The sequence below is a fragment of the Ruminococcus sp. RTP21358st1_G6_RTP21358_211008 genome (assembly GCF_040908885.1).
Classification (GTDB): domain Bacteria; phylum Bacillota; class Clostridia; order Lachnospirales; family Lachnospiraceae; genus Blautia_A; species Blautia_A faecis.
Genome location: NZ_JBDGDM010000022.1, coordinates 1 through 57,671, shown reverse-complemented (window position 1 = coordinate 57,671; position 57,671 = coordinate 1). Strand labels below are relative to the sequence as shown.

At 44.5% G+C, this 57,671-nt stretch carries 45 protein-coding genes and 1 pseudogene (1 of these 46 running past the window's edge); 35 read left to right on the top strand and 11 right to left on the bottom strand.

The annotated features are described in order from the left end of the window. From AB5Z12_RS10480 to AB5Z12_RS10470, 3 genes are all read left to right on the top strand, one after another. Positions 1-919, top strand: partial view of an alpha-galactosidase gene (locus AB5Z12_RS10480; protein WP_173716071.1) — the 3' portion only. It extends 1,244 nt beyond the left edge of the window; the window shows 919 of its 2,163 coding nt (coding positions 1,245-2,163); the start codon falls outside the window, past its left edge; it ends in the stop codon at positions 917-919. 164 nt (positions 920-1,083) lie between these two features. Next, the gene (locus AB5Z12_RS10475) at positions 1,084-2,508 is read left to right on the top strand and encodes a hypothetical protein (protein WP_368368632.1); all 1,425 of its coding nucleotides are present in this window, start codon (positions 1,084-1,086) and stop codon (positions 2,506-2,508) included. Positions 2,509-2,607: 99 nt separating this feature from the next. Next, positions 2,608-3,627: a U32 family peptidase gene (locus AB5Z12_RS10470; RefSeq protein WP_368357194.1), complete on the top strand. Its 1,020-nt coding sequence runs from the start codon at positions 2,608-2,610 to the stop codon at positions 3,625-3,627. Positions 3,628-3,684: 57 nt separating this feature from the next. Here the strand turns inward: AB5Z12_RS10470 and AB5Z12_RS10465 are convergent, their stop codons facing one another. Beyond that, on the bottom strand, positions 3,685-5,475 hold the full coding sequence (locus tag AB5Z12_RS10465) for a flavin reductase (RefSeq protein ID WP_148463208.1): 1,791 nt from the start codon (positions 5,473-5,475) through the stop codon (positions 3,685-3,687). Positions 5,476-5,766: 291 nt separating this feature from the next. Between AB5Z12_RS10465 and AB5Z12_RS10460 the strand changes: the two genes are divergently transcribed. From AB5Z12_RS10460 to AB5Z12_RS10425, 8 genes are all read left to right on the top strand, one after another. Beyond that, the gene (locus AB5Z12_RS10460; protein WP_368368631.1) at positions 5,767-6,336 is read left to right on the top strand and encodes a Crp/Fnr family transcriptional regulator; all 570 of its coding nucleotides are present in this window, start codon (positions 5,767-5,769) and stop codon (positions 6,334-6,336) included. Positions 6,337-6,505: 169 nt separating this feature from the next. After that, positions 6,506-7,396 (top strand): ribokinase, encoded by an 891-nt coding sequence (locus AB5Z12_RS10455; RefSeq protein WP_118582024.1) that lies wholly within the window; start codon positions 6,506-6,508, stop codon positions 7,394-7,396. A gap of 426 nt (positions 7,397-7,822) precedes the next feature. Further along, positions 7,823-8,806 carry a D-ribose ABC transporter substrate-binding protein gene (locus AB5Z12_RS10450; protein ID WP_118582021.1) on the top strand — a complete coding sequence of 328 codons (984 nt, stop codon included), beginning with the start codon at positions 7,823-7,825 and terminating at the stop codon, positions 8,804-8,806. A gap of 174 nt (positions 8,807-8,980) precedes the next feature. Beyond that, a complete protein-coding gene (locus tag AB5Z12_RS10445; protein ID WP_173718359.1) occupies positions 8,981-9,568 on the top strand; it encodes a DUF2291 family protein in 588 nt (195 codons plus the stop codon). A 14-nt stretch (positions 9,569-9,582) separates the two neighbouring features. Continuing rightward, positions 9,583-11,121, top strand: a complete 1,539-nt coding sequence (locus AB5Z12_RS10440) for a sugar ABC transporter ATP-binding protein (RefSeq protein WP_302672974.1) — start codon at positions 9,583-9,585, stop codon at positions 11,119-11,121. Positions 11,122-11,140: 19 nt separating this feature from the next. After that, complete coding sequence (locus AB5Z12_RS10435; RefSeq protein WP_118582012.1) at positions 11,141-12,187, top strand: ABC transporter permease; 1,047 nt, start codon at positions 11,141-11,143, stop codon at positions 12,185-12,187. Positions 12,188-12,290: 103 nt separating this feature from the next. After that, positions 12,291-12,692, top strand: coding sequence for a D-ribose pyranase (gene rbsD, locus AB5Z12_RS10430; protein ID WP_173716076.1), 402 nt, complete (start codon positions 12,291-12,293; stop codon positions 12,690-12,692). 104 nt (positions 12,693-12,796) lie between these two features. Further along, on the top strand, positions 12,797-13,795 hold the full coding sequence (locus AB5Z12_RS10425) for a LacI family DNA-binding transcriptional regulator (protein ID WP_173769775.1): 999 nt from the start codon (positions 12,797-12,799) through the stop codon (positions 13,793-13,795). A gap of 229 nt (positions 13,796-14,024) precedes the next feature. Here the strand turns inward: AB5Z12_RS10425 and thrH are convergent, their stop codons facing one another. Then, positions 14,025-14,630 carry a bifunctional phosphoserine phosphatase/homoserine phosphotransferase ThrH gene (thrH, locus tag AB5Z12_RS10420; protein ID WP_173769776.1) on the bottom strand — a complete coding sequence of 202 codons (606 nt, stop codon included), beginning with the start codon at positions 14,628-14,630 and terminating at the stop codon, positions 14,025-14,027. Positions 14,631-14,985: 355 nt separating this feature from the next. Between thrH and AB5Z12_RS10415 the strand changes: the two genes are divergently transcribed. The 5 genes from AB5Z12_RS10415 to AB5Z12_RS10395 all read left to right on the top strand — a co-directional run bounded on the left by AB5Z12_RS10415 (position 14,986) and on the right by AB5Z12_RS10395 (position 23,722). Beyond that, positions 14,986-16,668 (top strand): phospho-sugar mutase, encoded by a 1,683-nt coding sequence (locus tag AB5Z12_RS10415; RefSeq protein ID WP_173769777.1) that lies wholly within the window; start codon positions 14,986-14,988, stop codon positions 16,666-16,668. A gap of 186 nt (positions 16,669-16,854) precedes the next feature. Then, on the top strand, positions 16,855-17,064 hold the full coding sequence (locus AB5Z12_RS10410; RefSeq protein ID WP_118581997.1) for a hypothetical protein: 210 nt from the start codon (positions 16,855-16,857) through the stop codon (positions 17,062-17,064). 595 nt (positions 17,065-17,659) lie between these two features. Continuing rightward, the gene (locus AB5Z12_RS10405; RefSeq protein ID WP_330637340.1) at positions 17,660-19,162 is read left to right on the top strand and encodes a DUF4186 family protein; all 1,503 of its coding nucleotides are present in this window, start codon (positions 17,660-17,662) and stop codon (positions 19,160-19,162) included. Positions 19,163-19,262: 100 nt separating this feature from the next. Next, on the top strand, positions 19,263-20,414 hold the full coding sequence (locus AB5Z12_RS10400; protein WP_237963677.1) for an exonuclease SbcCD subunit D: 1,152 nt from the start codon (positions 19,263-19,265) through the stop codon (positions 20,412-20,414). Further along, positions 20,411-23,722, top strand: a complete 3,312-nt coding sequence (locus tag AB5Z12_RS10395) for an AAA family ATPase (protein ID WP_237963676.1) — start codon at positions 20,411-20,413, stop codon at positions 23,720-23,722. Before AB5Z12_RS10400 ends, AB5Z12_RS10395 begins: the two co-directional genes overlap by 4 nt. A 54-nt stretch (positions 23,723-23,776) precedes the next feature. On the opposite strand, the gene AB5Z12_RS10390 is transcribed toward AB5Z12_RS10395, so the two are convergent. After that, a complete protein-coding gene (locus AB5Z12_RS10390) occupies positions 23,777-24,436 on the bottom strand; it encodes an HAD family hydrolase (protein WP_368357193.1) in 660 nt (219 codons plus the stop codon). Continuing rightward, entirely contained in the window at positions 24,430-25,119 is a 690-nt protein-coding gene (gene thiE / locus AB5Z12_RS10385; RefSeq protein WP_368357192.1) for a thiamine phosphate synthase, read from the bottom strand. Before thiE ends, AB5Z12_RS10390 begins: the two co-directional genes overlap by 7 nt. Positions 25,120-25,365: 246 nt before the next feature. Here thiE and AB5Z12_RS10380 point away from each other — a divergent pair, with 246 nt between their 5' ends. The 16 genes from AB5Z12_RS10380 (at position 25,366) to AB5Z12_RS10305 (ending at position 47,337) form a co-directional block, all read left to right on the top strand. Further along, positions 25,366-26,019: a hypothetical protein gene (locus AB5Z12_RS10380; RefSeq protein WP_226815098.1), complete on the top strand. Its 654-nt coding sequence runs from the start codon at positions 25,366-25,368 to the stop codon at positions 26,017-26,019. A gap of 222 nt (positions 26,020-26,241) precedes the next feature. Further along, a complete protein-coding gene (locus tag AB5Z12_RS10375) occupies positions 26,242-26,775 on the top strand; it encodes a TetR family transcriptional regulator (RefSeq protein WP_226837778.1) in 534 nt (177 codons plus the stop codon). 43 nt (positions 26,776-26,818) lie between these two features. Then, positions 26,819-26,971, top strand: coding sequence for a nucleotidyltransferase family protein (locus tag AB5Z12_RS10370; protein ID WP_148463190.1), 153 nt, complete (start codon positions 26,819-26,821; stop codon positions 26,969-26,971). Positions 26,972-27,255: 284 nt separating this feature from the next. Further along, the gene (locus AB5Z12_RS10365) at positions 27,256-27,696 is read left to right on the top strand and encodes a hypothetical protein (protein WP_148463189.1); all 441 of its coding nucleotides are present in this window, start codon (positions 27,256-27,258) and stop codon (positions 27,694-27,696) included. Positions 27,697-27,730: 34 nt separating this feature from the next. Further along, positions 27,731-29,563 carry an ATP-dependent zinc metalloprotease FtsH gene (gene ftsH, locus AB5Z12_RS10360; protein WP_368357191.1) on the top strand — a complete coding sequence of 611 codons (1,833 nt, stop codon included), beginning with the start codon at positions 27,731-27,733 and terminating at the stop codon, positions 29,561-29,563. After that, positions 29,560-30,102, top strand: coding sequence for a DUF308 domain-containing protein (locus AB5Z12_RS10355; RefSeq protein WP_173716088.1), 543 nt, complete (start codon positions 29,560-29,562; stop codon positions 30,100-30,102). Before ftsH ends, AB5Z12_RS10355 begins: the two co-directional genes overlap by 4 nt. Before the next feature lie 98 nt (positions 30,103-30,200). Then, positions 30,201-31,187 (top strand): LacI family DNA-binding transcriptional regulator, encoded by a 987-nt coding sequence (locus AB5Z12_RS10350; protein WP_118581958.1) that lies wholly within the window; start codon positions 30,201-30,203, stop codon positions 31,185-31,187. A 604-nt stretch (positions 31,188-31,791) separates the two neighbouring features. Continuing rightward, positions 31,792-33,054: an ABC transporter substrate-binding protein gene (locus AB5Z12_RS10345; RefSeq protein ID WP_173716089.1), complete on the top strand. Its 1,263-nt coding sequence runs from the start codon at positions 31,792-31,794 to the stop codon at positions 33,052-33,054. 205 nt (positions 33,055-33,259) lie between these two features. Beyond that, positions 33,260-34,141: a carbohydrate ABC transporter permease gene (locus tag AB5Z12_RS10340; RefSeq protein ID WP_118581952.1), complete on the top strand. Its 882-nt coding sequence runs from the start codon at positions 33,260-33,262 to the stop codon at positions 34,139-34,141. Further along, positions 34,138-35,001, top strand: a complete 864-nt coding sequence (locus AB5Z12_RS10335; protein ID WP_330382723.1) for a carbohydrate ABC transporter permease — start codon at positions 34,138-34,140, stop codon at positions 34,999-35,001. Before AB5Z12_RS10340 ends, AB5Z12_RS10335 begins: the two co-directional genes overlap by 4 nt. Before the next feature lie 97 nt (positions 35,002-35,098). Continuing rightward, a complete protein-coding gene (locus AB5Z12_RS10330; protein ID WP_368357190.1) occupies positions 35,099-36,592 on the top strand; it encodes a glycoside hydrolase family 32 protein in 1,494 nt (497 codons plus the stop codon). A 73-nt stretch (positions 36,593-36,665) separates the two neighbouring features. Beyond that, on the top strand, positions 36,666-38,474 hold the full coding sequence (locus AB5Z12_RS10325) for an amylosucrase (protein ID WP_173716134.1): 1,809 nt from the start codon (positions 36,666-36,668) through the stop codon (positions 38,472-38,474). Between the two features lie 297 nt (positions 38,475-38,771). Continuing rightward, positions 38,772-41,291 (top strand): glycoside hydrolase family 2 protein, encoded by a 2,520-nt coding sequence (locus AB5Z12_RS10320; protein ID WP_368357189.1) that lies wholly within the window; start codon positions 38,772-38,774, stop codon positions 41,289-41,291. Positions 41,292-41,506: 215 nt separating this feature from the next. Next, positions 41,507-42,871, top strand: coding sequence for a GH1 family beta-glucosidase (locus AB5Z12_RS10315; protein ID WP_148463179.1), 1,365 nt, complete (start codon positions 41,507-41,509; stop codon positions 42,869-42,871). 15 nt (positions 42,872-42,886) lie between these two features. Further along, positions 42,887-44,758, top strand: a complete 1,872-nt coding sequence (locus AB5Z12_RS10310) for an amylosucrase (RefSeq protein ID WP_148463178.1) — start codon at positions 42,887-42,889, stop codon at positions 44,756-44,758. A gap of 188 nt (positions 44,759-44,946) precedes the next feature. Next, positions 44,947-47,337 carry a glycoside hydrolase family 31 protein gene (locus AB5Z12_RS10305; RefSeq protein WP_148463177.1) on the top strand — a complete coding sequence of 797 codons (2,391 nt, stop codon included), beginning with the start codon at positions 44,947-44,949 and terminating at the stop codon, positions 47,335-47,337. 131 nt (positions 47,338-47,468) lie between these two features. Here AB5Z12_RS10305 and AB5Z12_RS10300 read toward each other — a convergent pair whose 3' ends face one another. The 3 genes from AB5Z12_RS10300 to fliB are packed head-to-tail and all read right to left on the bottom strand — an operon-like array spanning position 47,469 to position 49,446. Further along, positions 47,469-48,104 (bottom strand): GNAT family N-acetyltransferase, encoded by a 636-nt coding sequence (locus AB5Z12_RS10300; protein ID WP_148463176.1) that lies wholly within the window; start codon positions 48,102-48,104, stop codon positions 47,469-47,471. Next, a complete protein-coding gene (locus AB5Z12_RS10295) occupies positions 47,998-48,276 on the bottom strand; it encodes a DUF6783 domain-containing protein (protein ID WP_368357188.1) in 279 nt (92 codons plus the stop codon). The genes AB5Z12_RS10300 and AB5Z12_RS10295 overlap by 107 nt, the downstream gene beginning before the upstream one ends. A 3-nt stretch (positions 48,277-48,279) precedes the next feature. Continuing rightward, positions 48,280-49,446 carry a flagellin lysine-N-methylase gene (fliB, locus tag AB5Z12_RS10290; RefSeq protein WP_148463175.1) on the bottom strand — a complete coding sequence of 389 codons (1,167 nt, stop codon included), beginning with the start codon at positions 49,444-49,446 and terminating at the stop codon, positions 48,280-48,282. 406 nt (positions 49,447-49,852) lie between these two features. Between fliB and AB5Z12_RS10285 the strand changes: the two genes are divergently transcribed. Continuing rightward, positions 49,853-52,279: an HD domain-containing phosphohydrolase gene (locus AB5Z12_RS10285; protein WP_173773502.1), complete on the top strand. Its 2,427-nt coding sequence runs from the start codon at positions 49,853-49,855 to the stop codon at positions 52,277-52,279. 89 nt (positions 52,280-52,368) lie between these two features. On the opposite strand, the gene glgD is transcribed toward AB5Z12_RS10285, so the two are convergent. From glgD to AB5Z12_RS10265, 4 genes are all read right to left on the bottom strand, one after another. Beyond that, positions 52,369-53,484: a glucose-1-phosphate adenylyltransferase subunit GlgD gene (glgD, locus tag AB5Z12_RS10280; RefSeq protein ID WP_195408891.1), complete on the bottom strand. Its 1,116-nt coding sequence runs from the start codon at positions 53,482-53,484 to the stop codon at positions 52,369-52,371. Position 53,485: 1 nt separating this feature from the next. Beyond that, positions 53,486-54,628 (bottom strand): glucose-1-phosphate adenylyltransferase, encoded by a 1,143-nt coding sequence (locus AB5Z12_RS10275; protein WP_195408890.1) that lies wholly within the window; start codon positions 54,626-54,628, stop codon positions 53,486-53,488. A 155-nt stretch (positions 54,629-54,783) separates the two neighbouring features. Continuing rightward, positions 54,784-54,999 (bottom strand): hypothetical protein, encoded by a 216-nt coding sequence (locus tag AB5Z12_RS10270; protein ID WP_230322212.1) that lies wholly within the window; start codon positions 54,997-54,999, stop codon positions 54,784-54,786. Between the two features lie 32 nt (positions 55,000-55,031). Then, positions 55,032-55,154 (bottom strand): DUF6783 domain-containing protein, encoded by a 123-nt coding sequence (locus AB5Z12_RS10265; protein ID WP_334285416.1) that lies wholly within the window; start codon positions 55,152-55,154, stop codon positions 55,032-55,034. Between AB5Z12_RS10265 and AB5Z12_RS10260 the strand changes: the two are divergent. Together AB5Z12_RS10260 and AB5Z12_RS10255 are read left to right on the top strand one after the other, a co-directional pair. After that, a pseudogene (locus AB5Z12_RS10260) lies at positions 55,107-55,268 on the top strand (DUF6783 domain-containing protein); the annotation flags it as partial. The gene AB5Z12_RS10265 and the pseudogene AB5Z12_RS10260 sit on opposite strands and share 48 nt — an antisense overlap. A gap of 217 nt (positions 55,269-55,485) precedes the next feature. After that, the gene (locus AB5Z12_RS10255) at positions 55,486-57,516 is read left to right on the top strand and encodes a diguanylate cyclase (RefSeq protein ID WP_195408889.1); all 2,031 of its coding nucleotides are present in this window, start codon (positions 55,486-55,488) and stop codon (positions 57,514-57,516) included. Positions 57,517-57,671: the final 155 nt, after the last annotated feature.

The following is a 57,671-nucleotide window of genomic DNA, read 5'->3' as shown; positions in this document are numbered from 1 at the left end:
AATGGTCAGTGAGGACAGTGATCTTTACAGGGAACATCCGGACTGGGCAATTACAATTCCAGGCCGCAAGCCTGTTCGTTCCAGAAACCAGCTGGTCCTTGACTTTTCCAGAAAAGAAGTACGTGATGAGATATTTAAACGTATCTGTGCAGTTCTGGATCAGGGGAATGTGGAGTACATTAAATGGGATATGAACCGCAGCCTGGCAGATATTTATGCACCAAACGTGACCTATGATTATGTTCTTGGGGTGTACGATTTCCTGGAAAAACTTACGAACCGTTATCCGGATATTCTTATTGAAGGCTGCAGCGGAGGCGGCGGAAGATTTGATGCCGGAATGTTGTATTATACGCCTCAGATCTGGTGCAGTGACAACACAGATGCTATTAATCGTACACGGATTCAATATGGAACCTCCTTCTTTTATCCGGTAGCAGCAATGGGTTCACATGTGTCAGCAGTGCCAAACCATCAGACCGGAAGAGTGACCAGTATGCATACAAGAGGCGTTGCAGCTATGTCTGGAACCTTTGGCTATGAACTGAATCCCGCACTTTTAAATGCAAAGGAAAAAGCAGAAATCCGTGCCCAGCTTGCCCAATACAGGGAGTATCAGGAATTGATCCGTGAAGGAGATTATTACCGTCTTTCCAATCCTTTCCAGGATAATTTTGCGGCCTGGATGGTGGTATCAGATGACAGATCCAAGGCACTGGTAAGTGTGATAAGACTTACAGCAGAAGCCAATCCGCCGGCAGCATACGTTACCTTAAAAGGAATGGAAGAGGATGCTTTTTATCGGGAAAAAACTACCGGAAAAGTATATCCGGGAGCTGCACTTATGGAGGCTGGAATACTGCTTCCTGCTGCGGTGAGCGAATATGAAGCATACCAGATAGAACTGGAGCGTGTTTGAAAAATCAATGATTATGTTTTCATAGTCGTTAAGTTAATTTTACCATTCTTTTGTGAAGAAAAAAGGAGAAAAGGTTTATAAACTGGAAAGATTGTTTTTTTATATATTCTGAGATATATTTGCAGTATTCGTAGACGGAACAGGGTGTGATTGCAATGGTTTCAATGATTCCTTTCGGGCTTCTTGCCGGGGTTGTGGGGGGACGGGAGGTTCGGATTACAGAAATTGATGAGAGTGGATTTTGTTTTCGGACAATAGAAGAAAATATCTCTGATTCAGAAGCTTTGAAGGTGTGCTTTTATGACATAAAGAATGGGTGTTATCGTGAATTGGAAATTCCAGAATACGATATACAAAGGTTTGATATGGTGGACGCAGAACTCTCCGGATTTTATGTGAAATATAAGGTGACGGTGAAGCAGAAAGCGTATGCGGAGGCGGTTCAGAGGCTTCTTTATCAGTATAATCACTACATTCATCTGAAGCTGGAAGAGGACGACAGCGCGTTGGCGAAAAGCCTGACAGGGTATCCGGGGGAACTGGATGAGGTCAAGCGTGGCAGTCTGGAAGAGCAGGTGGGAATATGGCGGAGAGAGCTTACGCCAGATGGATTGGAGTCCGCTTATAATGGGAAACGTATAGATTTAACTGATAATTGTTCTCAGTACGGAACTGGCTTTGAGCCTGGGTATAAGTGCCAGGTACCGCCTGAATCAGGTGTTGCGGAACTGGCGCTGGAGATAGATCGCCCGGAATTGTATCAGGAATATTTGAATAGTTCCCTGACAGAATTTTCCAAAAAGTATGCCGGAAAATGTATCGGTATCTGCGGCAACATTATTCTGGAACATAGAGTACCGGATCACCTTTATATTGGAAATCAGTTCTGTCATCTTCTGTTTCCGGAACGTAAATTGTTGTTTGAAATAATAGAAAAAGCAGCGGCAGAACAGGTGAAAATCACACTTGTTTTTTCTTATATCCGGGAATATATGCTGGATTATATAACAGAATTGCTTGATGAAATTAACCGGTGGTGTGAAGAAAAAAGGCAGTCTGTAGAGATTGTTGTAAATGACTGGGGAATGGCTTCTTTAGTAAAAAAAAGCAGAAGGAATCTGATTCCCAGCCTTGGAATTTTGTTAAATAAACGCAGAAAAGACCCTCGGATTCCGTTCAAAAAAGGAGAACAGAAATGGTTTGAGAGGAACAGCCTGAATGCTGGATTTTACCGTAATTTTCTGGAAAGAGAATATGGAATCCAACGCTTTGAATGGGAATCCTGCGGTTACGAACAGAAGATTCCACCTGGAAAAAACAGCTTGCATATTCCGTTCTATCAGACCAATACATCACAGTATTGTCCTCTTGGTGCAGTATGTGAAACTGGCGAGAGAGGACGACAAAAGCTTGCAAAAAAATGCCCGGGATATTGTGCGGAATATGCACTTTTGTATCCGGAACATTTGCATATGATAGGGCGGTATAATTCGTTGTTTGGGATTGATATGAGGATATTGAAAGAGGAAGAAATACTGAAGAATTATATCCAAAACGGTGTGGACCGGGTTGTAATAAGAGCATGGTAATGTCGCCGGCAGGTGACATACCCGTGTTGAGGCAGAAGCGATATTTTATTCAGGATGAAGTACATGGCTGCTCAAGGCTGGAATTTATGGAGATAAGTGATGAAAATAGTAGCAGGATTAGGCTCAATAGATGAATATATAAAGTTCGCGGAGGCTGGTGCAGATGAATTTTTCTGTGGTTATGTTCCTTATTCCTGGTCCCAAAAATACGGAACGGTACTGCCCTTAAACCGCAGGGAAGTACTTTGTTATAACGTACAGCTTGGTGCATTCAGTGAGCTGGAAATCCTGTCTGGGATGATGAAAAAGTACGAAAAACCAGTCCATCTTACCTTCAATTCCCTGTATTATATCCCGGAACAATATCCAGAAATTGCCGGGATTATAAGCCAGTGTATAAAAATCGGTTTTCACAGTTATATTATTGCAGACCCGGCGTTGATGGTATATTTACGTGAAAATGGTATAAACTGCGAAATCCATCTCAGTGGAGAATGTGGAGAAATTAACAGCCAGATGGTGGCTTCATTGGGAAAACTGGGATTGAAACGTGTGATTTTTCACAGGAAAAATACATTCGAAGATATGAAAGCGGTTGTTGCTAAATGTGGAAAAAAGGATGGGACAGAAGGAATCCCGGAATTTGAGGCTTTTGTATTGAATGAAATGTGCCAGTTTACAGGTGCATTTTGTAATTCTTTGCATTGCGATGAGATGGGGTATCTTTGTAAAGTGCCCTATCAGATCGGAACCTTAAAAACAGGGAATGCCGGTCCTGAAATCTTCAATCAGGAAATAAACGGAGGGCATTTGCTGCCAGACGGCTTTGTTCCTGATGATTTTCACAGTTTACATGATTTTTCCTATGATTCTGCGGGTTATCTTTGCGGTGAAACTGGCTGTGGTCTATGTGCACTTTATCAGTTAAAGCAAGCCGGAATTACGCACTTGAAGCTGGTTGGCCGTGGAAATTATACGGATTACATGGAAAAAGATATTCGAAATCTTCGAATGGCGTTGAATATATTGAGAGAATCCGCTGACGAAATGGAATTCCGGCGAAAATTGAAATTGCAGATTTTCCCCAGAGGGTGCAGCAGGAATTGCTATTACCGGTAATCAGGCAGCACAGGATCTGGATCCTGCGCTGCCTTGAGAAATTTATCTGGTTGTTTTTTATCCGATGGGCTCGAAATCTGCAGCTCCATGTTTGCACAGCGGGCAGATGAAGTCATCCGGGAGCTCGTCACCTTCGTAGATGTAGCCGCATACTTTGCAGACGAAGCCTTTTTTGCCATCGGTTTCTGGCTTCGGTTTTACATTTTTCTGATAGTAGGTGTAAGTCATGGTGTCAAGATCGTTCATGACGCGGGCTTCGGTGACGCTGCAGATGAACATTCCATGGGTACCAAGGTCTACATATTGTTCAACCTTCAGAGACATAAATGCATTAATATATTTGTCCAGGAATACCAGTCCATTATCGGAACGGTAGACCTTCTGACCTGCAAATTTATCTACGCTGCGTCCGGTCTGGAAACCAAACTGCTGGAATACAGAGAACGGTGCATCTACAGACAGGCAGTTTACGTTGAGAACTCCAGTCTGTTTGATCACATGGTGGGAGTAATTTGCCTTATTGATATTTACCGCAATACGGTTTGGAGTATCAGTGAGCTGGGTCACAGTGTTGACGATCAGTCCGTTGTCTTTTTTGCCGTCATTGGAGGTAACTACATAAAGACCGTATCCGATTCTGAAAAGGGCTGTCATGTCATTTTTGTTTGCCAGCTCATCATTCTGGGCAATGTATTCTTTGCAAAGTTCGCTTGCCATAGCTTCCAGCTGATCCTTGTTTTCCTGGTTTACTGCGGAAAGCACTTTTACAGTAGTGTCCAGCCAGTTGATCTTCTTGCAGCCAGAAAGCATTTCTTTCATAATTTTTGCTGCCAGAGGTGCCCAGGAACCATTTTCGATGATGCCCACGGTGCGGTTCTGGAAGTTGTGCTCGGTCAGACGGGTGATATAGTCGTGCATGAACGGATAAATGCTTGCATTATAGGTTGTGGTAGCAAGAACCAGCTTACTGTAGCGGAATGCGTCGGACAGAGCCTGTGACATGTCATCTCTTGCAAGATCATATACAACAACTTTGGGACATCCCTTGCTGCGAAGTTTGTCAGCCAGCAGCTCTACAGCCGCTTTTGTATGACCGTATACAGATGTGTAGGCGATGACAATTCCTTCTGTCTCTGGTGTGTAAGAGGACCATGTATCGTAAAGACCAATGTAATGTCCAAGGTTTTCTGTAAGAACAGGTCCGTGAAGAGGGCAAATGATCTGGATATCCAGGCCTGCGGCAACTTTCAGTAATTTCTGAACCTGTGGTCCGTATTTTCCAACGATGCCAATAAAGTATCTGCGAGCTTCATCGTCCCAATCTTCTTCTACATCCAGTGCGCCGAATTTTCCGAAGCCATCTGCAGAGAAAAGTACTTTATCGGTGCTGTCATAGGTTACCATAACTTCCGGCCAGTGCACCATGGGAGCGAAAACAAAGGTCAGGTTGTGGTTTCCAAGGTTGAGGGTGCCGCCATTTGTAACCTCCAGCTTCTGTCCTTCCAGGTCGAGACCGAAGAAGTTCTGGATCATAGTGAAGGTTTTCGCGTTGGCTACGATGGTGGTTTCCGGATAAACTTTCAGGAAGTTTGCCACATTTGCTGCGTGGTCCGGCTCCATGTGCTGTACGATCAGGTAGTCTGGCTTGCGGCCTTCCAGGATGCGGTCCAGATTATCCAGCCATTCGTGAGTGAAATTTGCATCTACAGTATCCATGACTGCGATTTTTTCATCCAGGATCACATAGGAATTATATGCCATACCGTTCGGTACTTTGTACTGACCTTCGAAAAGGTCTATCTGATGGTCGTTTACGCCTGCGTAGCGGATGGTGTCTGTAATTTTCATAGAGGTTCGTCTCCTTTTTATGAGATATTGTTATTGATGTAATTGTTTGTGATTTTTGAGGGAACTATGTATTTTTTACTGCTTTGTTATTTCTTTAACATGGCTTTAGTATAACCAAATTTTGAAATAAAGTCTGTTGCAAATACAACAAAATGGTGTAAGATATAAGAAATTATTTTTTTGAACATGTTCTGGATAAATTGATAGAAAGGGATTGTAGAAATGACACCAGTGACACTTTTTTCATACATAACTCCTGAAGAACAGGAACGTATGCGCATCTGTTTCGATATGCATGAAGCAGTCTATCGGAATAATGAGACTGTGATGGAATATTCCAGTTCCATGAAAAAAATAGGTTTGATCCTGGAAGGTCAGGCAGTTCTTTATTGCATTGATGAAGATGGAAATCAATATATGATAGATAACCTGAAAAAGGATAGTGTTTTCGGCGAACCATTCCTTTTACCTGAAGAATCCCAGCACTATTATGTCTGTGCAAAATCCGAAACAAGAGTGCTGTTTATCGCCTATGAGCATGTGATTAAACGCTGCGAAAATGCCTGTAAATTCCATAGCCAGCTGGTAAGCAACCTGCTTCAGATGATTGCCCTGCGTGCCAGCCAGCAGGCCAACCGGATTTATGTGCTGTCAAGAAACAGCATCCGAAAGAAGATCATGACCTATTTAAATTCCATTGCCGCAGAAAAACAGACGAAAACTGTTATTTTGCCCATGTCCTACACCACTTTTGCCGAATACCTTAGTGTAGACCGCAGTGCCATGATGCGGGAGCTGAAGAACTTGGCAGACGAGGGGATTATAGAACGGGATGGGAAGAAATTGCGGATTTTGGATTGAAAATAGAGTGGATATATATTTTTTTATCAGTAAACGGTAACATTCTGATGGAAAATATAGTTGACGAGAAGAAGCTTGTACAACATAATAATAGAAGTATAGATGCTGTCATCTGAAAAGGTTTGTGGGTGGCGGCATGAGGGAGAACAAACAAATTGGAGGTTTTTACATGAAAGTACTAAATTACGGTTCATTAAACGTAGACTACGTGTATTCCGTAGATCACATCATTGTAGGCGGTGAAACCCAGCATTCTTCCAAGCTGGAAGTTTTCAGCGGGGGAAAAGGCTTGAACCAGTCTATTGCACTGGCGAAGGCTGGGGTGCCGGTTTATCATGCGGGAATCGTGGGAACAGATGGAGATATTCTGTTGGATGCTTGTAAGGAAGCTGGTGTAAACACCAAATATATCCGCAGACTTCCGGTAAAGGGTGGTCATACCATGATCCAGGTGGACAAAAATGCCCAGAACTGCATCATTTTATACGGTGGAACCAACCAGATGCAGACAAAGGAATTTGTAGATGAGGTTCTTGCTGATTTTGGAGAGGGAGACTATCTGATCCTGCAGAATGAGATTAATATGCTGGACTACATTATTGACCAGGCTTATGAGAAAAAGATGAAGATTGTTATGAATCCGTCACCTTTTGATGACAAGCTGAGCACCTGTGATCTCAGTAAGGTTTATCTGTTTCTCGTAAACGAAATTGAAGGTGAACAGATCACTGGCTGCAAGGATAAAGATCAGATCCTGGATGCCATGGCTGCGAAATTTCCTAATGCACGTTTCGTGCTTACACTTGGAAGTGACGGCGCTGTTTATTACGATGGAAAAGAAAAAGTTTTCCAGGATATTTTCAAGGTAAAAGCTGTGGATACCACAGCAGCTGGTGATACATTTACAGGATATTTCATTGCAGCAGTTATCGAGGGCAGATCCATCCAGGAGGCGCTGAGAATGGCTGCAAAGGCCTCCTCCATTGCTGTTTCAAGACCAGGCGCTACACCGTCCATTCCGAGAGCGGATGAAGTGAAGAAAGAGCTGGGAATGTTGTAGATTTCAAATTACATAAGCGTGTATCTGTGTGGCAGTCACCAAAGTCCATGTTTGCATGAGACCTTGGTGACTGCCTTATTTTTGCAGAGAACAGGTCTTATTCACCAGAGCTGTTGCCTGGCTCTGGATAGTCTTGGCAACCGTCTCCATAACGCGCAAAATTTATATTATGTTTTACATACTGCTTATAAATGTTTATATAAACGTTTACATAAATGCACTAATGGATGGTTGGGAATACATAGATTTTATAGTAAAAACTTACTAAAATCACAACAAAAACCTTGTGCATTCATACAAAATAACACATAAAACTAAAAAGATTATTGAAATATTTATGCAAACGTTTATAATCAAATTATCAACAGTTCGGAGAGAAAACCGAACAAAAACAGATCTTAATTATATTTCAAGGAGGACGTATTTATGAAAGCAAGAAAAGCAATGGCATTGGCTATGACAGCAGCGATGGTTGGAGGTTTAATGACAGTTCCGGTAATGGCTGAAGAGAATGCAGAATTACTTCCAGGCGGCGGAAGCAAGATCATTTACTGTATCACACCTTCCACATCTAACCCATTCTTCAACACAGAGCAGGTAATTGCGAAAGAAAAAGCTGAAGAACTTGGATACGAAGTAAAATGTGCTTCCCACGATGACGACGCTGCTACACAGCTTGAGCTTTTCGAAGCAGCTATCAACGATGGCGCAGCAGCAATCATTTGCGATAACGCTGGTGCAGATGCTTCCATCGAAGCAGTTCAGAAAGCATATGACGCTGGAATCCCGACTTTCCTTATCGACCGTGAGATCAACCAGTCCGGACTTGCAGTAGCACAGATCGTTGCAGATAACGCACAGGGTGCAGCAGCAATCGCAGAAGTATGGGTTGAGGCTATGAACTACGAAGGCAAATACGCAGAGCTCCTTGGACTTGAATCCGATACAAACTGCCAGGTTCGTTCTGATAACTACCATTCTGTAATTGATGAGTATGAGGATCTTGAGATGGTAGCTCAGCAGTCCGCTAACTGGGATCAGACAGAAGCTTATGAGAAGACAGAAGCAATCCTTCAGTCCAATCCAGAGATCACCGGTATTATCTGCGGTAATGACACAATGGCATGTGGTGCTGTTCAGGCTTGCCTGGATGCAGGACGTAACGACATTAAGATCATCGGTCTTGACGGATCTGACGAAGCAAACGCTTACATCAAATCTGGTGACATGGTTGGTACCGCTCTTCAGCAGATCGCTCTGATCACTGAGATGGCAGTTGAGCAGGCAGACGCTTACCTTAACGGTACAGCTCCGGAAGAAGAGAAACAGCTTGTTCCTTGTGTAGCAATCACAGCTGACAACACAGATTGCCTGAACGCATTTGTTTACACAGAACCAGAAGCTAAATAATCTGGCTGCCAGGAAACAGATTTTTATAAAAAAATGAACGAGTGTTTGAAAAATTATTCGCACAATCTGCATGCCCCGCTTTGTGGTATATTTTGCAGAAAGTCTTTTTAAACACGCTTTGGAAGGCGGTGCGCCAGCGCCGCCTTTTATAATAGAAAGCAGGGAGAGATGATTATGAAAAGCAGAAGAATTTTGGCAGTTCTGGCCGCATGTACAGCAGTAACCTTTACCGGCTGTGGTGTTGTAACTGTAGTACCCATTGGCGAAGAAGCTTCTTATACAGGAAAACAGGAATTTGATTCCGCAGCAGAGTCCCAGGGTGACTGGGGAGCCGTTGTAGCGGACATTTCCGACAAGGCACAGGATCTTTCTGAATTATTAAATGGTGATGGCATTACAGAAACAATTGCAGTAAAAGGCACAGGAAAAATCAAAGAATACAATACAGACACCCCGAAACATTATCTGATAGTAGAACTGGATGGATATACCGGAACTACAGAGGTTCAGGTCCGGACAGATGGACCGAACTCCAGTACCGCCATCCGTGATCTTCAGTCTCTGAAGAATTTTGAAAGCTTTACCAACCAGACGGAATGGTCAAGCTATGGAAAAGAACTGAACAAGCAGGCGCTTGCACAGGTAATTGACCCACTTGGAATCGACGAAAATGTAGTTGGCAAGACTGTTACATTTACAGGCGGCGCAGAAGCCGGTACAGATGCAGTATCTGTTACAGCAGTTGAGCTGACGATTGAATAAAAGGAGGAAGCATTATGTTTGATGATCCGAATGTTGTTCTCCATTGTGAAAAAATTGATAAAATTTATCCCGGAACCAAAGCTCTGGATCAGGTTTCCTTCGATCTTCTGAAAGGAAAGGTAAACGTTCTGATCGGTGAGAACGGTGCCGGAAAATCCACCCTGATGAAGATGATTGCCGGAATCGAGCAGCCTTCAGCAGGTAAGATGTACATGGACGGCCAGGAGGTTTACTTCAAGGATACCAATGCAGCCCGTGCAAAAGGTATCGGAATCATCCACCAGGAACTTTCTCTTTTCCCGAATATGACAGTTTACCAGAATATTTTTATGGGACATGAGAAAAAGAAAGGCTTTTTCCTGGATGACAAGGCCCATTCAGAGGGTGCGAAAAAAATCCTGCAGCGTCTGGAACATGAAATTCCACCGGAAACCATGGTCGGAGACCTTCGTGTAGGACAGCAGCAGATGGTGGAAATTGCACGAAACCTGAACCAGGATGACTTACGTGTTCTGATCATGGATGAGCCTACGTCCTCTCTTTCTGCAGCAGAGGTTAAGGTACTTTTTAAGATTATGAGAGAGCTTCTGGAAGCCGGAATTTCCATCGTATATATTTCCCATCGTCTGGAAGAAATCATGGAGATTGGCGATCACGTTACTATTCTTCGTGATGGAAAATACGTTGCAGATGCTGATGTAAAGGACATTGAGCTCAGCTGGATCGTAGAGAATATGGTTGGAAAGAACACCCAGTATCACCGTTTTGAGAGAAGCATTGACCTTTCCAAACAGCCGAAGGTGCTGGAAATTAAGAATATGTGCCTTCCGAAAAAAGGCGGCGGCTGGACTCTTGACCACGTAAGCCTGGATCTGAAAAAGGGCGAGGTCCTTGGTGTTTACGGACTTCTGGGAGCTGGACGAAGCGAGCTGTTTGAGTGCCTGATGGGACTTCATCCGGAACACACCGGTGATGTACTCTATGAGGGCAAAAAGTTAAATATCAAAGATGTTGCCGCCCAGATCAAAAACGGTTTTGCTCTTGTACCTGAGGATCGTCAGAGCCAGGGTCTGATCCAGACTCTTGATATCGGCAAGAATACCGCTATTTCTTCTATGAAAGATTATGTAAAAGGTCTGTTCCTTGACGAGAAAGCAGAGAATGCGGCAGTTGACGAGCAGATCAAGGATATCCATATTAAAGTGGCGGACAAGAGACTTCCAATCCTGTCACTGTCCGGTGGAAACCAGCAGAAGGTTGTAATCGGCAAAGGACTTTTGACCAAGCCGAAGATCTTACTTCTGGATGAGCCTTCCCGTGGTATTGATATCGGTGCGAAGACTGAGGTCTTTGAGATCATTCACGACCTTGCGGAAAAAGGACTTTCCATTATCGTTATCTCATCTGAGCTGAAAGAGATCATGGCAATCGCAGACAGGATCGTTGTATTGTCAAATGGCAAAAAGACCGGCGAGTTGACCGGAGATGAGATCACAGAAGACACACTTGTACGTACATCTTATGCCGGACTTGGAACCGGAAGAAATGCGTAAGCCGGGGAGGAGCAGAACAATGAATAACAAAAAATCAAATAATAATCAGTTGTTAATGACACTGTTAAAAGGACGTACCTTTATTGTACTGGTACTCCTGGTCATCTTTTTTACCATTGTAAAAGGAACCACATTCCTGTCAGCATCTACACTGACCATGGTTGCCAAGCACGTAGCCCTGTATGGAATCCTTGCACTTGGTATGACCTTCGTAATCATTACCGGCGGTATTGACCTTTCCGTTGGTTCTGTAGTCGGACTTGTTGGTATGCTTGCCGGTGGCATGATCCAGGAAGGTATTACACTGAAATTTGCAGGTGTAACCCTTTACTTCAGCGTTCCGGTAATCATTATTACCATGCTGGTTGTTGGATGCATCATCGGTGCAGTCAACGGCCTTATTGTAACAAAATTAGGTGTAGCACCATTTATCGCTACCCTTGGTACCATGTATATCTGCCGTGGTTTTGCAAACCTTCGTTCCAACGGTGCAACATTCTCTGATATCAAGGGCTATGACGGACTTGGCAACACAGGCTTCAAAATCCTTGGAAGCAATATTGCCGGCATTCCTACCGGTGTTTACATTTTCGCAGTGCTTGCAATTATTTCCGTTATCATCCTGAAGAAGCTTCCATTTGGATGGTATGTACTTGCAGTCGGCGGTAACGAGAAATCTGCCCGTCTTTCCGGTATCAAAGCAGACAAGATCAAAATTATCGTTTACATGATCTCCGGCTTCTGTGCAGCTTGGGTTGGTATGATCAACACCGCACAGCTTTCCGCAGCACATCCTGCATCTGGTGATGGCTGGGAAATGAACGCCATCGCAGCTACCGTACTTGGTGGTACTTCCATGAGCGGTGGTTCCGGAACCATTATCGGAACTGTAGTCGGTGCATTTGTTATCGGTGTTATCAATGATGGTATGACAATGTGTGGTGTATCCGAGTTCTGGCAGAAGGTTATCCGTGGTCTGGTTATCATCCTTGCAGTCGTAATCGACCAGACACAGAGAAATCTTCAGGCGAAGATGGCACTTCAGGCAAGAAACGAGAACAAATAATTAGGTAACCAACAAAATCTTTCTTAATGTTAAAATAATTTGAAAAGTTGAAAAAAATCCGAAAAAGATTTATAGTAAGAATCAGAGATGCAGGAGGAATAGCATGAAAAAATCAGGGATTTTAAATGCCCAGCTGATCCGTTGTATCGCAGAGCTGGGACATAAAGATCTGTTTATGATCGGTGATGCAGGAATGCCCATTCCAAAGGGCGTGGAGATTGTAGACCTGGTTGTATGCGGAGGGGTTCCCACCTTTAAACAGGTGATGGATGCAGTGCTGGCGGAGACAGAAGTGGAAGCCTACACCATTGCAAATGAGATTGAGGAAAAAAATCCGGAGCTTCTTGCATATATTCAGCAGAGCCTTCCTGAGGCAGAGGAGAGCAGAATTGACCACGTAGATCTGAAAAAGATGTCTGCACAGTGCAAATTTGCAATCCGTACAGGTGAGTTTACACCTTATCCGAACATAATTTTAAGAGCGGGAGTTGCATTCCCGGCATAAAATGATCAGAGAAGACGCTGCGAATAACAGGTGATAGCTTGTTTTTGCAGTGTCTTTTTTTCGCAGATGTATGGCATTATTTTACCGACAGAGGAGGAACTAAAATGAAAGTGAGTGTGAGAAAAATCAGTGAGATCACAGGATTTTCTCCGGCAACTGTTTCAAATGCACTAAACTACAAAAAAGGCGTGAATGCTGAGACATCTGCGAAGATTTTTAAAGTGGCGCAGGATCTTGGGTATTTTGAGGAAAATCATATCCGCAAAATAAAATTTGTCATGTTTAAGCGGGATGGTGCTGTGGTTGAGGATTCCCCCTTTTTTATCCAGCTGATTTCCGGAGTGGAACAGGAATGCCGCGCCTGTGGAATGGAAATGCAGATGTGTAATCTGGACAAAAGAGATCCTGGATACCAGGAGCAGGCGAAGTGGATCATGAATGACAAGGCGTCGGCGGTGATCCTTCTGGGAACAGAGATGGTGGATGCGGACATTGACCTGATCCGCGGGATGACCTGCCCGTTTATTGTGATTGATTACTGGAAAGAGGATATGAGCTTTGATGCCATGCTGATCAATAATGCAGATTCTGCGCGTATGGCTACAGAGTATCTCATTGCCAATGGACATAAAGAGCTTGGTTATCTGCGGGGAGATTTCAGGATCAAACCTTTCCGGTCTCGTTTTGCAGGATATCAGACAGCACTGCAAAAGGCGGGACTTCCCCTGAATAAGGACTATATTTTTACAATGGCAACTACCATCGACGGTGCTTACGAAAATATGAAGCGGTACTTGTCTGAGAAGGTGAAGCTGCCTACAGCCTTCTTCGCAGACAACGATATGATTGCCCTGGGGGCTATGAAAGCTATGGCAGAGTTTGGAATCCGGATCCCGGAGGACATATCCATTGTGGGATTTGACGACCTTACTTTTTCCTCAATTTCGTATCCGCCGCTGACTACACTCCGGGTGCCGAAGCAGGAGATGGGAAGAGCTGTTGTAAGGCGATTGCGGGATATTCTGAAAGATAATGACGGGATTAAGATCAAGATGCAGATGTGTACGCAGTTTATTGAGAGGGAAAGCGTGAAGAAGATATAAGAGGTACACAGTTGGGCAACTGATATTCCACGCAGGTCGGTACCGCGCTCCGGTGAACTAACGGTCAACTCTGGCTAAGACGTTCGGGAAAGCCCTCACGCCTAAGTCTATGCAGGTTGTGGATTTTACCTTCGCTAAGAGCGCACCTGAAATGACATGCTTAGGAATAGCAGTTGCCCAACTGCTATGTATTGGCGGAAACTGGATGGAATCCAAGTTTTACTTTACATTAATTTTTAATTGCCTTCATAATTGCGTCATACAGCTCGTCATATGTTTCATAAGCCGGAATCTCCGGATATTCAGCCTTGATAGCATCCGTGCTCTTGAACAGGAATCCTGCTTTACTTGCCTGGATCATGCCAAGGTCGTTGTGGCTGTCACCGCTGGCAATGGTGTCGTAGCCGATGGACTGCAGGGCTTTCACAGTGGTATATTTGGACTTTTCGCAGCGCATTTTGAAATCAGTAATTTCGCCATTTTCGCCCACTACCAGTGTGTTGCAGAAGATGGTAGGATAGCCCAGCTTTTTCATAAGAGGACCTGCGAACTGGGAAAAAGTGTCACTGAGGATGATAACCTGGGTCTGTGCTCTTAATTTGTCCAGAAATTCCCTGGCGCCTGGAAGCGGGTCGATCTTGGCGATGGTCTCCTGGATTTCTTTCAGGCCAAGACCATGCTCTTTCAGAATGTTCAGGCGGTATTTCATTAATTTATCGTAATCAGGCTCGTCTCTTGTGGTTCGTTTCAGCTCCGGAATGCCGGTCTCTTCGGCAAATGCGATCCAGATCTCCGGGACAAGCACACCTTCTAAGTCTAGGCAGACAATTTCCATAATCTCCTCCGTTCTGCAGCTGTAAAGATTGCTGCAATTGAATTTTATAGTGTTTTTCAAATCTCAATGTCAGATAAAGGGAAAGCGGTTAGGATGGTTGCTTTCACACATTATCTTATTATAGCGTAAAAAAGCCGGGAACGCTATACCTAAATTAATAATGTGAGAATGGAATGTTCCCTGTGAACTAGCGGCTGAAATGTATAATTGTCGGAAATTAGTGGAAAACAGAGAAAAAATGTCTGGTAGAAATTTGTCGCTTATATTGCCGTTTCGTGAAAAATGTGGTATATTATTAATATCTGTAGTAATATTAGACAAAATAAACAGAATAATAATGGCAGGAGTGGTTAAAATGTATAACGAAGAGTACAAGCGCTGGATGGCAGCGGATCTCGAGGATGCAGATCTGAAACCAGAATTATCTAAGATTGAAGGAAACGACGAAGAAATTAAAGATCGTTTTGCAGTAGCTCTGAAATTTGGTACAGCAGGACTTCGTGGAGTTCTTGGAGCAGGTACCAACCGTATGAATATCTATGTAGTGCGTCAGGCTACACAGGGTCTTGCTAACTGGGTGAAGACTCAGGGCGGCACTCAGACCGTTGCAATCAGCTACGACAGCCGTCTGAAGAGTGATATATTTGCGAAAACAGCAGCAGGAGTTCTGGCTGCCAATGACATTAAGGTCAGAATTTATGATGCATTAATGCCTGTACCGGCCCTTTCCTTTGCGACACGCTACTATGAGTGCAACGCGGGTATTATGGTTACCGCATCTCATAACCCTGCTAAATATAATGGATACAAGGCTTACGGCCCGGATGGCTGCCAGATGACAGATGATGCTGCGGCTATCGTTTATGATGAGATCCAGAAGACAGACGTTCTGACTGGTGCGAAATATATGTCCTTTGCAGAGGGCGTTGAGGAAGGTCTGATCCGCTTTGTTGGTGACGACTGCAAACGTGCTCTTTACGATGCAATCGAGTCACGCCAGGTTCGTCCGGGTCTTTGCAAGACAGCAGGACTGAAGCTGGTTTACAGCCCGCTGAATGGTTCCGGACTTGTGCCGGTAACCCAGATCCTGAAAGATATCGGAATCACAGATGTAACAATTGTTCCGGAACAGGAATACCCGAACGGCTATTTTACCACATGCAGCTACCCGAATCCGGAGATTTTCGCAGCTCTGGAGCAAGGACTGAAGCTTGCCAAGGAGACAGGAGCAGATCTTATGCTTGCTACTGACCCGGATGCAGACCGTGTTGGTATTGCCATGAAATGCCCGGACGGTTCCTATGAGCTGGTAAGTGGTAATGAAGTGGGAGTTCTTCTTCTTGACTATATTGCAGCTGGCCGTATCGAGAAAGGCACAATGCCGAAGAACCCGGTTGCAGTGAAATCTATCGTTTCCACACCTCTTGCAGACGCAGTTGCAGAGCACTACGGTGTAGAGCTTAGAAGCGTACTTACCGGATTTAAGTGGATCGGTGACCAGATCGCACAGCTTGAGGCTGCTGGTGAAGTGGACCGTTTCATTTTCGGATTTGAAGAGAGCTACGGATACCTTGCAGGACCGTATGTACGTGATAAGGATGCCATTATCGGATCCATGCTGATCTGCGAGATGGCTGCATACTACAGAAGCATTGGAAGCTCCTTGAAGCAGAGACTTGAGGAGATTTACGCACAGTATGGCCGCTACCTGAACAAGGTTGACAGCTTTGAATTCCCGGGACTCAGCGGAATGGACACTATGGCAGGAATCATGCAGAAATTCCGTGACAACCCGCCGGCAGACATTGCAGGCTACAAGGTAGTGAAGGTTACCGATTATAAGAAGCCTGAGGAGACCGGTCTTCCAGCAGCAAATGTTCTCATTTACAAACTGGAGAATAACGAGACAGTAGTTGTTCGTCCATCCGGAACAGAGCCGAAGATTAAGATTTATTACACTACACTGGGTAAAGATCTTGCAGAGGCAGAAGCTGAGGAAGAGAAGCTGGCTAAGGCATTGGAGCCGATGATGGCTTAAGGCTTAAGCGAAGTATATAATCGTATAGTGAATAATCGCCCCTTGCGGAATGATTCTGCAGGGGGCTTTTTGCGCTGTTTGTAAATTTTTTCTTTATTTGAAGTGAAAATCCCCATTAAGTCGTTGATTACAGTAAAGGGCAGACCATATTGTATAATGCTTGAAAAGAAAACGAGGTGACAATTTATGCTGACGCTGTTATTTATCATTTTAATGTTTGGTATATTTGGCAAAATGATCGGACTTGCCTTCCGCGCAACCTGGGGAATTACGAAAATCTTTTTTCGTCTGATATTCCTTCCCCTTGTCCTGATCGGATTAGTTCTGGGAGGTCTGATCTACATAGCACTTCCCCTTCTTGTGATAGTTGGGATTATCATGCTGGTATTGATGTAATATATTGATAGAATAAAAAATAGATGAAAATACAATCGAAAATATGTTCACTTTGCCAGATGACAAAAAGCGACAGATATGGTAGTATAGATACATCAACGAAAGAGAAATACGAAAAACACTTAAGAAATCTGAAATACGAAAGAAAGCAATAAAGCACAAAAGAATCTGAAAATACAAAAGAACTTAGAAGTACGAAAGTTCTGTGTTTCACCAAAGATTTGTAAATTACTAAAGATTCATAAGCCGCTAAAGATCAACCAAAATACCTAAGATCAATAAGAAAACGAAAGATTTTCGAAACACATCCGATAAAATTATAACAAGACACATCAGAAAAAATGGCTGGGAACTAGTTTCCCAGCCATAAATCATAACAATGTCGAATTAATCCCGTTTGAAGAATAATGTTACTGTTAACTGGTAATATTCCGCGAGGTGTTTTTATGAATAAAGTTCACAGAAAACCCGAGAATAATTTATCCTGTTCAGGCTAAATTGGAAATTTATAGCCCTTTGTAATAAAATAATGTATACTGAAAGAACATCTTAAACAAAAGTTACAGAGAAAATAAAAGTATTAGGAAGTTATAAAATGAACAGGCAGCAGGCAATGAAGCTTCTTGGCATTACCCAGGAAGATGATGAAAGGGAAATTAAGCGAAAATATCATAAAATAATCAGCCGTTTTCATCCGGACTCATTGAATGAAGTAGGGGAAGCCCATATTCAGCGCGCACAGGAGATAAATGAAGCGTACCGGATACTGAGCCAGAGCGATAGCCGGGAAATGCAGAACGTATATGGAACGGAAGTTTATGGAACAGAGGCTCATGGCACAGACAATCATAAATCTGGGAAGAGGGAACAGCATCAGGAATGGTCTGGTGAATGGAACGAGGCTGCTTTTATACCAAGGAATATTTATCTGCATTATAGTATGAATCTTTCTGAAGAAGAACGAAAGGAAGCCCAGGGGAAACTGTATTATCAGGTTGCCTGTGGAAAATATATGTGGGATCCAGAGGAAGAGGATTTCGCGCTTTTTCTTACCAGTATTCGTCATGTAGCCGCAGCCCTCCTTGAGAGAACGGAGAATGCCGTAAACGCAGAAGACTTATCTTCTGTACCAGATTTGAAGGAATACCGTTTTCGCATCCAGGCGAAGCTGTTTGAATATCTTTCTATGCAATATGTGAACCCATTGCTGGTTCTGGATTCCCTGATGAAACCAGAGAGCACAGATAGAAAAGGTCAGAAAATTTATCGGGTTAAAGCATTTCTGGCGGCAGAAGCCGCATCCCCGGAAGGCAGGCTTATAGCAAGTTTGCAGTCTGGCGAATATCTGTTTCCAAGAGCTTTCCATGGGAATCAGATTCAGCTTATGAATAAAGACAAACAGGCATTGGGGTATCTTCATATGGAAGATGACCGGCTGTATTTTTGCATTATTCCTCTTCTGAAGAGGCATGCAGCGCAGGTGAAATTTCTGGTGCAGGAAGAAGGCGGTGGAACAAATGAAAAAAATGAAGGAATTAATAATACGACGAATAGTAGTAACTTCAGAAATAGCGGCAGAGGAATAAAGCGTGGAAACAATAAGCTGAAAGTTAATATAGATTTCTATTTTCGTTTAGAGGATGAGAACTATACGTATAATAGTTCAGAGCTTAATTTGAAAATTGCAGAAATATTGAATGGATATGAGAAGTATTTGCGAAAATATGATCCGGAACAGGACCAGTTTTGTAATCTGTTTGCCCGCCTGTCCCGCTCGAATTTTCGCAGTCGTTTTCATCTGAAGGACAAGGATATACAGTATATCCGGGAGAAAGGAATGGATACCATCCGCAGTCATGCCTCAGATTTTGTGCGAATACGTCTGGCTCCGGCTCAGATTCCCAATGATGGCAAACAGACTCCAATGCGCGGGCACCCTGTATTCCTGGCTCAGCATGCTACTGGCTGCTGCTGTCGGGGATGCTTGTATAAGTGGCATAGAATTCCAGCAGGAGTGCGGCTCACAGAAGAGCAGCAGGAATACATAGTAGATGTGTTGATGGCATGGATTGAGAGAGAATATAACAGAAATGCATAGGGCTATGAAGTTGGTTTTATATATACAATCGGTAATATTAAGGTATATAAAATATATAGTTTAACTGGAATTTTGAGAAGATAAGAATGGGGAACGGTTTATGAGAATATTTCACTTATCAGATTTACACATAGGCTTGAAATTAATCAATCGTGATCTCAGAGAAGATCAGGAATATATACTGGATCAAATAATTCAGAAGGCCGCAGAGAAAGTGCCTGATGCGATCGTGATCGCAGGGGACATCTATGACAAAGCAGTTCCGTCTGCAGAAGCAGTGGAGGTGTTTGATCATTTTATCGGAAAGCTGCGAAATGCAGTTCCGGATTCTGTAATTATGATGATCAGTGGAAATCACGACAGTGCACCTCGTGTGAACTGTTTTCGGAGTGTGCTTGACCGTCAGAAAATTTATATGATCGGAATACCGCCTCAGACAGAAGAAGATCATATTGAGAAAGTGGTACTCCAGGATGAATATGGTCCGGTGAATTTTTATTTGCTTCCCTTTGTGAAGCCTTCCATGGTGAAGCTGATCACTGGCACAGACGAGAATGGAAATAATCTTTCTTACAATGATACGATCCACAGACTGATAGAACGTGAACAGGTCAACATAGACCAGAGAAACATTCTGGTCAGCCATCAATTCTATCTGCCCATGGGGGAGAATGCAGAAGAAATTGAACGAATGGACTCTGAGATCCGGACAGTAGGAAATATTGACCAGGTGTCAGCCGATATTCTGCAGAAATTTGACTATGCGGCACTGGGACATATTCATAAGCCAATGAAAGCAGGCGGCGAGTTTTATCGCTATTGTGGAACGCCGCTGGCATGCTCTGTAAGTGAAGCAGGTCAGAATAAAGGAATTATAATGGTTGACATAAAACAAAAGGGCGAAATCACTACAGAAGTAATTCCACTGGAACCGCTGCGCCAGATAAAAGTGATCAAGGGAGATTTAGAGAGTGTTCTGGCACAGCGCTGTAAAGATTATGTGACAGTAATTCTTACGGATAAGGTGGATCTGGACGTAATTGATATGCAGGATCGTCTGCGCTTGGCTTTTCCAGGGCTTTTAGAGATACGCCGTGAGACTGTGCGGCAGGCTGATTATACCAGACATGCAGACAGTGAGCGTGAATTGAATCCATTTGAACTTTGCTGCCAGTTCCTCGGAAATGCAGATGCGGAAGAGCAGGAAATTCTTCAGGAGGTTATCAATACAGTACAGGAGGTGGCGAAATGAGACCTGTGAAACTTACCATGCAGGCGTTTGGTTCCTACGGAAAACTGACACAGATCGATTTTCAGGAGCCGAATCAGAATCTGTTTCTTGTGACCGGAGACACCGGAGCAGGAAAAACAACTATATTTGATGCCCTTGTATTTGCTCTTTACGGTGAAGCCAGCTCCAGTACAAACAAGAAAGATGGTGTTGTACTGCAAAGCCAATATGCAGAGTTGAACGTTGAACCATTTGTAGAGCTTGTTTTTTCCGAAGGGACAGGAGAAAATAGCCTGCTGTATACTGTCCGCCGTGTTCCCAGACATCTGAAGCTTCTGACAAGAGGGGCGGGGAAAAATACAGGAAGCCGTGAAGTACCGGGGTCTGTCAGCCTGATCATGCCAGATGGTACCGAATATCCACAGAAGGAAGCTGACAGCAAGCTGGGGGAGATCCTCGGTCTTACCAAAAGCCAGTTTATGCAGGTTGCCATGATCGCTCAGGGAGAATTTATGGAGCTTCTTCGTGCAAAATCTGATGATAAGAAAGTCATCTTCCGGAAGCTGTTTAACACTGAATTATACCAGAATATTGTGGACGAGCTGATGAATCGCAAGCGTTCCCTGGAAAAAGAGATTGCTCAGATCAAAACTGCATGTCAGACTGAAGCTGCCCATGTGGTAATTCCCCAGGAATATGACCAGTGGCAGGAAATAGAAGGGCTAAAAAAGCAAGTTTTGAATGGGGAAATTGTAGTGATGGATTGCTTTCTGGATCATCTGGGCGAGTTATGCAGAACACTGGAGAAAAGTGTGAATTTTACCTCGAAAGAATTACAATCCGCATCAAAACTCCGCGATGAAAAAAGGGATATCTACAACAGTTCCATTCAGCTGACGAATTTATATGCGCAGCTGGAAAGCGCTGAGGTTCAGCTTTCTGAATGTGGGAAAGTGGAAGCACAAATAGGGGAAAAGACCATTCTGTCAGAGAAAATTAAGAAAGCATACGAAATAAAAGGCGAATACGCACGCTGTCAGGATGCCTTGCGTAATATGCAGACATGTGAGAGTGCCTTAAAGGAGCAGCAGGAACGAGCTCCTTTATTAAAAGAACAGTCACAATCTGCCATTCAGACAGCGAAGGCGGTGAAAGAAATGGCAGAGAAGGAGCTTAAGGCGTACACCACTATTTATGAGCGCGTGAATAAAGAAGTGAAGCTCCTTAAGCAGATCAAGGAAGCAGAAAAAAGTGTAAAGACCAGCCAGCAAAATCTGACCGCAGCGCAGGCCGCAGACCGCAAAGCCAGAGAAGATCTGGAGAAAATGGAGAAGCGGGAAGCAGACTGGAGGGCTCAGTCAGAGAAGCTGACCGACACTAATGAGAAAATTGCTGTCTGGAAAGGGAAAAATCAGGAACTGGAAGTACTTGGCATTGAAGTACAAGAAACGGAAGACCTTCTTAAAGGTGTAGAAACACAGAAAAAACTGGCGAAGAAAGCACGAGAGACATACCAGAAGAATAGAACCAGATATGACGCAAAGAGCCAGGAATATGAGTCTATGCGGAGAATTTTTCTGGATGAGCAGGCTGGTTTTCTGGCGCGCGAGCTTCAGCCAGGGAAACCATGTCCTGTATGCGGTGCAATAGAACATCCGAATCCATGCATAGCTTCTACCCTTCATAGAGATCTCACCCGTGAGCAATTGGAAGTGGCAGAAAAAGAAGTTTCTGAGCTTCGAAACAGGCAGGAACAGTCTGCCGGTGAAGCAAGGTCAGCCGTGGATATAGTTGCAGAAAAAGAACGACTTTTGGAAGAGACAGGAAGGAAGCTGTACACGCGTATTTTAAATGATCATGAGCAGTTTCCGGAAGCAGGAATGCTGGAAGTATTTGATTCTTTAGGAGACAATATAAAAAATTTCCAGGCGAGCAGAAATTCAGAAGTCACTGGTGCAGCCCAGGATCAGATGGCGGATAACGAGTGTAATTGGAATGTATTGCTGAAGCAGATACAGACACTTCTTGGAACCTGGAAAACTTTATTACAGGAAGAGGGTGCAAGACTTAATACAGCCCAGAAAACATTGCGTAATCTTCAGGATGCTCTGAGACAGGTAGAAGAGCAGAAGAAATCAGGAAAAACTGCCGTAGAGGAATGTGGACAAAAGCTGACTGCGGCAGCAGCGTCAGCCAAGAGCGCAGAAGCTCTTCTGAAGCAGCTGAATGATTCCCGGGAATATCCATCAGAAGAGGCGGCTATGACAGAGTTTAATCAGGCAAAAGGAAAATGGAAAGCTGCAGAAGCTGTTTCCAAGGAAGCTGAAAAGAAAGAAAAAGCGTCTTCTGAAGAGCTGGTTAACTGTACCAGCTTGATTAAACGATTTGAAGGGGAACTTCCAGATCACAAGAAGCTTTACCAGGAGCGGCAGGCCTTTTATCAGACTTTGATGAATGAGAAGAATATGACAGAGGCAGAATGGGCGGATATAGCAGAGAACTATACCCGTGAAACAGCGGAGATTTTGCAAAAAGAAGCAGATAGCTGGCAGCGAAAAAAACTAGCCGCACAGACCACTGCAGAGACAGCTGGAAAAGCCATAGATGGTAGGAGCAAGCCGGATATGGAAGCTGCCAAGTCCCAGATGGAGGAAGCTGAGAAAGTACGGCTTCAGACTCAGACGAAACTGGAACTTTATAAAGAACAGTATAAAGCTGATAAAGAGGCATATGATATTCTTAGCCCTCAGATGGAGAAGCGAGGTAAAATCATTGAAAAGCATACCAAGCTGGAAACTCTTTATAAGCTGTTGTCTGGAAATATGTCCGGAAACCGTATGGATCTTGAAACTTATGTGCAGAGATATTACCTGGAGAAGATTCTTTATGCGGCCAATCGCCGCTTTGCGAATATGTCTGCCGGACAGTTTGAACTTCGTATGGTAGACGAGGAGAATGCGGGGAAAGGCAAGAATCGTGGTCTGGATCTTATGGTATATTCTAATGTTACCGGCAAAGAGCGTGAAGTCCGTACCCTTTCCGGAGGAGAATCCTTTATGGCAGCCCTGGCATTGGCACTTGGAATGGCAGATCAGATCCAGGAGAGCTCTGCAGCGATACATCTTGATGTAATGTTTGTGGATGAAGGCTTCGGTTCCCTTGATGAGCATTCCAGAGAACAGGCGGTAAAGGTTCTTCAGGAACTGGCGGGAGGAAGCAAGCTGATTGGAATTATTTCTCATGTGACTGAGTTGAAACAGGAGATCGAAGATCAGCTGATCGTCAGCAAAGACGAGAAAGGAAGTCATGTGAAGTGGCAGATAAGCTAAAGACTGCCACGTAAATAATATCGGGAAGCTTAATAGCTTCCCGATAGAGAAAAATTATAGATTTTTTACAAAATTAATAAATTCCTCCAGCTCACTGTAATCACGAATCTGACAGTTTGCCAGACGCTGTATTTCCTTTTGATTTTCTTCATGAGAGTCGTACACAGCAGTGGTATAGAAGCCATCTTTCTTAGCTGTAGTAAGGGCATGAAGAGAATCTTCAAAGACCATGGTATTGGTTCGGTCAGTGCCAAGAAAGTTCAAGGCTTCCCGATAAATGGTTGGTTCGTCCTTTCCGGCACCCACAGAGGAGCAGGTAAAGATTTCACTGAAATAATCAAGCACTTCGCAACGTGCCAGGGCAGCTTCCACGAGGGAGCGCTCTGTAGCAGTGGCAATACACATTTTGACTCCGGTCTCATGAAGCTGAGCCAGAAATTCTTTCAGATGAGGCTTCAGCTGAGCTTCATAGCGGTAGAAATCATCTACAATTGCTACAGCACTCTTGATCAATTCATCTTGGGTCTGTTTTACACCATAGTGCTCAATAAAATAGTCAGCTGCCTGGTGGAGACTCATAGTGGCGATTGCTTCATCCAGATCCGGTTCAGGTTCAATTCCCTGGTTTCGCAGGTAATTTTCGCCTACATGATCCCAGGCTGACATAGAATCCAGAATCGTACCATCCAGATCCCAGATGGCACCCCTTAACATGAAATTCCTTTCCTGGAAGATGCATTGTCTTTGGAAATACAAGTAGAATCTTTCATTTTGAGAGTAAGCTCTTTAAGCTCTCTGGTTGCTTTTGTAATATCTTCAGCTGCAAAGATGGCACTTACAACTGCAATTCCGCAGATACCGCTTCCAGCCAGCTCCATTACATTGTCATGTGTAATTCCACCGATAGCAATAACGGGAATATTTACAGCCTCACATATTTGTTTTATAGTTTCATGGCTGATATTGCCGGCATCTTTTTTGGTTCCGGTTTGGAATGCGGCACCTACTCCCAGATAATCTGCGCCATTTTTTTCAGCAAGAACAGCCTCTTCAACTGTATGCGCAGAAACGCCGATGATTTTGTCAGAACCGAGGATGGCTCTGGCATTACCAGCAGCCATATCCTCCTGCCCTACATGAACGCCATCGGCATTGATTTCTTTTGCAATTTCTACATTGTCATTGATCACGAATGGTACATGATAGCGCGCACATAACTCTTTGATTTCCGCAGCTTCTTTGAGAAAACTATCTGTATCCAGATTTTTTTCGCGTAGCTGAATGAAGGTAGCCCCACCTTTTAAGGCTTCTTCGACCTGGTCATATAAAGTTCTGCCATTTAACCAGCTGCGGTCAGTAACGGCATAAAGTAAAAGATCTTTTTTACTACAGTTCATTGGTAAAACCTGCCTTTCATATGTAACATGTATTTTAATCAGTAAGAAAATCTTAATTCATTATATAAAGCAAAATCTGGAAAGTAAAGGTAATTATTAAGCTAGAGCGTGTTTCTGCGAAGATTGTGAACCGTAATGTTTGTCACACGAACAGGAACCTGTACATTGAAAAACAAAAAGTGATATGTTAGACTAATATTAAAATTGCGTTTTGTTGGTTTGCAAAAAAGAGAGGAAGGTTTGATTATGGATCAATTTGAGAGGATGAAGGTGACGCGTCAGGCGATGAATGGCAGGATGTGTCTGATGTTTGGTGGTATTTTCCTGATGTTTTCAGCCATTACCTCCACGATCATGTATGGAATCAATTTCTTTATGACAGCTCTGGAAGCAGACAAGGGAACTGCAGAGTATGTAGAACTTCTTGAGAATGCCGGAGTGGGAAGTGGACTTCTGAAAGGGATTGGTATTTGTTTTATTGCAGTAGGAATCTGGGAAGCTGTAGTTGGATTTCTATCTGTAAGGAACTCCAACAGAGTAGATAAGAGCAGATTTTCTGTGAAACTGGCCATATCGCTTCTTATAACAGAGATTATCATGCAGGTAATTCTGTTTTTTACAGGATTGATGAATCTGGGGCTTCTTTTTACAGCCATTGTACTTCCGCTGTTTTTACTTTGGGGTGCCACCCGTTTAGGCAAAGTTGCCAAGGCTGATCCGGAACGCAAATTTGCAGTAGACCCAGCCAGGAAGAAATCCTCCCAGCAATCTCAACCGGCCGCCCCGAAGAAGAGCATTCGTGAGAGAGCCGCTATGCAGGCGCGAGAAGATGCAGTGGTACCAGAGAAACAAGATACTGTAGATGAGGAAAATATTGCAGATTCAGAAGAGTCAAATTAGAAACTCAAAGTATGAATATAAGCATTATTGGAAAATGTAGTGGGTATAAGCGTCATAGGAAAATGCAGTGGGAAAATTGTTAAAGATATATAACCTGTGAAATTGTATGAGCTGTAGTTAGTCGTTGTTGCCGATAATATGATTTGCATGTAGCTATTAAGGTATAAGAATTAGAGACTGTTTATGATTCAACACCGGATAAAGGAAAGAGAACCACAGTATATGGACATGAAAGAAATCATCACAGAAGCAGCCCGTAAGCTGGTTCTGGAGAAAAAAGTAAAGAAGCTTACAGTAAAGGATATTGTGGAAGAGTGCCAGATCACCAGGCAGGCATTTTACTACCATTTCGAAGGAATACCGGATATGATTCAGTGGAGCATAAAGCAGGGAACCAGGCGGCTGCTGGAGGCGTGCAAAGAGCAGGGCGGCGCAGAAGCAGCGCTGAAGTATCTGTTTGTTTTTGCCATCAATGCTATACCTGAAGTGCGAAAAGGAATAGAAAGTAATTATGGAAAAGAACTGGAACAAACCCTTATGCAAGGAACCTACCAGTTGTTTGAGAGCATTGTGGAAGAAGAAAATCTGTACCAGAACTACAGCCGCCAGGAACTGAAACTGATCCTCCGTTACCACAGCCATGCTATCTTTGGTATTCTCCAGGACTGGACCCCGGAGGATACGAAGAATCTGGATATGATCGTACACGAAGTCTATTTGATCATGATGGGAAAGAATGCTCCAGAAGAACTATAAAATATCGTTTGACTGTATTTACAGGAAATGGAGGCGGCAAAGTATGGGCTATGATCTTCCGGAAAGGGTTGTAAAAGATATTGTAACGTTTGCTAAGAGGTATTCTGTCAGGAAAGTTATATTGTTTAGATCGCGTGCAAGGGGAAACAATACAGAAAGAAGCGATATAGATATAGCGGTATATGGCGGAGACTGACTGGGAATAGAATCCGGAGGCCGGATGCAAATACATGGAGGAAACTAAATAAGAGATCAAACGGGCGAGGTGTATTTTTTACACTTTGCCCGTTTTGTCTATACACGGTGAAATTTCTGACTATCGACACTTTCTTTTGCTTGTACTAGAATAAAATCATTAGGATTACGGAGCGTGATTGTGACGCACATTTTGCAGAAAGCCTTTTTCCAACACGCTTTAGAGAATGTTTGAGGAAGGCCAGAAATGATAACGTAATCCGCAAGGAGAGGAGGGAACCATATATGGCACATGAAATTTTATCCGTAAAAATGTACGAGCTGGATAAAAAACTGGAACAGACCCACAGTCGGATTCAGCTGGCAGAGAGTATAGATGCGGAAAGACTCCACCAACAGATTCAAGATCTTCGACAGGAATGTCAGGAAAGCCGTATCACTTTGGAAAACAGACTTCGCCATTCCAAGACAGACTGTGTAATGAAGCTGGCTGGCGTCTACGACCAGATAGAGGCAGCAGTTGGAAAAGTGCTGGAGGCAGAAAACATAAATTTGAAAAATAAGGAGCCAATATTTGGAAATGTGCTCCCGGGAACGGAGGAGAAAATCCTCACCGCAGAATACGCCCTTGATTTTGCAATGCAGGCAGTAAACCGGGCACTTCTGGTATCACTGGAGGCTATTGAAGCCCAGCGCCTGGAAGAGAAGAAAGAGGCAGAAGAGTAGGCACTATTAGTTTACATAAGAAAGGACTACAACCATGAAAGAAGTAAAAACCCCAAAAAAGCCGTTGATCTACTATTACGGCATTGTGCTTCTGGTGCTGATCGTCTTTAATCTGGTGGTTTCCCCAATTTTGATGGAGCATCAGGTAGAAGAAACCGATTACGGTACCTTCATGAGCATGATCAATGACAAAAACATCGGTAAAGTAGAAGTAGAAGATAACCAGATCGTCTTTACCGACAAGAATAATGAAAAAATTTATAAAACCGGTCTTATGAATGACCCCGATCTCACCGACCGTCTGTATGAGTGCGGCGCAACCTTTGCCAAAGACATTGACCAGCAGACCTCCCCGATTCTCAGCTTCCTGGTAACCGGACTTTTGCCTCTGCTCATTTTCATAGTTCTTGGAAATTATATGGCGAAGAAGCTGATGGAACAGGCTGGCGGCAAAAACTCCATGGCATTTGGCATGGGGAAAAGCAATGCAAAGGTTTACGTTCAGTCCAGTGAAGGAATCCGTTTCTCAGATGTAGCCGGAGAGGATGAAGCCAAGGAAAATCTTGCAGAGATTGTAGATTACCTTCACAACCCGAAGAAATACACAGACGTGGGAGCCTCCATGCCGAAAGGCGTTCTCCTTGTAGGCCCTCCAGGTACTGGTAAAACAATGCTTGCCAAAGCCGTTGCCGGAGAAGCGAATGTTCCATTCTTTTCCATGTCCGGCTCTGAATTCGTAGAAATGTTTGTAGGTATGGGTGCTTCCAAGGTTCGTGATCTTTTTAAGCAGGCGAAAGAGAAAGCCCCATGTATCGTATTCATTGATGAGATCGACGCCATCGGTAAAAAACGTGACGGCCAGGTTGGTGGCAACGATGAGCGTGAGCAGACACTGAACCAGCTGCTTACAGAGATGGATGGTTTCGAAGGCAACAATGGGGTTATCATTCTGGCAGCTACCAACCGCCCGGAATCCCTTGACCCGGCACTTACCCGTCCAGGACGTTTCGACCGCCGCGTACCAGTTGAGCTTCCCGATCTTGCAGGACGTGAAGCAATTCTGAAGGTTCATGCAAGAAAAATCAAAGCATCCGATGATGTGGATTTTCACACCATCGCACGTATGGCATCTGGTGCATCCGGAGCCGAGCTGGCAAATATTGTAAACGAAGCAGCACTTCGTGCAGTCCGTGACGGACGTACAATCGTTACAGAAGCAGACCTGGAAGAGAGCATTGAAGTGGTAATCGCTGGTTACCAGAAGAAAAACGCAGTTCTCTCTGACCAGGAGAAAAAAGTGGTTTCCTATCACGAAATCGGACATGCCCTGGTGGCAGCCCTTCAGAACCATTCCGCTCCTGTTCAGAAGATTACTATTATTCCGCGTACTTCTGGTGCACTCGGCTATACCATGCAGGTAGAAACTGGTGACAAGTATCTGATGACAAAGAAAGAACTGGAAAATAAGATTGCAACCTTCACTGGCGGACGTGCTGCAGAAGAAATCGTGTTTGGCGAGATTACCACAGGCGCTTCCAACGATATCGAGCAGGCAACCAAGATTGCCAGAGCTATGATCACTCGCTACGGAATGACCGACGAGTTCGACATGGTGGCTATGGAAACCGTTTCCAACCAGTACCTTGGCGGCGATGCATCCCTTTCCTGCTCTGCAGATACCCAGAAGGAAATCGATGAGAAGGTCGTAGAATTAGTAAAGCGAGAACATGAAAAAGCCAAAAAGATCCTGACAGACAACCGTAAAAAACTGGATGAACTGGCTATGTTCCTTTATGAAAAAGAAACGATAACTGGCGAAGAGTTTATGAAAATTTTAAATAACAAAGAGGAGAGTGAGGAAAAATGAGAAGACGTTCACGTTATGGCTGGCTGGAACTCATTGAGGGAATCCTGCTGATCCTTCTTGGGATTTATACGTTGTGTAATCCGGGCGGCATGCTCCGCGGAATTACCTTTGCGTATGGTTTTCTTGCTGTCATCACCGGAATTTCAGATATTGTATTTTATGCAAAAACAGAGCGCTATATCGGCTTCGGACCTACCATTGCTCTGGTGACTGGAATTTTAAGTCTCCTTGCCGGACTAATGCTTCTGATGTACCCAAATGCCGGAGAGCTGATTATGACCCTGCTTCTCCCAATCTGGTTCATCGCTCATTCTGTTTCCAGATTGACCCACATCCCTCTGGTCCGTCTGGCAGGAAAATTTTACTATTACTTTACCTTGATTGTAAATATCCTTGGAATCATCCTTGGTTGTCTGATGATCATCTGGCCGTGGGTAGCGTTGTTTTCAACGGGCTTTATTATTGGCGGTTATCTGATCCTTCTTGGAATCGACTGCGTGGTGATGGCCTGCAGTGACATGGATGCCGGGTGGATGTAGAAACAGGATGTATTTACCGGTTGACACAAGAAACTACGAGGTGATAAAATCAAGATGAAATAAAAAACTGCAGCTCGCAATAAAGGAGATTTACATATATGGCAACACTTAAGGATGTGGCGAAGGCCTCAGGCCTAACGGTAGGAACAGTTTCCAGAGTCCTGAATAACAGAGGATATATCAGTGATAAGACCCGTGAGAAAGTATATCAGGTGATGAAAGAGCTGAATTATCAGCCTAATGAGACAGCTCGCGCACTGTCAAAGCAGAAGAGTAATACGATAGGAGTTATTTTGCCGAATATTGAACATCCTTATTTTGCCAAGGTACTAAGCCGTTTGGAGCGAGAGGCTGCAAAGCAGGGATATCGTATCATGCTTTTTGTTTCCAGGTATAAAGAAGAACGTGAGGAACAGTGTATTGAGATGTGCAAGAGCGAAAGAGTGACCGGCGTTGTTCTTTGCAGTGGAAGTTTTGAAACTGAGAAATTTGAAGATCTTGATTTCCCGTTGATCACATTGGAACGTTCTATGGATGAAGGGACATCCGGGATTGAATGTGATAACTATCAGGGCGGTGTGCTGGCAACGGAGCTTCTGATTGAGAAAGGCTGCAGGAAGCTGATGTTTATCGGCGGAGTAAGTGCAGGGGTTGACATTCATATGCCAGGAGATCTCCGCGAGGTTGCATTTCGTGATATCTGTAAGAATCGAAATGAAGAAAATGTGGTTATGGTAACGGATAACCGTCTTTTTGATTCTCTGGAATATTATGAATATGTAAGACAGGCACTGGTGGATAATCCTGATGTGGACGGTGTATTTGCCAGTTCAGATGTTATTGGTGCCTATGTACTGCAGGCATGCGCAGATCTGGGAATCAAGGTTCCGGAGCAACTGAAGATCGTAGGTTTTGATGATGTGAATATTGCCCAGTTTACAAGTCCGGGACTTACGACAATTCATCAGCCTGTGGAACAGATGGCAGAATTGGCAGTAGCAGCTATTGCGCAGATTGATGAGGGGAAAGTTGTACCTACTAAGACAGTATTTCCGGTTACACTGGTTGAGCGAGGGACGACTTGAACGCAGATAAGCATTTCCCCGCTTCAAGTGCGCGGAGCACTAAGCGGCGAGTGAGGGGGGATGCTTCTGTCAGTGGGAGCCTTCAGCTCCCACTGACAGATCGCGAAGCGACTGCGTTCATGAGCAAACAGCGAAGCGGATTGCGAATGTCCGCTTTACTGAATTGTTAATATTTTTTTATCTTCGAAAAATTTTCCAGTCAGTTGTCATATTGTGTATTCTGGGGTGTTTTTGAAACATTTCAGAATACAATATGACAGCTGATTTTTTGTATAGCAGGAAATTACTCTGTAATATTTCTGCTATACAAAAAAACGCTTCGCGCGGAATTGATCAGATGCATAAGGAATATGACATGCGGTTGTGATAAAAAATGAAGCAATTTTCGTAAAAAACAAGAAAAATAAAATAAATGAACTACAGACACGAAAAAAGCATGTAAAAGTGCACAAAACATAAAGAGCTAAATAGTATAAATGTAACAAAGTGATGTGAAATGGACAAAAATATATGACAACCGCTTGACATATTTGAGACGCAATGCTATCATACAACCATAAAGAAAACGTCCGAACAAGAACGTAAAAAACAGGAGGAAGCAAAAATGAAAAAACGTATTTCAATGGCAATTGCAGTTGCAACTGCAGCAGCAACAATGGCAAGTGTATCTGTACCGGTTATGGCAGACGATGTGAACATCACAATTTTTAACTCCAAGATGGAGGTTCAGAGCCAGTTCGAAGAATTAGCTGCTCAGTATGCAGAAGAGACCGGCGTTGGCGTAGAGGTTTATTACAATAGTGATACAGTATCTGCTCATCTGGCTACCAGATATTCTGCGAATGATCCATATACAATCGCTATGGTAGACCCGAAAGATATCTATTCACTTGCAGCAGACCATGCAATTGATTTAAGCGATCAGAGCTGGGTTAATGAGACTGATTACGCAATCGGAGTTGACGGACAGATCAATGGTTTCCCGACCTGCCTTGAAGCACGCGGTGTTATTTACAATGCAGATGCAATCGAAGCAATCACAGGCGAGACCTTCAATCCGGATGATTACAAGACACTTGATTCTTTTAAAGAGCTTCTTGAGAAACTGAAAGAAGGTGGAATGGAAACACCTACCGGTATCATGAAAGAGGACTGGTCCCTTGCAGCTCACTTCCTTGCTGAGGTTTACGAGCAGCAGCCAGATGTAGAAGCATTTGTTTCCTCTCTTTATGAAGGAACAGCAGACCTTGCAAACAATGAGAAATTCAATTCTCTTATGGACTTCTTCGATGTAATGATGGAGAATAACTACGCAAAAGATTCTGCAATCGCTGCAGAGCGTGAGACAACCGAGATGATGCTTGCTGAAGGACAGATCGCATTCATGTTCGGAGGAAACTGGGACTGGTCTGTAATCAATGCATATGATTATACAGAGAATATGGGAATGATGCCGGTACCGCAGAACACAGATGACGGATCCAATGAGAAGCTTGTTGGTGGAGGTTCCAAATTCATGATGATCGATTCCTCTGATGCAACAAGTGATGAGCAGCGTCAGGCAGCTAAGGACTTCCTTACATGGCTTGCTGATTCCGATGAAGGACAGAGCTTCATTGCTGAGACATGTGCACTTGTACCTGCATTCTCTAACAATGAAAAAGAAGTATCCGATCCACTTGGAAAATCTGTTAAGAAATATGCAGATGAAGGCTCTCTGATTGATAACTACAATTACCTTCCGGATGATCATCTTTCCATTTGTGGTGCAACCTTCCAGAAATATCTCGCAGGACAGATTGACAGAGCTGAGTTTGCAGCAGAGATTGAAGACTACTGGAAGAACACAACTCCTGTAGAGCACTAAGAATTATCCTTTGGTAACAACTTATTAATTTAACAAACATACTGTAGTTTTATAGAAATTTGCCACCCCTCAAGAGGCTGCACGCCTGTGCCATGCGGCGTGCGGCCTCTTTCCCTCACAAAAAGAAAAGTACTGGATTATAGATTTTCGGAGGCAGCGGGAAAAGGGTGGAGACAAAAAAGAAAAGGGAAAGGGGATCGTGATTATGGAACAAAACACCATGAAATATAAAGTAAAACAGTACTTGATGTTCGCTGGCGTTTCCACTGTCCTGTTTAGTGCAGTTGTAATCCTTCCATTTATCTACGGATTATATCTTACATTTACAAGCTGGGACGGTGTTTCAAAAGACAAACCATTTGTTGGACTGGCAAACTACATTGCTACATTCCAGGATGCAGCTTACTGGCAGGCACTTGGACGTACCTTGATTTATTCTGTTATCGCTGTAATTTTGGTAAACGTGGTAGCATTTTTCCTTGCATACCTTCTTACCAGCGGAATTAAAGGTCAGAACTTCTTCCGTGCAGGCTTCTTTGTTCCGAACCTGATCGGTGGTATCGTACTTGGTTATGTATGGAAATTCGTATTTAACCGTGCATTTGTATCACTTGGAAAATCTCTTTCTGTAGGTGCTCTTTCCACCTCCTGGCTGGCAACCACCAACGGTGCAATGGCATGTCTGATCATCGTATCTGTGTGGCAGTACGCAGGATATATGATGCTGATCTATGTAGCCGGATTTATGAGCGTATCCAAGAGCCTTATGGAAGCAGCCCAGATCGACGGCTGCACCAAGACACAGGCAACCATTAACGTAACGATCCCACTTATGAGATCTTCTTTTGTACAGTGTCTTTTCTTAACGATCACAAGATGCTTTATGGTATATGATGTAAACCTTTCCCTGACAAAAGGTGAGCCATTTAACTCTTCTGTAATGGCAGCTATGCACGTATACAATCAGGCATTTACTTACAAAAATTACGGTACCGGCCAGGCAGAGGCATTAATTCTGTTTGTTGTCTGCGCAATCGTAGGAGTTACTCAGGTTTACATTGGTAAGAAAGGGGAGGTGGCAGCATGATGGATGAAAACAAAAAAGCAGCTCAGAAGAAAAAAGTCAGCCATTTTATTACAATAGCAGTGCTGGTTATCCTGTTTCTGGCATTTATCTTCCCGTTTATCATGGTAATTTTCAATGCGTTTAAGACAAAAGGTGATATCACGGCAGATCCGCTGGCACTGGTTGGCTCTCACGGCTTTATTCTGACTAACTTTACAGATGCCATGAAAAAGATGAACTTTGCAACATCTTTTACAAACTCTCTTTTGATTACTACAGTTTCTACGATCCTTACAATTATGCTTTCTGCAATGACAGCGTTTGTAATTGTTCGTAATAAATGGAAAGCATGCGGTATTCTGTTTTCCCTGATGATTGCATCTATGGTTATTCCGTTCCAGGTACTTATGATCCCGCTGGTTTCTCTTTACGGTGGTATCTTTGGAGTACTGAACAGCCGTATTACTCTGATCCTTATGCATGTGGGATTTTCCCTTTCCATGGCAACATTCATGTTCCACGGTGCAATTCACACCAGCGTTCCGATGGAACTGGAAGAAGCAGCATTTATTGATGGATGTACCAGATGGCAGACATACTGGAAAATTGTATTTCCGCTTCTGAAACCAACCATCGCAACAGTTGCGATTATTGATGCAATGGCATTCTGGAATGATTACCTTCTTCCAAGCCTTGTTCTCGGACGTAAAGAACTGTATACTCTTCCGATTGCAACACAGGCATTCTATGGTACTTATTCAACAGACCTCGGACTGGTAATGGCCGCCCTCCTTCTGGCTATGCTCCCGATCCTGGTTCTGTATCTGTTCCTGCAGCGTTACATCGTTGAAGGTGTTACCTCCGGAGCAGTAAAAGGCTAAAACCAAAATGGGGTCCAAAGATAGTGATATTTTTGGGCTCCATAAGTGCTATCTTGAAATGTGTTTTGAATAATAAATAACAACAGGAGATATGATTATGATAAGTCAGACTTTAAGAGATGCCAGAAGATACGAAGATGCAATGGCTCAGAATATTACACCTTTGGAGAGACCGGAATTTCATTTATCTCCAAAAGTTGGATGGATGAATGACCCCAATGGTTTTTCTTATTACAAAGACAAATTTCATTTATTTTACCAGTATTATCCATATGATTCCCAGTGGGGACCAATGCACTGGGGACATGCGGTAAGTGATGACCTTCTTCACTGGGAATACCTTCCGGCAGCCATTGCCCCGGACATGCCATATGATTATGTGGGATGTTTTTCAGGAAGTGCCATTACGCTTCCAGATGGAAAACAGCTTTTCATGTACACCAGTGTGCGAAAAGAAGCACAGCCGGATGGAGGTGTCCGCGACATACAGACACAAAGCCTTGCAGTTGGTGATGGAATGGACTATGAAAAGGATGTACGCAATCCGATTCTTACGGCAGAAGACATGCCGGAAAACAGCAGTCCCTTTGATTTCCGTGATCCGAAAATGTGGAAATGCGAGGATGGCACTTACCGCTGCGTGATCGTAAATGACAGAGCGGACGGAACAGGCGGCCGTATTCTTCTGTATAGAAGTGAGGATGGGTTTAACTGGGAGTTTGAATCCGTAATGCTTTCTAATGATGGCAGATTCGGAAAAATGTGGGAGTGCCCGGATTTCTTTACCCTGGATGGAAAAGACGTAGTACTCGTAAGCCCTCAGGATATGCTTCCAAAAGACTTTGAGTACCACAATGGTGACGGAACTCTTTGCCTGATTGGTAAATTTGATGAGGAGACCAAAACCTTTATCCCGGAAAAAGACCAGGCAGTGGACTATGGTATTGACTATTATGCAATGCAGACAGTGGAAGCACCAGACGGAAGAAGAATTATGATCGGCTGGATGCAGAACTGGGACACATGCGCGAATAACAGAATTCCGAAGGGGAAATGGTTTGGACAGATGAGCCTTCCGAGAGAGCTTTCCATTAAAGACGGCCGCCTGATCCAGAAACCGGTTCGGGAAATTGAGAAGCTTCGCACAAATAAGACAGAATATAAGAATGTTGCTTTTGAGGATGTAATTCGTCTGGATGGCATAGAGGGAAGATGCGTGGATATGGAAATCACTCTTCGCCCGGCAGATGCGCAGAATATTTATAAGAAATTTGCAGTGCGTTTTGCCCAGAATGATACGTACCATACAGCAGTAAGCTTCCGCCCTTATGAATCCGTATTGAAAATTGACCGTAAGTTCTCCGGTTCCAGACGCGCAATTATCCATCAGAGAAGAAGCCTTGTGAATAGTGAAAATGGAGAAATTAAGCTTCGGCTGATCCTGGATCGCTTTAGTGCTGAGATTTTTGTAAATGATGGAGAACATGTGATGACTGCAACGATTTATACAGATCTGGAGGCAGATGGAATTTCCTTCTTTGCAGATGGCAAAGTGGAGATGGATGTTACAAAGTACGAGCTGAAGTTTTGAGAATTGCCAGTAGATACGAGGAGGATATAAAGTGAAGCAAAGAGAGAAAACAGATAAGATCTTTCAGGATCGTATGGCAAAGAAAACAGATGAATTACGCTGGCTGTACATGGAGCTTTATGGAAATGATTCCATGTTTTTCGAGTTATGCGATCAGCTGCACCGCTTCTATGAAGAACGAAGCAGCACATTGAAGGCACTGGATCAAAAGCGTGAAGCAGATCCGGGCTGGTATAAGAAAAATGACATGCTTGGCATGATGTTTTACATAGACAATTTTGCAGGAAACATGAAAGGTGTGGAAAGCAAGCTTGACTATCTGGAAAAAAACAACGTAAATTACATTCATCTGATGCCGTTTCTGGATACGCCGAAAGGCCGTTCTGATGGCGGTTATGCAGTGGCTGATTTCCGTAAAGTACAGGAAAATCTGGGAACGATGGATGATCTGGAGGCACTTGCCGGTGCCTGCCACAAAAAAGGCATCAGCCTGTGTATGGATTTTGTTATGAACCATACTTCGGAAGACCATGAATGGGCAAAAAAAGCCCGCCAGGGCGACGGGGAATATATGAGCCGTTATTTCTTCTACGACAATTCGTATATTCCATCCCTCTATGAGAAAACAGTGCCTCAGGTATTTCCGACCACAGCTCCGGGTAACTTTACCTGGCTGCCGGAAATCGGGCATTATGTAATGACCACCTTTTACCCCTATCAGTGGGATCTGAACTATGGAAATCCTCGGGTTTTCAATGAGATGATGTATAATTTCCTTTTCCTTGCAAACAAGGGAATTGATGTAATCCGAATTGATGCAGTTCCCTATATCTGGAAAGAGCTGAACACACCATGCCGGAATCTTCCGCAGGTACACACCATTGTGCGTATGATGCGCCTGATCAGCGAGATTGTATGCCCGGGAGTGATTCTTCTTGGAGAAGTAGTTATGGAGCCTGAAAAGGTTGTGCCATACTTTGGAACTGTAGAAAAACCGGAATGCCATATGCTTTACAATGTAACTACAATGGCAACTACATGGCATACCGTTGCCACCAGGGACGTGCGTCTTCTGAAAAAACAGCTTGATATTGTAAATGGTCTGCCGAAGGATTACGTATTCCTGAATTATCTGCGCTGCCACGATGATATTGGCTGGGGACTGGACTATGCCACACTTCAGCAGGAAGGCATTGAAGAACGTTCTCATAAGAAATATCTCAATGACTATTTCCAGGGCTTTGCAGGGGAGAGCAACAGCCGCGGAGTGCTTTACAATGAGGATCCGGTAACTGGAGATGCAAGATTCTGCGGAACCACCGCTTCCATGTGCGGTATTGAGAAGGCGGGATTTGAGAAAAACAAAGCGGCAATGGAAAAAGCAATCCAGCTGGATGTTATGCTTCATGCCTATATGTTCATGCAGTCAGGAATTCCTGTGATCTACAGTGGAGATGAAATCGGACAGGTAAATGATTATTCATACAAAAATGATCCGGACAAAGCACCGGATTCCCGATACATTCACAGAGGGGCTATGAATTGGGATCGCGCAGCCATGAGCGGCAACGCCAGAACTGTGGAGGGTAAATTGAACAAACGTCTGCTCCAGCTGGAAAAAATCCGCAAAACAGAGAAGGCATTTATGACAAATGCGGATACCTGGACTGTGGATACATGGGATAACAGTATTCTCTGCATTGGCCGTTATTATGAAGGAGAGAAAATTTACGGCCTGTTTAACTTCAGTGAATATGATAAGACCGCATGGATTAATGAACGTGATGGAATTTATAAGGATCTGATCACTGGACAGGAGATGGAGGCTGCAGGTGTAAATGTGCCTGCATATGGCTTCTTCTGGCTGAAAAAAATTAACTGATGAAGAAACACCCGGGAACAGAGGATTGTCTCTGTACTCCCGGGTGTTTTTTGTGAACAAAGTTCACAGAAAACATGAGGATTAAGTTTGCGCAGCAAATGCTACTTCTTGTGCTTGTCACAAGAAGGTTCGTCTTTCTGTGCATCGCGAAGCGTGTTACTGGTCGGTGTGAACAGTAAATCATAAACAGTAACAATCTCCACTGGTATATGGTTGACATTGCTTCATAGGACTGTTAAATTATATTTACATATCTTAATATTTTTGAACGGCTTGCTGACAAGAAAGGATAACCATATGATAAAGCGAGACTTAAAAGACAATTTTCAGATATCCATCAGCGGCCAGGACACCTGGTATGACATGAATGTGCCCGGCTCCGCCATGGAGACTTTTTGCAAAGAAGGAATTCTTCCGGATCCATATTATGGAATGAATGAGTACAAATGGACAGAATTCTGGAAAAATGATTTTGACATCAGAAGCGCTTTTTCTGTAAGCGCAGAAGAGATTGCCAGTGAGGAGATTCTTCTTACCTTTTACGGAATTGATACTGTGGCAGATGTCTTTTTAAATGGAAAGAAGCTTGGACATACTGAGAATATGCACCGCACCTGGGTCTACCAGGTGAAAGAGCTGGTAAAAGAAGGCGAGAACCTTCTGGAACTTCATATCGCCTCCCCGGTAAAATTCATTGAGACTTACAAGCCGGAGAAAGGAAGAGAGATTCATTTTACCAACACCGGAACTACCTCTGGAAGCCAGTACATTCGTAAAGCACACTCCATGTTCGGCTGGGATTGGGGCCCAAAGCTTCCAGATGTGGGACTTTTCCGCGGTGTGGAGCTCTGCTGCTTTGATACTGCAAGACTGGGCGAATCCCTGATCCGCCAGGAGCATATGGATGGAGCCGTGACACTTCATATTGGAAGTGAAATTGAGAAAGCAGATGGACAGGTTGTAAAAGCTGGAAATACTGCTATGCAGTCAAATGGAAATTCTGCAGCACAGCCAGAATCTGGCGGCAGCGCACAGCCCGGAGTCAGCGGCTTACAGCTTTTTTACCAACTCCGTGATCCATCCGGTGCTCTCATCTACACCGGTACCAACTCTGATATAAACGTAACGAACCCTGCTTTGTGGTGGCCAAACGGCTACGGTAAACAACCTTTATACACCCTGACGATCCAGCTGAAAGCCGGCGAGACCGTTCTGGATGCCAGGGAGTACCGCATCGGTCTCCGCACCGTCACGGTATCCCGTGAGGATGACCAGTGGGGCCAGGAATTTGCCATCATGGTAAACGGCGTAAAGATTTTTGCCCGGGGCGCAGATTACATTCCGGATGACTGCTTCTACCCAAGGATCACTAGAGAAATCCTGGAGCGCGATGTAAGAGCCTGCGTATTTGCAAACTTTAACTGTCTTCGCGTATGGGGCGGCGGATATTACCCATCCGACGAATTCTACGATCTCTGCGATGAATACGGAATTCTCCTTTGGGAAGATCTGATGTACGCCTGCAACATTTACGACGTAACACCGGACTTTGCAGAGAATATTGCAATTGAAGCAAAAGACAATATCCTCCGTTTCCGCAATCATGCCTGCCTTGGCCTGATCTGTGGAAACAATGAGCTGGAATGCGCATGGACAGACTGGAAGGATGCTCAGGGACATGCACCGTCTCTTAAGAGAGACTACCTGTATCAGTTCGAATTCCTCCTTGCAGATGTGGTAAAAGAAAACGCACCAGATGCGTTCTACTGGCCGTCTTCCCCGTCATCAGGAGGAAGCTTCGACAATCCATGTGATGAAAACCGGGGAGATTGCCATTATTGGGATGTATGGCATGGTCAGAAACCATTCAGCGAGTACATGAAGCACTATTTCCGTTTCTGCTCCGAGTTTGGCTTCCAGTCCCTTCCATCTATCAAGACCGTAGAGACCTTTACCGGGGAAAAAGACCGCAACCTTTTCTCCAGAGTTATGGAGAGCCATCAGAAAAATCCGGCGGCAAACGGCAAGATCCTGTATTATTTATCCGAGACCTTCCGTTATCCGAAAGACCTGGAAAGCCTGATCTTCCTAAGCCAGATCCTTCAGGGATATGCCATGAAGGAAGCGACGGAGCATTGGAGAAGAAACCGCGGCAGATGTATGGGAAGTATTTACTGGCAGTTCAATGATAACTGGCCAGTTGCGTCCTGGTCCAGTATGGACTATTACGGAAGATACAAGGCTCTCCATTATATGGCAAAAGGCTTCTGCGACAATGTGGCAGGAAGCATTGAGAAAAAAGAGACGCACATGGGCTTCTGGATTTCAAACGAGACACTTGACTCGGTAACGGTAAAAGCGAAAATCGCGGTGAAAACACTGGACTTCCAGGTAATCGAGGAGCAGGAAGTATCCAAAGAAGTACCTGCACTCAGTGCGGAATGCCTGTTTGAGAAAGAATACAAGGAATTGATCGCAGGTCGTGATGACAGCGTATTCTTTGTTGTCGAATATGAGTATGAACAGAACGGACAGAAGGTTTCCAAGAAAGAATTCGAGACATTTGTTCCAGTCAAATATCTGGAACTGAAAGATCCTGCATTTAAGGTAACTGAGAATGCAGACGGAAGCGTTTCCATTCAGACAGATACTTTTGTTCCGTATTGCATGCTGGAGGGAATCAGCGCGGATACCATCTGGAACGAGAATGTGGTTGCATTTACAGACAAGGAAGCAGTCACACTTGTGCCGGTAGAAGACCAGAAGATTTCCAAAGACGGCGTTCGGATTTACGATATTTATCATACATATCACTAATAAAGTGCGTGCGAAAATAGTAGTACATACGAATCGCATTCCGCATCAAAACGTCAGATACTTAATTTTTGCTGGCAGACAGAAGTTTGTGGAAATTAAACACAAGTAAAAATAGAGTAATCACATAAAATGTTACGAGACATAGATCAATCAGGAGAATCGAAACACACATTTAAAAAATTCTCCTCACACATAATAGAGAAAGGAATTACACCATGGGATTTAAGAAAGATTTTATCTGGGGCGGTGCAACCGCTTCCTACCAGGTAGAAGGCGCTGCTTATGAAGACGGAAAAGGCCTGAACATCTGGGATATTTTCTGCAAAGACGGTGGACACATTTATGAGAACCAGACAGGCGATGCAGCCTGCGACCAGTATCACCGCTACAAAGAAGACGTTCAGATCATGAAAGAAATGGGCATGAAAGCATACCGCTTTTCTCTTTCCTGGGCGCGCATCATGCCGGAAGGCACAGGCGCAGTCAATGAAAAAGGTCTGGAATACTACGACAACCTGATCAATGAACTTCTGGACAACGGAATTGAGCCATTTGTTACCTTATATCACTGGGATCTTCCATACGCCCTTCATTTACAGGGCGGCTGGATGAATCCAAATTCTCCATCCTGGTTTTACGAGTATGCAAAAGTAGTGGCAGAGCATTTCTCAGACCGGGTAAAGAATTTCTTCACCATCAATGAGCCGCAGTGCGTAGTTGGCCTTGGATATCAGACCGGTGAGCATGCACCAGGCCTGAAGGTTGGTCCATCCGATTATTTCCGTATCTGGCACAACGTACTGAAAGCCCATGGTCGTGCAGTAGAAGCGCTTCGTGAGTTCAGCAAACAGCCTGTAAAGATCAGTATGGCACCATGTGGAGCCCTTTATGTTCCGGAGACAAACAAGCCGGAAGACATTGAAGCCGCAAGAAAAGCAAATTTCAGTCTCCCGGAGAACTCCATCGGAGCCTGCAGCTGGGACGTTGCTCTTTGCTGTGATCCGGTTTATCTGGGACAGTATCCGGAGGACATTCTGAAAGAGTTCGGACAGTTTTTCCCGAAAGTAACAGATGCTGATATGAAGCTGATTTCACAGCCACTTGATTTTTACGGACAGAACATTTACAATGCCGTAACCGTTCGTGCCGGTGAGGATGGAAAAGCAGTCCGCGCAGCACGTTATGATGGATTCCCACAGACTGCAATTGGCTGGCCGGTAACTCCTGAGGTTCTGTACTGGGCGCCAAAATTTATGCAGGAGCGTTATAAGAAGCCGTTTATGATCACAGAGAATGGCATGGCTTCCCATGACTGGGTAGGTGTGGACGGAAAGGTTCACGACCAGGCCCGTGTAGATTTTATGGCTCGTTATCTGGGCGCTTACAAGCGTGCAGCTGAGGACGGTGTGGATCTGGCAGGATATTTCGCATGGTCCGTAATGGACAATTTCGAGTGGGCATACGGATATTCCCAGAGATTCGGACTTGTTTACACAGACTACAATACACAGAAGCGGACCTGGAAGGATTCCGCATATTTCTACAAAAATATTATCGAAACAAACGGAGAAAATCTGTAATTCAGGAGGTTGACCATGGCAAATCAGAGGGGCAGAAAGAAAAGTGTAGCAGCAGACACAAAGAGCCTGTATGAGATCAGATTTGAAAAAAAGGTGGATGAACTGCGCTGGCTTTACATGGAGCTTTATGGAAATGACTCCATGTTTGCAGAATTATGTGACCAGATGAAGTCCTTCTACCAGCAGCGTGAGGATGCGCTGAAAGCACTTGATGAGAAGAGAGAGGCAGACCCGGAATGGTACAAGAAAAATGACATGCTGGGTATGATGTTTTATATTGACAATTTTGCCGGAAATATGAAAGGCGTGGAAGGCAAGCTGGATTATCTGGAAAAAAATAATGTGAACTATATTCACCTTATGCCATTTCTGGAGACACCGAAAGGACGATCCGATGGCGGCTATGCAGTAGCTGATTTCCGCAAGGTGCAGGAAAATCTTGGCACCATGGATGACCTGAAGGAGCTGACTGGAGCCTGCCATAAGAAGGGAATCAGCGTGTGCATGGACTTTGTCATGAACCATACTTCCGAGGACCATGAATGGGCAAAAAAAGCCCGCCAAGGTGACGGGGAGTACATGAGCAGATACTTCTTTTTCGACAATCCGTACATTCCTTCTCTTTATGAGAAAACCGTACCGCAGGTATTTCCAACCACAGCGCCAGGCAATTTTACCTGGCTTCCGGAAATCAGCCATTATGTTATGACGACCTTCTATCCATACCAGTGGGATCTGAATTACAAGAACCCGCGGGTATTTAACGAGATGATGTATAACTTCCTTTTCCTGGCAAATAAGGGAATCGATATTATCCGTATTGATGCAGTTCCATACATCTGGAAGGAGCTGAATACCTCCTGCCGTAATCTGCCGCAGGTGCATACCATTGTGCGTATGATGCGTCTGATCGGTGAAATCGTCTGCCCGGGAATCCTTCTTCTGGGTGAGGTTGTTATGGAGCCGGAGAAGGTTGTGCCATACTTCGGAACAGTTGAGAAACCAGAATGCCATATGCTTTACAATGTAACCACAATGGCAACCACCTGGCACACCGTTGCCACCAGAGATGTCCGTCTTCTGAAAAAACAGCTGGACATTGTGAACGGTCTGCCGAAGGATTATGTATTCCTGAACTACCTGCGCTGCCATGATGATATCGGCTGGGGACTGGATTATGCAACTCTTCAGCAGGAGGGCATTGAGGAGCGTGCACATAAGAAATACCTGAACGATTATTTCCAGGGCTTTGCAGGAGACAGTAACAGCCGCGGCGTGCTTTACAACGAAGATCCGGTTACCGGTGATGCAAGATTCTGTGGCACTACAGCTTCCATGTGCGGTATTGAGAAAGCTGGCTTCGAGAAGGATAAAGCAGCGATGAAGAAAGCCATTCAGATGGATGTAATGCTTCACGCTTACATGTTTATGCAGTCCGGAATCCCGGTTCTTTACAGCGGAGATGAAATCGGACAGGTAAATGATTATTCTTACAAAAATGATCCTGACAAGGCTCCGGATTCCCGTTACATTCACAGAGGCGCTATGCACTGGGACCGCGCTGCGAAGTGCGATAATCCGAGAACTGTGGAAGGACAGTTATTCGGACAGCTGAATAAGCTGGAGAAGATCCGTAAGTCCGAGAAAGCATTTATGACAAATGCAGACACCTGGACGGTTGAAACCTGGGATAACAGTGTCCTTTGTATCGGACGCTATTATGACGGAGATAAGATCTACGGTCTGTTTAATTTCAGTGAGTCTGACAAAACTGCATGGATCAATGAGCGCGATGGTCTGTACAAAGATCTGATCACTGGCAAGGTGATGGAAGCTGCGGGTGTGAATATCCCGGCTTATGGATTCTACTGGCTGAAAAAGCAGTAAAACGTCACGAAATGGAAATACAGATTCTATAATGAATTTAATCATCTAAAAATACTTAAAATTGTTAAATTGCTGTCAATTCGTCGCCTGATATCTGAACTGAAAAGTTATTGTTGGCTGTTTTTGGTGGACGTGTATTCTGAGCGGCGGACTGACTAAGCAATTTGTATATTTGAGAGGATACACATATGTTTGAGAATAATCTGTGGACGATGGAACCAGTTGGCAGACCGGAGAACACCATCCAGGGTGATAAATACCGCTTTACCCTGCTGACTCCCTGTCTGATCCGAATGGAATACAGGGAAGACGGCAAATTCGAAGACCGTCCTACCCAGGTTGTGTGGAACCGTAAATTTGATCCGGTAGACTTCCGTGTGGAAAAGAAAGGGGAAGGCTTCGAGCTTTTTACCAGTAGAATGCATGTTACTTACGCTGGCGGACCTTTTACCAAAAACAGTCTGAACTTAAACGCAGTAGGCGGTCAGAACGCCTTTGGTGCAGTATGGTATTATGGGGAAAAAGGCGACAATCTTGGCGGAACCGCAAGAACCTTGGATGGGGTAGATGGGGAATGCCAGCTTCAGGAGGGAATTATGTCCAGAAGCGGCTGTTCTCAGATTGATGACAGCCATTCTCTGGTTCTGGATGAAAACGGCTGGACTCAGGTGCGCACAGGAGATGGGGTGGACATTTATGTTTTCGCTTATGGAAATGATTACAAAGAAGCTTTGAATGATTTTTACCGTCTCACCGGCAAAACTCCTATGCTCCCAAGATATGCCCTTGGAAACTGGTGGAGCCGTTATTACGCTTACACAGAAGACAGCTACAAGGCACTTGTAACCCGCTTTGAGAAAGAGAAGATCCCATTTTCTGTTGGTGTTCTGGACATGGACTGGCATCTGGTAGAGGAAGTGGATCCAAAATATGGCAGCGGCTGGACCGGATATACCTGGAACAAAAAGTACTATCCGGATCCGGAGCGTTTTATGAACTGGCTTCATGACCATGGAATGAAAATCTCTGTAAACCTTCATCCGGCTGGTGGAATCCGCGCCTTCGAGGAAGCATATCCGGCTATGGCGAAGGAGCTGGGAGATGTAGATACCGAACACGAAGCTCCCATCGATTTTGACATCACAAGCCGCAAATTCCTGGAAGCATATTTCAAATGTGTACTTCATCCAGAAGAAAATAAAGGCGTTGATTTCTGGTGGATTGACTGGCAGCAGGGCAATATCACGAAGGTCCCCGGTCTGGATCCTCTGTGGATGCTGAACCACTATCATTACCTGGACAATGCCCGCGATGGAAAACGTCCTCTTACTTTTTCCAGATATGCAGGACCTGGTTCACACAGATATCCAGTAGGCTTCTCCGGTGATAGTATCGTAACCTGGGAGTCCCTGAATTTCCAGCCTTATTTTACCAGCACAGCTTCCAATATTGGATATGGCTGGTGGAGTCACGATATCGGCGGACATATGTTTGGCTATCGTGACAATGAGTTGGCACTTCGCTGGGTACAGCTTGGCGTATTTTCCCCAATTAACCGTCTGCACAGCAGCAAGAATGAGTTTATGGGAAAAGAACCGTGGCAGTTCCCTATGGAGATCGGTGAGGTCATGAAGGAGTTCTTAAGACTCCGTCACCAGATGCTTCCGTATCTGTATACCATGAACCACAGAGCATATAAAGAGAACACGCCTCTGATCCTGCCAATGTACTACACATATCCGGCAGAGCAGGTGGCTTACACAGTGAAGAATGAATATGAGTATGGAACCGCATTTATTGTAGCACCTGTTACGGAGAAATCTGTCCAGGGCGTTGGAAGAGCCAGGACTCATGTATGGCTGCCAGAGGGTACTTACATTGATTTCTTCACAGGTCTGGTATATTCCGGAGACAGAGAGATGGATATGTACCGTGACCTTCATTCCATACCGGTTCTGGCAAAAGCAGGTGCCATTGTGCCGATGACTGAGGAAATATTTGGACAGGAAGCAGACAGAAATCCGGAAACTATGACCATCCGTGTATACGGCGGTGCAGACGGCAGCTTCCAGCTTTACGAAGACGACAACGAGTCCAACGCTTACCTGAAAGACGAGTGCGTTCTCACAGACATGGATCTGAAGTGGAGTACTGGCCGCTTCGTCATCCAAAAGGCAGCAGGCAGGCTGGAACTGATCCCGCAGAAGAGAACCTGGACTGTAGAGTTCTGGGGTGTGAAGGACACTGAGGTTACCGTCGAAGTGGAAGGTACAGTGGTAGAAGCTTCTAAAGAGTATGATGAAGCACTTGGCTGCCTGAAGGTAAGTGTTCCGGAAGCTTCTGTAACATCTGAAATCATCATTACTCTGGGAATTCCGGCGCTGCGTGAGAATGATGTGAAAGCTCAGGTATTTAACCTTCTCAACCAGGCTGAAATCCCATACATGGAGAAAGTAGCTATCATGGAAATCCTGGACAAGAAGATTTCCAATGCCGCCAAACTCACCCAGCTTACCGCAATGCATCCGGAAGAAGGAATTGTTGGAGCAGTGGGAGAGATTTTGACTGCGATAGAGTAATATATAGAACATTAAAGACAGTAAAAAGCCCGGGAGTATTTGCTCCCGGGTGTTTTAATAAGCTGTTATTTAAGGGGAAAACAGTCAGTATACAGCATTGAAGTATTTTTCAATCTGTTGAGCATTTAAAATCAGCAGTAAATTTCAGGCGGAATCTGTGCAAAGGGAATCACATCGGGCTGCCTGTCAGGGTGATCTGCGATGATCTTCTCCATCCAGACCATATTGTACCAACGCCCGAACTTGTAAGCACATTTGTGAAATTCCCCTACCATGGAATACCCCAGATGCTGATGAAACTGAATGCTGTTATGGTTCAGATATTCGTCATCCACTACAGGACTGGCGATGCAGGCATTCAGATTGGTCATATTCTGGGCGGCAAGCGCTTTTTCCAGAGAAGCGTAAAGCGCCTTGCCGATTCCGGATTTCCTTTCGGATTCTCTTACATAGATGGAAGTTTCCACAGACCAGGCATAGGCAGCCCGGGCGTGGAGCGGTCCTGCGTAGGCGTAGCCTGCGATTTCGGTACATGCACTGCAGTCCGCTTCATCCTTGATGCCTGGTGCGGAGCTGTTTATTCCCCGTTCGGCTACAAGATAAGGATAATGCTGTAGTGTGTGTGCAATTCGCTTCCGGAATTCTTCTACAGAGGGAACTTTATATTCGAAGGTAATTGCAGTGTGCTTTACATAAGGTGCATAAATGGAAAGGAGCGCCTCTGCATCCTCTGGGGCTGCCGGGCGGATAGTAACTGGTAATGACATGGCAGGATTCCTCCTTTGTAGTTGCAAACGAAAATTTTAGCTGTATTATAGCACATATGATGAAGTGCAGTCTTATTTTCGTAAATTTCGTTTTAGAGCATGTTTGAAAAAGGCTTTCTGCAAGATGTGCGTCACAATTTGTGGGAGATTGCGGGAATGATTTTTCAAACACGCTCTAGCAGATTTTCAGCATGTTTTCCAGAGCAAACAGTTTATCAGCAGCAAGTAAATCTTCAAACGCATTCAGGTTCAGATCCGAATGCTCCAGCTCTCTGGAGAAACGGTAACAAATATCTATCTGGTCTTCCAGACAGAACACCCGTCCGTTTTTCAGGTAAGCTCCCATATCCAGCTCATGGATCAGCAGGGTGCAGACCACAGCCATTTTTACCTTGGCGAAAACTTCGCCGTCGTAAACAGCACCGCAGAAATATGTGTAAATCCAATACACAAGCAGCTGCTCTTCCTGAATATTCCAGTCCGGGTAAGCCTTTTCAAAGTCGGCACGGTTCTGAGAGTAAACGGAGGTGGGGGAAACGCCGGAAGCTTCTGCGCTGCCATAAAGCGCCTGCAAATTTTTTTTCAGAAATTCCTGCCAGCCCGGTCTGAGAACCTCCATTCTGGGAACAACCGCCTTCCACATGGTCTTCAGAAGTTCATCTGGCGCAGCCTTTTTATTCATATGCTTCTGCACCTTGGAGGTAAAGGCTTCGCCATATCCGGAGGCTTTATGGCGCTCCCGGATCTCTTCCCATTTGAAAAGCTGGTTCCGGTCTACACAGCGCTGGAAATCACTGGCTGCAGCCAGTATCTTCCACATACGAAGCCGCATGGGAATCTGCCGGTTCTGCAGCACATCAAGAAAGTATTCCCTGGTATCTTCAAGGGCAGTGAAAAGCATATAGTCAAAATCATCATAAAATTCTTCTGGGGAGGGAACCACCGCTGTCTGGAAGGTTACCTTTTCCCTTTTGCCAAGCAAAATCCTGGCTGCCTCCGGACAGGAAAGAGACAGGGAATATTCCCGCAGACCTTCAAATTCTTCGATGTGCCGCGGATATTTCCGACAGGTATCGCAAAGCATTCGTTTTCCAACCTCGCTGTAGATGTCGCAAAGGCTGTCCTCATTTAAAAATGCACACCGCTTCTCATACTGACGGAAAACCTTCTCCTTCCAGTCAATATCATTATGAAGGCGATTCCGGAAAGTACCCTTCACACGCTTATATTTTTTCAGGCTTTTGTCGTCAATGACGATCTGCCAGCCGGCACAGCAGGTGTCGGGACAGGCACCTGCAATACAGGAAAACTCTTTATAATAATCAGGTCTTGTAATCTCCATAAAAAACCTCCTGGTAACAGTGATCAGTATATTTCAAATACAACTATTGTAACGGTATTTCAAAGCTGTGTAAATCCTCTGGACAAAAAAGTTATAGATGGTTGACATTAATGCGGCGGACTGTTAAACTCATATAGGTAAAGGTAGGATCAGAAAGAACTTAGGTAGCTATTGACCAGTCCGCGAACGATAGCTTTCTGATACCTGCACTGCGATAATTAAATCTTGACAGTTCTGTTGAAATTTCCAAAACAAATTAAGAATTTCAGACCGAAGAAAAATTCACATGAAACGACAGAAATATCAGGACATGATAGCACCCATATTATAAAAGCTGTCAGCTTAACAGTAAAACGGAAACTGGCGTGGGGGGGGGGGTACCTGCACCAGCGAGGGAAATTATAAAATGAGTGAAGTTATAACTAAACAAAAGATTCTTATAGCGGATGATTCAGAAATGAACCGCGAACTTTTAGCTGCAATTCTGGAAGAGGAATATGATATCATACAGGCGAACGACGGTGTGCAGGCAGTTGACTGCCTTCAGAGGCATGCCGAGGAGATTTCCCTGCTTCTTTTGGATATTGTTATGCCCCACATGGATGGTTTCGAGGTTCTTTCTTATATGAATAAAGAACACTGGATTGATTCTATTCCAGTTGTGATTATTTCGTCAGAAAATTCACCTATTTACATAAAACGTGGGTATGATCTGGGCGCTACTGATTTTATCGAAAAGCCCTTTGATGCAAATATGGTATTACGCCGTTCGGCCAATGCCATACTTCTGGGAGCTAAGCAGCGCCGAATGACCAGTATTGTTTCTAATCAGATTTACGAGAGAGAAAAAAGCAGCAAGCTGATGATCAATATCCTCTCTCATATAGTGGAGTTCCGCAATGGGGAGAGCGGACTTCATGTGCTGCACATTCAGACAATTACAGAAATGCTGCTTCGCCAGCTGGTTCAGAAGGAAAATAACAGATATGCCCTGAGCAAGGAGCAGATCCGGATGATTACCACAGCCTCTGCGCTTCATGACATTGGCAAGATCAGTATTCCGGATGAAATCCTGAATAAGCCAGGCAGACTTACAGCCGAAGAATTTGCGGTAATAAAGGGACATTCCATGGCAGGAGCCAATATGCTGTCAGAACTGCCACTTGACCAGAAGGAGGAGCCTCTTGTCAAGACTGCATACGAGATCTGCCGCTGGCATCATGAACGCTACGATGGAGGCGGATATCCGGATGGATTAAAAGGGGAAGAAATCCCTGTTTCAGCACAGGTTGTGGCGCTAGCTGACGTATATGACGCATTGACCAGTGAGAGATGCTATAAAGATGCTTATTCCCATGAAAAGGCCATCGAAATGATACTGGCAGGACAGTGCGGTGCATTTAATCCGTTGATGCTGGAGTGCCTTCTGGATATTTCTTCTTCTCTGAAGAAAAAAATGGGCTATAAATCCAAGGAAAGGTATGAACAGACAGATCTTTCTGATATTGCCAGCAGATTTCACGATTTTGAGATGGATTCCTCAGAGAAAATTGTGCAGCAGCTGGAATTTGAGAGAATGCGCTATAATTTTCTGGCAGAGGGCAGCAGAAATATTGTTTTTACTTATACCATTTCACCGCCGCTACTCACCTTTAACCAGGCTGGCTGTAAACGAAGCGGGATTACAGAACCTTCATTTTCCCCGTTGCAGAGCGGTGTGCTGAAAGACCTTGTGGAGGAGCAATCCCTGAAACGGCTTATCCGGAAGATTACCCAGGCCACCCGGGAAACGCCGGACGTGACAAGCAATCTTTTTCTCACAGATGGAAAAAATCCCTGCCACTACCGGTGCAAATGCAGGGTAATCTGGACTGATGGTGCTGAAAAAGGCTATACAGGCGTTGTTGGAAAGCTGACAGATATTACGGATGACTATATGGTTATGGAAAACGTCCGGGAGGAAGGTTTGAAAGTCCTGGAAAAAGACCGCAGCGCAGAATTTTCCAGTTTTTATGACCGATTTAAGAAATGCGGCTTCTCTACAGATGGAACGGAAGCATGGCTTTTGCTTCAGTACCTGCAGATCTCCTATGATCTGGTTCGATATGTAGATCCTATAACGAATAAGGTTATTCATATAGAAAAAGACGGAAAAATGTGGGAGAGTGAAACTGCCTGCTCAGACATATGGAATTGTCTGGAAAAATGTAGCAACTGTATTTCCAGACTCAGCATGCAGACCAGGAAGCGCATGACAAAGCTTGAGGTTGCAGGGGATGATCCATATCAGGTGGTATCCATGTATGTAGAGATTGACGGGAAACCCTGCTGTCTGGAGATGGCTTCCAGGATAGATGGTGATTTTATGCCTGATGGGTATTCCAAAGATGAGATCTTGTCATCTGTAAGGATTCATAAGGAGAAGGTTTATATAGACCCGGTAACCGGAGTTTATAATAAACGCTATTATGTGGAGAAGCTGAGCAAGATGGACAATGCAGCAGCTCTTATGTTTGCAGATATTAAGAACTTTAAAAGAATTAACGAGAATTTCGGACATCAGGCTGGAGATGATGTGCTTCGCCAGGTGGCTGGTGTGCTTCGGGATGCTGCGGCTGGCAAAGGCGATGTGCTCAGATATTCCGGAGATGATTTTGTGACAGTATTTTTTAAGGTTACGGAAGAGGAGCTTTCCGAAATCCAGAAGGAAATGTGCAGAAGAGTAGAGGCTCTGAGGTTTCCGGAGCTGCCTGGAGTGCAGCTGAAGCTTGTTACTGCCGGTACCAGTATACCGGGCAGGGTAGAGGAAATGCTGGAGCAGGTAAGAATATAAAAAGAAAGTCCCGGCGGGCAAAACCGCTCGGGACTTTTGTTATTTCCTAAGTGCGTTTGATTTTCCAAACAGGCTCTGGAATGCAATATTTACAGAATATCTCTTCTCTTAATGTATCCAGGAAGTGCCGGATCTGAGACAACCTCCTTCACATGAAGGATTTTGACCATCTTGTCTACTACCTGATTCTCTACATGTACGCCCTCACCGATTTCAGCACCGGAAAGAATCACACTGTTTTTGATCACGGCATCCTTGTGAATAATGCAGCCACGACCGAGAATGGAATTCTCAATGGTTCCCTCCACCTGACAGCCGTTGGAAACGACAGAGTTGCGAATCTGGGCGGTCTTATAATAGTGAGTCGGACAGGAATCATTGGTACGGGTATAAATTGGCCATTCCGGATCGAAAAGTGTCTGTGCAGCCTTGATATCGATCAGATCCATATTGGCATTGTAATAGCTCTGGAAATCTGTGATGGAAGCGAAGAAGCCGCGGTGGGAAACTCCTCTTACATCCAGCTCATCATGCAGCTCATTGATAATGTCTGCAAGAGTAAAGGCTGAAGAAATTGCCTTTGCCTTGCGAATCAGCTCGATAAACAGATCCTTCTTCATAATGTAGGTGTCCATGAAAATATTGCGGTTCTTGGCATTTCCGTGGTTTGGCTCAATGGAGATCACACCCTTTTGCTTATTCAGATTCAGGATATTACAGTTCAGATAAGCATCCTTCGCATTGTCTACTGCGTGATAAAGCAGGGTAATGTCAGCCTCAGACTGGATATGCTGCTCGATCAGCTTGGAAAAATCAGCAGTATAAACCATGTAATCTGGTGTGATTACCACATACGGATGATGCATTTCTTCGATGCATTCCATATTTTCGTAATAGGAAGCAATATCGGTGTTATAGATATTGTTTCTCTGGTCGCTGTCAGTGAAAAGAATCTGTAGCCGTCCGCTCTTTGAGTTAATGTTATAATGACGTCCGGTGCCGATATGAGAAACCAGAGTTCTTGGTTTCTCTTTCACGTAGACCTGAATGCGGTCAATGCCGCTGTTGCTCAGGTTGGAAATCGGGAAGTCGACCATACGGTATCTGCCCAGGAATGAGAAAGCTCCGATTGGACGGTAGTCCTCAAGTCCCTCTACACGGATGTTTCTGGATGATGAGTTTACAATTCCAAATGCTTTATACATATTATTCGGCCCCCTTTACTCGTCTCGCAATCAGCTCGATGTGCTCACTGTCAGCACTTCCTACAAGAGCACCCTTGCCGATGTTTACGCCATTGGCAACAAGGGCACGTATTACGACAGCACCATCCTCCACAATGGCACCCGGCATAAGTACACTGTCAATTACCTTTGCACCTGGTCTCACCCTAGCTCCGGTAAAGACTACGGAATTGGTAACCTCGCCTTCAATTACACAGCCCTGGGTTATGTAAGCGTTCTGGATCCTGGCCTCTGTGCCAATATACTGCGGAAGTGCGGTTACATCTTCGGTGTAAATTTTCCAGGTAAGGTCGCTTAAATCCAGCTCATTATCCGGGCTGAGAAGATCCATATTTGCTTCCCAGAGAGAATCTATGGTTCCAACATCCTTCCAGTAGCCCTTGAAGCGGTAAGCGAAAAGACGTTTCTCATCGCCAAGAAGAGTAGGGATGATGTCCTTGCCAAAGTCATGGTTGGAATCCGGGTTCTTCATATCTGCAAGAAGCAGCTTGCGAAGAAGCTTCCAGTTAAAAATATAGATACCCATAGAGGCAAGATTGCTCTCAGGTACCGGCGGCTTCTCAACAAACTCGGTGATACGGTCTGTCTCGCCGTCAGTGTTCATAATACCGAAACGGCTGGCTTCCTTAAGAGGAACCTCGATAACGGCGATGGTAGCATCGGCCTGTCTCTCTTTATGGAAGGCAAGCATCTTGTCATAATTCATTTTATAAATGTGGTCACCGGAAAGTACCAGAAGATATTCCGGATCATACTGATCTATAAAATCAATGTTCTGGGAAATCGCGTCGGCTGTTCCGCGATATACGTCGAGTCCGGTGTCTGCTTTCTCACGAGGCGGAAGTACATATACACCGCTGTCCTTGGAATCCAGTCCCCAACGTCCGCCGGCTGCAACATAACTGTTCAGCTCAACTGACTCATACTGTGTCAGTACGCCTACTACATCGATGCCACTGTTGGCACAGTTACTGAGGGGGAAATCAATGATACGGTATTTACCGCCGTAGGAAACTGCCGGTTTAGCCACTTTGTTGGTAAGATCGTGAAGACGGCTGCCACGGCCGCCAGCCAGAATCATTGCTAACATACTGTTCTGTTTCATGGTGAACCCTCACTTTCATTTCTTTAAGGCTGCTGTTCGCGGAACTGTATCTGCAAACAGGAATGCTTTAAGCCATATTATACAATATTTTCAATAAAAATACAATTTTTTTGTGCAAAAATATTGTAAAATCCAGATGAAATTTAGCTAAATATTTACTGGTAATTCTGTAGACTTTTCACAGCTTCGATGTCTTCCTGCTGTACCTTCAGGTTGGAAGTGAAAGTTCTGCCATCTGGTGTGGTGATCTGAACCTCGATCACGGTTCCTTCGGAAATGCCGGCCTGCTGTACGGCGGAAATAAATTGTGGGAATTTCGGGTGACGCCTTGTAAAAGCGTTCCACAGGTTCTTAAGTTCAAGTAATTTCATGGGGTTAATTGCCATTTTTTTTATCCTTCCTATCAAGCGCCAGAGTGTGTTTCAGGCACGCCCCACTTTGCGGTATATTTTGCCCGAATTCGGTTGCCGTAGCCCGCTATGGCGCCCTCATCCGGACAAAATCTCCCACAAATTGTGACGCACATCTTGCAGAAAGCCTTTTTCAAACATGCTCTGGGACGATGAAAACGGTTCCCTCTATAACCGATAAAGTCCAATTCTTTACTGCTTTAATTTACAGATGTACGCTTGATGTCTAAAGTATACCAGAAAAAAATCTGCACTGCAATGAAGGGCTCAAATATTCACATATTTAGCGAAAGTTCACAAAAGCGACTTTACATGCTATAGGAAACATTGTTATAATAGACGAAAGCCAAAAGCTGATTTTGGATAAAAAAGAACGTGAAAAACAGATGAAGTGCGATATGAAGGAGAAAGAAAAAATATCAAATTTTTGCAGCGAGAGGTGTGAAGATGGAAGAAAAAAAGAGGTATAATCTTGGAGTTCTCATCGGAGGAGTGCATACCTATTTTCCAAAAGAGCATATCAAGGGGATTTCTGAGGCGGCGGCAGAGCTGGATGTAAATGTCTGTTTTTTCCTGGGAACCCGGACGAAGGACTTTTTTGAAGATGTTCTGGGCAGCAAACAGAAAAATTCCTATGACTATCAATTTAATACCATACATGACTACAGCCTGATCGGCGGACTGGATGGTCTGATCATTAATTATGGAACACTGGGAATCCAGCTGCGGGAGGTTGATCCCAACGAATTTGCCCGGAAATATAATGGGATCACCACGGTTTTTCTTACAGAAGTCGTGGATGTGTCCAATTGTCACTCCTTGATCTGCGATAACAAAGATGGTATCGCGATGGTCATTTCCCATCTGGTGGAAGAGCATCATCTGTCCAGAATCCTGTTCGTGGCAGGACCGGAGCATAACACAGATGCCATTGAGCGTAAGGAAGCTTATCTGGAAACCATGAAGAAATATGGGCTTCCTGTAACCCCTGGAATGATTGCCCAGGGGGATTATTCCGAGTTTGTGGACAAACAGGTGGAACGTCTTCTGGATAGCAACCCGGATGCCCAGGCCATTGTGTTTGCCAATGATGAGATGGCTTTTGCCGGATATCGTGTCTGCGAGAAGCGTGGACTTGTGGTTGGCAAGGATATTATGATTACCGGATTTGATGACTGTGAGCGTGCATCCGGGATGGAACCGCCCCTTACTACAGTTCAGCAGGACGGAGAGCTTATGGGTAAAATGGCAGTCTACGATCTGGTGAACCGCCTGGATGGAAAAGATCCCGGAAAAGAAGCGGTATCCAGACGCGTGCCAGTTTCTTTTGTAAAAAGAGAATCCTGCGGCTGCGTGTCAGAGGATGCTTCGAGGAAAGAGACACCAGTGGGGCTTGGTGCCCAGGTGCACAGGCTGAATAAGACCATTGCCGGAATGAAGCTGGAACTGATCAGTTTTCAGAGGAAATCCTGGTTTATTCCGGTTCTTGCCCGGGATTTAAACGACTGCATGGATGACGAGCAGGCTTTTCTGAAGGAAATTATGGAGAAAATGCGGGAGCTTCATACAAGATGTACTCACCTTTTTCTCCTGGATGAACCGATTGTTTACGATGGCAAACGGAAGTGGACCTGCCCTTATAACCTTCATCTTGCTGCCAGCTATGAGAATGGCAGGATCATTACCAAGGCGGCTTACGAAAGACCTCTGGTCATGAAGGAAAACGGAATCTGTGATCTGATGGAGAACGAAGAGCGCCACCAGTTTATGGTCTTTCTTCTCTTTTCCGGGGAGAAGCAGTATGGACTCCTGGCTTGCGACATTGACCAGGAGGATTTTCCGTTCTTCTATGTGATCAGTCTGCAGATTGGTCTGTCTCTGCATTATCTGGAGATCAGCAAGGCAGAGGCGGCCAGACGGCTGGAGATGTCCAGGGATATGGAAGAGATTAAGGAGAAAAACCGCGTTCTTGGCATTATTTCCGAGTATGATGAGCTGACCGGACTTTTGAATCTGCGTGGGTTTATGGAGCACACCAAGCGGGTTTGCCAGGCTGGAAATGGCCAGAGAGCGTATATGATCTACGGTGATCTGGATCACTTAAAAGAGATTAACGACACCTGGGGGCATCCGGCTGGAAACTTTGCCCTCAGGAGTGTTGCCGAAATATTAAAGGGATGTCTGCGCAGCAATGACATTCTGGGTCGTGTGGGCGGTGATGAATATATTATTATGCTGGAGTGCGAGGAAGCCGACTTCGGGGAGAAGTTCCGGGAGCGTGTGAAGATGGCATGTAAGCTGTTTAATGAAAAATCCGGCAAGCCGTTCCTGGTGGAGATTTCCCTGGGAATCGCCGAGTTCCGCCCAAATATTTCAACAGACATCCAGCAGGTGATTTCCCTTGCAGACCAGCAGCTTTATGAGGCGAAGAAGCATAGGAAGAAGTCGGTGAGCAGGGCGAATAATGAAGGCGCGTGAGAATTGGGAGCTTGTGATGCCACCCTTTAGAGCGGTATCACAAGCCCCTTTGTCAAATCAAAGAGAAACCACCAGCTGAACTCAACATCATAAACTTAAGATTAGATATTACACATTTATATTATCCTGCTAAAAACTCATTTCAAAAGGGCAGA

What these genes read in the sequence shown, in the direction of transcription:
- AB5Z12_RS10415 (WP_173769777.1), top strand. Translation starts at nt 14,986, where the DNA reads ATGTATAACGAAGAGTACAAGCGCTGGATGGCAGCGGATCTCGAGGAT.
- AB5Z12_RS10390 (WP_368357193.1), bottom strand. Translation starts at nt 24,436, where the DNA reads ATGTTAAGGGGTGCCATCTGGGATCTGGATGGTACGATTCTGGATTCT.
- ftsH (WP_368357191.1), top strand. Translation starts at nt 27,731, where the DNA reads ATGAAAGAAGTAAAAACCCCAAAAAAGCCGTTGATCTACTATTACGGC.
- AB5Z12_RS10275 (WP_195408890.1), bottom strand. Translation starts at nt 54,628, where the DNA reads ATGAAACAGAACAGTATGTTAGCAATGATTCTGGCTGGCGGCCGTGGC.
- AB5Z12_RS10465 (WP_148463208.1), bottom strand. Translation starts at nt 5,475, where the DNA reads ATGAAAATTACAGACACCATCCGCTACGCAGGCGTAAACGACCATCAG.
- AB5Z12_RS10345 (WP_173716089.1), top strand. Translation starts at nt 31,792, where the DNA reads ATGAAAAAACGTATTTCAATGGCAATTGCAGTTGCAACTGCAGCAGCA.
- AB5Z12_RS10425 (WP_173769775.1), top strand. Translation starts at nt 12,797, where the DNA reads ATGAAAGTGAGTGTGAGAAAAATCAGTGAGATCACAGGATTTTCTCCG.
- AB5Z12_RS10255 (WP_195408889.1), top strand. Translation starts at nt 55,486, where the DNA reads ATGGAAGAAAAAAAGAGGTATAATCTTGGAGTTCTCATCGGAGGAGTG.
- AB5Z12_RS10270 (WP_230322212.1), bottom strand. Translation starts at nt 54,999, where the DNA reads ATGAAATTACTTGAACTTAAGAACCTGTGGAACGCTTTTACAAGGCGT.
- AB5Z12_RS10370 (WP_148463190.1), top strand. Translation starts at nt 26,819, where the DNA reads ATGGGCTATGATCTTCCGGAAAGGGTTGTAAAAGATATTGTAACGTTT.
- AB5Z12_RS10400 (WP_237963677.1), top strand. Translation starts at nt 19,263, where the DNA reads ATGAGAATATTTCACTTATCAGATTTACACATAGGCTTGAAATTAATC.
- glgD (WP_195408891.1), bottom strand. Translation starts at nt 53,484, where the DNA reads ATGTATAAAGCATTTGGAATTGTAAACTCATCATCCAGAAACATCCGT.
- AB5Z12_RS10355 (WP_173716088.1), top strand. Translation starts at nt 29,560, where the DNA reads ATGAGAAGACGTTCACGTTATGGCTGGCTGGAACTCATTGAGGGAATC.
- AB5Z12_RS10460 (WP_368368631.1), top strand. Translation starts at nt 5,767, where the DNA reads ATGCATGAAGCAGTCTATCGGAATAATGAGACTGTGATGGAATATTCC.
- AB5Z12_RS10340 (WP_118581952.1), top strand. Translation starts at nt 33,260, where the DNA reads ATGGAACAAAACACCATGAAATATAAAGTAAAACAGTACTTGATGTTC.
- AB5Z12_RS10445 (WP_173718359.1), top strand. Translation starts at nt 8,981, where the DNA reads ATGAAAAGCAGAAGAATTTTGGCAGTTCTGGCCGCATGTACAGCAGTA.
- thrH (WP_173769776.1), bottom strand. Translation starts at nt 14,630, where the DNA reads ATGGAAATTGTCTGCCTAGACTTAGAAGGTGTGCTTGTCCCGGAGATC.
- AB5Z12_RS10395 (WP_237963676.1), top strand. Translation starts at nt 20,411, where the DNA reads ATGAGACCTGTGAAACTTACCATGCAGGCGTTTGGTTCCTACGGAAAA.
- AB5Z12_RS10455 (WP_118582024.1), top strand. Translation starts at nt 6,506, where the DNA reads ATGAAAGTACTAAATTACGGTTCATTAAACGTAGACTACGTGTATTCC.
- AB5Z12_RS10450 (WP_118582021.1), top strand. Translation starts at nt 7,823, where the DNA reads ATGAAAGCAAGAAAAGCAATGGCATTGGCTATGACAGCAGCGATGGTT.
- AB5Z12_RS10285 (WP_173773502.1), top strand. Translation starts at nt 49,853, where the DNA reads ATGAGTGAAGTTATAACTAAACAAAAGATTCTTATAGCGGATGATTCA.
- AB5Z12_RS10405 (WP_330637340.1), top strand. Translation starts at nt 17,660, where the DNA reads ATGAACAGGCAGCAGGCAATGAAGCTTCTTGGCATTACCCAGGAAGAT.
- AB5Z12_RS10310 (WP_148463178.1), top strand. Translation starts at nt 42,887, where the DNA reads ATGGCAAATCAGAGGGGCAGAAAGAAAAGTGTAGCAGCAGACACAAAG.
- AB5Z12_RS10380 (WP_226815098.1), top strand. Translation starts at nt 25,366, where the DNA reads ATGGATCAATTTGAGAGGATGAAGGTGACGCGTCAGGCGATGAATGGC.
- AB5Z12_RS10440 (WP_302672974.1), top strand. Translation starts at nt 9,583, where the DNA reads ATGTTTGATGATCCGAATGTTGTTCTCCATTGTGAAAAAATTGATAAA.
- AB5Z12_RS10325 (WP_173716134.1), top strand. Translation starts at nt 36,666, where the DNA reads ATGGCAAAGAAAACAGATGAATTACGCTGGCTGTACATGGAGCTTTAT.
- AB5Z12_RS10330 (WP_368357190.1), top strand. Translation starts at nt 35,099, where the DNA reads ATGATAAGTCAGACTTTAAGAGATGCCAGAAGATACGAAGATGCAATG.
- AB5Z12_RS10350 (WP_118581958.1), top strand. Translation starts at nt 30,201, where the DNA reads ATGGCAACACTTAAGGATGTGGCGAAGGCCTCAGGCCTAACGGTAGGA.
- AB5Z12_RS10315 (WP_148463179.1), top strand. Translation starts at nt 41,507, where the DNA reads ATGGGATTTAAGAAAGATTTTATCTGGGGCGGTGCAACCGCTTCCTAC.
- AB5Z12_RS10320 (WP_368357189.1), top strand. Translation starts at nt 38,772, where the DNA reads ATGATAAAGCGAGACTTAAAAGACAATTTTCAGATATCCATCAGCGGC.
- AB5Z12_RS10265 (WP_334285416.1), bottom strand. Translation starts at nt 55,154, where the DNA reads ATGTGCGTCACAATTTGTGGGAGATTTTGTCCGGATGAGGGCGCCATA.
- AB5Z12_RS10475 (WP_368368632.1), top strand. Translation starts at nt 1,084, where the DNA reads ATGATTCCTTTCGGGCTTCTTGCCGGGGTTGTGGGGGGACGGGAGGTT.
- fliB (WP_148463175.1), bottom strand. Translation starts at nt 49,446, where the DNA reads ATGGAGATTACAAGACCTGATTATTATAAAGAGTTTTCCTGTATTGCA.
- AB5Z12_RS10305 (WP_148463177.1), top strand. Translation starts at nt 44,947, where the DNA reads ATGTTTGAGAATAATCTGTGGACGATGGAACCAGTTGGCAGACCGGAG.
- AB5Z12_RS10410 (WP_118581997.1), top strand. Translation starts at nt 16,855, where the DNA reads ATGCTGACGCTGTTATTTATCATTTTAATGTTTGGTATATTTGGCAAA.
- rbsD (WP_173716076.1), top strand. Translation starts at nt 12,291, where the DNA reads ATGAAAAAATCAGGGATTTTAAATGCCCAGCTGATCCGTTGTATCGCA.
- AB5Z12_RS10300 (WP_148463176.1), bottom strand. Translation starts at nt 48,104, where the DNA reads ATGTCATTACCAGTTACTATCCGCCCGGCAGCCCCAGAGGATGCAGAG.
- AB5Z12_RS10365 (WP_148463189.1), top strand. Translation starts at nt 27,256, where the DNA reads ATGGCACATGAAATTTTATCCGTAAAAATGTACGAGCTGGATAAAAAA.
- AB5Z12_RS10375 (WP_226837778.1), top strand. Translation starts at nt 26,242, where the DNA reads ATGGACATGAAAGAAATCATCACAGAAGCAGCCCGTAAGCTGGTTCTG.
- AB5Z12_RS10435 (WP_118582012.1), top strand. Translation starts at nt 11,141, where the DNA reads ATGAATAACAAAAAATCAAATAATAATCAGTTGTTAATGACACTGTTA.
- AB5Z12_RS10470 (WP_368357194.1), top strand. Translation starts at nt 2,608, where the DNA reads ATGAAAATAGTAGCAGGATTAGGCTCAATAGATGAATATATAAAGTTC.
- thiE (WP_368357192.1), bottom strand. Translation starts at nt 25,119, where the DNA reads ATGAACTGTAGTAAAAAAGATCTTTTACTTTATGCCGTTACTGACCGC.
- AB5Z12_RS10335 (WP_330382723.1), top strand. Translation starts at nt 34,138, where the DNA reads ATGATGGATGAAAACAAAAAAGCAGCTCAGAAGAAAAAAGTCAGCCAT.